General features: G+C 66.9%; 53 protein-coding genes (1 of these 53 cut by a window edge). 28 read left to right on the top strand and 25 right to left on the bottom strand.

Features of this window, described 5'->3' with window-relative positions; translation table 11 throughout:
- A protein-coding gene (locus Rhe02_RS09920; protein ID WP_203907832.1) for a LamG-like jellyroll fold domain-containing protein crosses the window boundary here: on the bottom strand, positions 1–88 show its start. The gene continues 4466 nt to the left of window position 1, outside the view; 88 of the gene's 4554 nt are visible here — the first part of the coding sequence; it begins with the start codon at positions 86–88; its stop codon lies beyond the left edge, outside the window.
- On the bottom strand, positions 88–4722 hold the full coding sequence (locus Rhe02_RS09915; RefSeq protein ID WP_203907831.1) for a LamG-like jellyroll fold domain-containing protein: 4635 nt from the start codon (positions 4720–4722) through the stop codon (positions 88–90). The genes Rhe02_RS09920 and Rhe02_RS09915 overlap by 1 nt, the downstream gene beginning before the upstream one ends.
- Before the next feature lie 321 nt (positions 4723–5043).
- On the opposite strand from Rhe02_RS09915, the gene Rhe02_RS09910 reads away from it, so the two are divergent.
- Positions 5044–7137 carry an FUSC family protein gene (locus tag Rhe02_RS09910; RefSeq protein WP_203907830.1) on the top strand — a complete coding sequence of 698 codons (2094 nt, stop codon included), beginning with the start codon at positions 5044–5046 and terminating at the stop codon, positions 7135–7137.
- Between the two features lie 2 nt (positions 7138–7139).
- Here Rhe02_RS09910 and Rhe02_RS09905 read toward each other — a convergent pair whose 3' ends face one another.
- Entirely contained in the window at positions 7140–7424 is a 285-nt protein-coding gene (locus tag Rhe02_RS09905) for a YggT family protein (protein ID WP_203907829.1), read from the bottom strand.
- 106 nt (positions 7425–7530) lie between these two features.
- Between Rhe02_RS09905 and Rhe02_RS09900 the strand changes: the two genes are divergently transcribed.
- A complete protein-coding gene (locus Rhe02_RS09900) occupies positions 7531–8247 on the top strand; it encodes an SDR family NAD(P)-dependent oxidoreductase (RefSeq protein WP_203907828.1) in 717 nt (238 codons plus the stop codon).
- Between the two features lie 29 nt (positions 8248–8276).
- Here the strand turns inward: Rhe02_RS09900 and Rhe02_RS09895 are convergent, their stop codons facing one another.
- On the bottom strand, positions 8277–10781 hold the full coding sequence (locus Rhe02_RS09895; RefSeq protein ID WP_203907953.1) for an ATP-dependent Clp protease ATP-binding subunit: 2505 nt from the start codon (positions 10779–10781) through the stop codon (positions 8277–8279).
- A gap of 211 nt (positions 10782–10992) precedes the next feature.
- Here Rhe02_RS09895 and Rhe02_RS09890 point away from each other — a divergent pair, with 211 nt between their 5' ends.
- Positions 10993–11925, top strand: a complete 933-nt coding sequence (locus Rhe02_RS09890) for a hypothetical protein (RefSeq protein ID WP_203907827.1) — start codon at positions 10993–10995, stop codon at positions 11923–11925.
- Positions 11926–11959: 34 nt separating this feature from the next.
- Here the strand turns inward: Rhe02_RS09890 and Rhe02_RS09885 are convergent, their stop codons facing one another.
- Positions 11960–12550, bottom strand: coding sequence for a helix-turn-helix domain-containing protein (locus tag Rhe02_RS09885; protein ID WP_203907826.1), 591 nt, complete (start codon positions 12548–12550; stop codon positions 11960–11962).
- A 72-nt stretch (positions 12551–12622) separates the two neighbouring features.
- Here Rhe02_RS09885 and Rhe02_RS09880 point away from each other — a divergent pair, with 72 nt between their 5' ends.
- Positions 12623–14212: an FAD-dependent oxidoreductase gene (locus Rhe02_RS09880; RefSeq protein ID WP_203907825.1), complete on the top strand. Its 1590-nt coding sequence runs from the start codon at positions 12623–12625 to the stop codon at positions 14210–14212.
- Here the strand turns inward: Rhe02_RS09880 and Rhe02_RS09875 are convergent.
- Positions 14203–15987 (bottom strand): hypothetical protein, encoded by a 1785-nt coding sequence (locus tag Rhe02_RS09875; RefSeq protein WP_203907824.1) that lies wholly within the window; start codon positions 15985–15987, stop codon positions 14203–14205. The genes Rhe02_RS09880 and Rhe02_RS09875 overlap by 10 nt on opposite strands.
- A 128-nt stretch (positions 15988–16115) precedes the next feature.
- Here Rhe02_RS09875 and Rhe02_RS09870 point away from each other — a divergent pair, with 128 nt between their 5' ends.
- Both Rhe02_RS09870 and Rhe02_RS09865 read left to right on the top strand, forming a co-directional pair.
- Positions 16116–16463: a hypothetical protein gene (locus tag Rhe02_RS09870; RefSeq protein ID WP_203907823.1), complete on the top strand. Its 348-nt coding sequence runs from the start codon at positions 16116–16118 to the stop codon at positions 16461–16463.
- Positions 16464–16491: 28 nt separating this feature from the next.
- A complete protein-coding gene (locus tag Rhe02_RS09865; protein WP_203907822.1) occupies positions 16492–17679 on the top strand; it encodes a WD40 repeat domain-containing protein in 1188 nt (395 codons plus the stop codon).
- Positions 17680–17757: 78 nt separating this feature from the next.
- Here Rhe02_RS09865 and Rhe02_RS09860 read toward each other — a convergent pair whose 3' ends face one another.
- Both Rhe02_RS09860 and Rhe02_RS09855 read right to left on the bottom strand, forming a co-directional pair.
- Positions 17758–17976, bottom strand: a complete 219-nt coding sequence (locus tag Rhe02_RS09860) for a hypothetical protein (protein WP_203907821.1) — start codon at positions 17974–17976, stop codon at positions 17758–17760.
- The gene (locus tag Rhe02_RS09855) at positions 17973–20696 is read right to left on the bottom strand and encodes an AfsR/SARP family transcriptional regulator (protein WP_203907820.1); all 2724 of its coding nucleotides are present in this window, start codon (positions 20694–20696) and stop codon (positions 17973–17975) included. The genes Rhe02_RS09860 and Rhe02_RS09855 overlap by 4 nt, the downstream gene beginning before the upstream one ends.
- 356 nt (positions 20697–21052) lie before the next feature.
- Between Rhe02_RS09855 and Rhe02_RS09850 the strand changes: the two genes are divergently transcribed.
- Together Rhe02_RS09850 and Rhe02_RS09845 are read left to right on the top strand one after the other, a co-directional pair.
- Positions 21053–22036 carry a PLL family lectin gene (locus Rhe02_RS09850; RefSeq protein WP_203907819.1) on the top strand — a complete coding sequence of 328 codons (984 nt, stop codon included), beginning with the start codon at positions 21053–21055 and terminating at the stop codon, positions 22034–22036.
- A 102-nt stretch (positions 22037–22138) separates the two neighbouring features.
- Positions 22139–23086: an aminoglycoside phosphotransferase family protein gene (locus tag Rhe02_RS09845; RefSeq protein ID WP_203907818.1), complete on the top strand. Its 948-nt coding sequence runs from the start codon at positions 22139–22141 to the stop codon at positions 23084–23086.
- 9 nt (positions 23087–23095) lie between these two features.
- On the opposite strand, the gene Rhe02_RS09840 is transcribed toward Rhe02_RS09845, so the two are convergent.
- Positions 23096–24466, bottom strand: a complete 1371-nt coding sequence (locus Rhe02_RS09840) for a condensation domain-containing protein (RefSeq protein ID WP_203907817.1) — start codon at positions 24464–24466, stop codon at positions 23096–23098.
- 230 nt (positions 24467–24696) lie between these two features.
- Here Rhe02_RS09840 and Rhe02_RS09835 point away from each other — a divergent pair, with 230 nt between their 5' ends.
- Entirely contained in the window at positions 24697–25626 is a 930-nt protein-coding gene (locus Rhe02_RS09835) for a rhomboid family intramembrane serine protease (protein WP_203907816.1), read from the top strand.
- 82 nt (positions 25627–25708) lie between these two features.
- Here Rhe02_RS09835 and Rhe02_RS09830 read toward each other — a convergent pair whose 3' ends face one another.
- Complete coding sequence (locus tag Rhe02_RS09830; RefSeq protein WP_203907815.1) at positions 25709–26614, bottom strand: hypothetical protein; 906 nt, start codon at positions 26612–26614, stop codon at positions 25709–25711.
- A gap of 199 nt (positions 26615–26813) precedes the next feature.
- On the bottom strand, positions 26814–27062 hold the full coding sequence (locus Rhe02_RS49725; protein WP_239123644.1) for a DUF1062 domain-containing protein: 249 nt from the start codon (positions 27060–27062) through the stop codon (positions 26814–26816).
- A gap of 554 nt (positions 27063–27616) precedes the next feature.
- Here Rhe02_RS49725 and Rhe02_RS09820 point away from each other — a divergent pair.
- Positions 27617–28681, top strand: a complete 1065-nt coding sequence (locus Rhe02_RS09820) for an LPXTG cell wall anchor domain-containing protein (RefSeq protein WP_203907813.1) — start codon at positions 27617–27619, stop codon at positions 28679–28681.
- A 154-nt stretch (positions 28682–28835) separates the two neighbouring features.
- Here the strand turns inward: Rhe02_RS09820 and Rhe02_RS09815 are convergent, their stop codons facing one another.
- Together Rhe02_RS09815 and Rhe02_RS09810 are read right to left on the bottom strand one after the other, a co-directional pair.
- Positions 28836–29594: a formylglycine-generating enzyme family protein gene (locus Rhe02_RS09815; RefSeq protein WP_203907812.1), complete on the bottom strand. Its 759-nt coding sequence runs from the start codon at positions 29592–29594 to the stop codon at positions 28836–28838.
- Positions 29595–29754: 160 nt separating this feature from the next.
- On the bottom strand, positions 29755–30624 hold the full coding sequence (locus Rhe02_RS09810; RefSeq protein WP_203907811.1) for a helix-turn-helix domain-containing protein: 870 nt from the start codon (positions 30622–30624) through the stop codon (positions 29755–29757).
- Positions 30625–30726: 102 nt separating this feature from the next.
- On the opposite strand from Rhe02_RS09810, the gene Rhe02_RS09805 reads away from it, so the two are divergent.
- From Rhe02_RS09805 to Rhe02_RS09775, 7 genes are all read left to right on the top strand, one after another.
- Complete coding sequence (locus Rhe02_RS09805; protein WP_203907810.1) at positions 30727–31479, top strand: SDR family NAD(P)-dependent oxidoreductase; 753 nt, start codon at positions 30727–30729, stop codon at positions 31477–31479.
- A 65-nt stretch (positions 31480–31544) separates the two neighbouring features.
- A complete protein-coding gene (locus Rhe02_RS09800; protein WP_203907809.1) occupies positions 31545–31883 on the top strand; it encodes an Imm51 family immunity protein in 339 nt (112 codons plus the stop codon).
- Between the two features lie 80 nt (positions 31884–31963).
- Positions 31964–32506: an NUDIX hydrolase gene (locus Rhe02_RS09795; RefSeq protein WP_275412605.1), complete on the top strand. Its 543-nt coding sequence runs from the start codon at positions 31964–31966 to the stop codon at positions 32504–32506.
- Positions 32507–33113: 607 nt separating this feature from the next.
- A complete protein-coding gene (locus Rhe02_RS09790) occupies positions 33114–33401 on the top strand; it encodes a hypothetical protein (RefSeq protein WP_203907808.1) in 288 nt (95 codons plus the stop codon).
- A complete protein-coding gene (locus Rhe02_RS09785; protein ID WP_203907807.1) occupies positions 33398–34795 on the top strand; it encodes a hypothetical protein in 1398 nt (465 codons plus the stop codon). The genes Rhe02_RS09790 and Rhe02_RS09785 overlap by 4 nt, the downstream gene beginning before the upstream one ends.
- Positions 34782–35339 (top strand): hypothetical protein, encoded by a 558-nt coding sequence (locus tag Rhe02_RS09780; RefSeq protein WP_203907806.1) that lies wholly within the window; start codon positions 34782–34784, stop codon positions 35337–35339. The genes Rhe02_RS09785 and Rhe02_RS09780 overlap by 14 nt, the downstream gene beginning before the upstream one ends.
- A 31-nt stretch (positions 35340–35370) precedes the next feature.
- The gene (locus Rhe02_RS09775; RefSeq protein ID WP_203907805.1) at positions 35371–35625 is read left to right on the top strand and encodes a hypothetical protein; all 255 of its coding nucleotides are present in this window, start codon (positions 35371–35373) and stop codon (positions 35623–35625) included.
- Between the two features lie 102 nt (positions 35626–35727).
- Here Rhe02_RS09775 and Rhe02_RS09770 read toward each other — a convergent pair whose 3' ends face one another.
- Complete coding sequence (locus tag Rhe02_RS09770; RefSeq protein ID WP_203907804.1) at positions 35728–36894, bottom strand: DUF4329 domain-containing protein; 1167 nt, start codon at positions 36892–36894, stop codon at positions 35728–35730.
- A complete protein-coding gene (locus Rhe02_RS09765) occupies positions 36891–37175 on the bottom strand; it encodes a type VII secretion target (protein WP_203907803.1) in 285 nt (94 codons plus the stop codon). Before Rhe02_RS09765 ends, Rhe02_RS09770 begins: the two co-directional genes overlap by 4 nt.
- A 224-nt stretch (positions 37176–37399) precedes the next feature.
- On the opposite strand from Rhe02_RS09765, the gene Rhe02_RS09760 reads away from it, so the two are divergent.
- Both Rhe02_RS09760 and Rhe02_RS09755 read left to right on the top strand, forming a co-directional pair.
- Positions 37400–38668: a hypothetical protein gene (locus Rhe02_RS09760; RefSeq protein WP_203907802.1), complete on the top strand. Its 1269-nt coding sequence runs from the start codon at positions 37400–37402 to the stop codon at positions 38666–38668.
- 204 nt (positions 38669–38872) lie between these two features.
- Entirely contained in the window at positions 38873–39214 is a 342-nt protein-coding gene (locus Rhe02_RS09755) for a hypothetical protein (RefSeq protein ID WP_203907801.1), read from the top strand.
- Positions 39215–39306: 92 nt separating this feature from the next.
- On the opposite strand, the gene Rhe02_RS09750 is transcribed toward Rhe02_RS09755, so the two are convergent.
- Complete coding sequence (locus Rhe02_RS09750; protein ID WP_203907800.1) at positions 39307–40164, bottom strand: phosphotransferase family protein; 858 nt, start codon at positions 40162–40164, stop codon at positions 39307–39309.
- A gap of 65 nt (positions 40165–40229) precedes the next feature.
- A complete protein-coding gene (locus Rhe02_RS09745) occupies positions 40230–40946 on the bottom strand; it encodes a hypothetical protein (RefSeq protein WP_203907799.1) in 717 nt (238 codons plus the stop codon).
- A 44-nt stretch (positions 40947–40990) separates the two neighbouring features.
- Here Rhe02_RS09745 and Rhe02_RS09740 point away from each other — a divergent pair, with 44 nt between their 5' ends.
- A complete protein-coding gene (locus Rhe02_RS09740) occupies positions 40991–41164 on the top strand; it encodes a hypothetical protein (RefSeq protein ID WP_203907798.1) in 174 nt (57 codons plus the stop codon).
- A 142-nt stretch (positions 41165–41306) separates the two neighbouring features.
- On the opposite strand, the gene Rhe02_RS09735 is transcribed toward Rhe02_RS09740, so the two are convergent.
- Complete coding sequence (locus Rhe02_RS09735; protein WP_203907797.1) at positions 41307–42143, bottom strand: neprosin family prolyl endopeptidase; 837 nt, start codon at positions 42141–42143, stop codon at positions 41307–41309.
- A 191-nt stretch (positions 42144–42334) separates the two neighbouring features.
- Between Rhe02_RS09735 and Rhe02_RS09730 the strand changes: the two genes are divergently transcribed.
- From Rhe02_RS09730 to Rhe02_RS09710, 5 genes are all read left to right on the top strand, one after another.
- Positions 42335–42631 (top strand): hypothetical protein, encoded by a 297-nt coding sequence (locus tag Rhe02_RS09730; RefSeq protein WP_203907796.1) that lies wholly within the window; start codon positions 42335–42337, stop codon positions 42629–42631.
- A gap of 109 nt (positions 42632–42740) precedes the next feature.
- The gene (locus tag Rhe02_RS09725) at positions 42741–44042 is read left to right on the top strand and encodes a zinc metalloprotease (RefSeq protein WP_203907795.1); all 1302 of its coding nucleotides are present in this window, start codon (positions 42741–42743) and stop codon (positions 44040–44042) included.
- Positions 44005–44307, top strand: a complete 303-nt coding sequence (locus Rhe02_RS09720; protein ID WP_203907794.1) for a hypothetical protein — start codon at positions 44005–44007, stop codon at positions 44305–44307. Before Rhe02_RS09725 ends, Rhe02_RS09720 begins: the two co-directional genes overlap by 38 nt.
- 119 nt (positions 44308–44426) lie before the next feature.
- On the top strand, positions 44427–44627 hold the full coding sequence (locus Rhe02_RS09715; protein WP_203907793.1) for a hypothetical protein: 201 nt from the start codon (positions 44427–44429) through the stop codon (positions 44625–44627).
- A 123-nt stretch (positions 44628–44750) separates the two neighbouring features.
- Complete coding sequence (locus Rhe02_RS09710; protein WP_203907792.1) at positions 44751–45305, top strand: DUF6529 family protein; 555 nt, start codon at positions 44751–44753, stop codon at positions 45303–45305.
- Positions 45306–45610: 305 nt separating this feature from the next.
- Here the strand turns inward: Rhe02_RS09710 and Rhe02_RS09705 are convergent, their stop codons facing one another.
- The 4 genes from Rhe02_RS09705 to Rhe02_RS09690 form a co-directional block, all read right to left on the bottom strand.
- Positions 45611–46834: a hypothetical protein gene (locus Rhe02_RS09705; protein ID WP_203907791.1), complete on the bottom strand. Its 1224-nt coding sequence runs from the start codon at positions 46832–46834 to the stop codon at positions 45611–45613.
- A complete protein-coding gene (locus Rhe02_RS09700; RefSeq protein WP_239123604.1) occupies positions 46834–47352 on the bottom strand; it encodes a SigE family RNA polymerase sigma factor in 519 nt (172 codons plus the stop codon). The genes Rhe02_RS09705 and Rhe02_RS09700 overlap by 1 nt, the downstream gene beginning before the upstream one ends.
- Before the next feature lie 152 nt (positions 47353–47504).
- Positions 47505–48344 (bottom strand): hypothetical protein, encoded by an 840-nt coding sequence (locus Rhe02_RS09695; RefSeq protein WP_203907790.1) that lies wholly within the window; start codon positions 48342–48344, stop codon positions 47505–47507.
- Positions 48345–48407: 63 nt separating this feature from the next.
- On the bottom strand, positions 48408–51365 hold the full coding sequence (locus Rhe02_RS09690; RefSeq protein ID WP_203907789.1) for an AfsR/SARP family transcriptional regulator: 2958 nt from the start codon (positions 51363–51365) through the stop codon (positions 48408–48410).
- Positions 51366–51514: 149 nt separating this feature from the next.
- Between Rhe02_RS09690 and Rhe02_RS09685 the strand changes: the two genes are divergently transcribed.
- Positions 51515–52309, top strand: a complete 795-nt coding sequence (locus Rhe02_RS09685) for a hypothetical protein (protein ID WP_203907788.1) — start codon at positions 51515–51517, stop codon at positions 52307–52309.
- 300 nt (positions 52310–52609) lie between these two features.
- Here Rhe02_RS09685 and Rhe02_RS09680 read toward each other — a convergent pair whose 3' ends face one another.
- Entirely contained in the window at positions 52610–53146 is a 537-nt protein-coding gene (locus Rhe02_RS09680; RefSeq protein WP_203907787.1) for a hypothetical protein, read from the bottom strand.
- 196 nt (positions 53147–53342) lie between these two features.
- Between Rhe02_RS09680 and Rhe02_RS09675 the strand changes: the two genes are divergently transcribed.
- Positions 53343–54065: a DUF8817 family protein gene (locus tag Rhe02_RS09675; RefSeq protein WP_203907786.1), complete on the top strand. Its 723-nt coding sequence runs from the start codon at positions 53343–53345 to the stop codon at positions 54063–54065.
- A gap of 106 nt (positions 54066–54171) precedes the next feature.
- Here the strand turns inward: Rhe02_RS09675 and Rhe02_RS09670 are convergent, their stop codons facing one another.
- Positions 54172–54600 carry a DUF7832 domain-containing protein gene (locus Rhe02_RS09670; protein WP_444544524.1) on the bottom strand — a complete coding sequence of 143 codons (429 nt, stop codon included), beginning with the start codon at positions 54598–54600 and terminating at the stop codon, positions 54172–54174.
- Between the two features lie 245 nt (positions 54601–54845).
- On the opposite strand from Rhe02_RS09670, the gene Rhe02_RS09665 reads away from it, so the two are divergent.
- Positions 54846–55388, top strand: a complete 543-nt coding sequence (locus tag Rhe02_RS09665; RefSeq protein ID WP_203907784.1) for a hypothetical protein — start codon at positions 54846–54848, stop codon at positions 55386–55388.
- 28 nt (positions 55389–55416) lie between these two features.
- Here the strand turns inward: Rhe02_RS09665 and Rhe02_RS09660 are convergent, their stop codons facing one another.
- Complete coding sequence (locus tag Rhe02_RS09660) at positions 55417–56067, bottom strand: hypothetical protein (RefSeq protein WP_203907783.1); 651 nt, start codon at positions 56065–56067, stop codon at positions 55417–55419.
- Between the last annotated feature and the right edge of the window lie 319 nt (positions 56068–56386).

Genomic DNA, 56386 nt, shown 5'->3' with positions numbered 1-56386 from the left:
GCGCGGCGTGCGCGGTGCCCGGCGGGCTGACGAAGGCAGCTGGAACCAGCGCCAGTGCTAAAAGCACTGGCGCGAGTCGGATATTCATCAATACACCTCGACCTCGTAGATGCGGGTGACCGGATCGCTGTTCTGGGTGGGGGTTTGGACGCTCAATCGGATGTAGCGCTTGGTGACCGCGGCGAAGGCGTGGTCGGTCAGACCACGGGTGTTGCCGGTCACGGTCGCGATGGTGGTCCAGGCCGAGCCGTCGTCGGAGACCGCGATGGTGAAGTCTTTCGTGTTGGCGGTGGTGCTTTCGCCGCCCTGGTCGGCGTGGCGGATGGTGATCTCACGGAACGGCCGCGCCGTCCCCAGGTCGATCTGCAGCCACTTCGAGGCGCCCACCGAACACCATTTGTCCCCGGTGGACGCCCACCGGCCATCGACCGCCTTGGCCGCGGTTTCGGTGGCGTTGCAGGCGGAGTCCGCGGTCACCGGCTTACCCAGAGCCAGGTTGGGGGTGAACACCCCTTGGTAGGCCACGACTTCATCGATGTTGCCCGGCCAGCCGTCCACAAGAACTGGCGCGCTGCCCTGCTCCGACCACAGGGCCCGGCCGACCAGGAAGGTCCCCGTGGCGTCCCAGGCGGGTGTCTGCTTGACCGCCGAACCCATCAGCACGTCGTTCACGTAGAGCTTGAGCTGTCGGCTGTTGGCGTCGTAGCTGCCGGTGAGTTTGGTCCACACCCCTTGGTCGGCGGCGGTCAACGCCACCGAGGACGCCGCGTTGACCAGCGCACTGGTGTCGGTGTCGCTTTCCGGAATCGAGAACGTCCACTTCGCCGTCCCGCCGCCGTAGTGGCGTGATCCGAGCCAGAACCCGCTCTTGGCCACGCCGCTTTGGGTCACCGCCTGATAGTTGCTCGTCAGCGCCGTGCCCGGATTCATCTTCACCCACGCCGACACCGTGAACGACTGGTCGGTGTGCAGCACCTGCGCATCGGTCTCCATGTATCCATCCGGACCGACCTGCAGACCGGTGCCGAACTTGCCCGACTCCCCCAGCGGGATCGTCGCGCTGTTGCGGTAGTTCAGGTCGTGTCCGTAGTTGGAGGAATCCGCCGACGGGTCGTAGCCCGCGTCGAAGTGCCACAGACCGACCTTCGAACCCCACGTCGCATCGTCGGGGTTGGTCAGTACGCGGGCCTCGTCGGAGGTGATGGCGCGGTCCCAAACCTGGGCCACCGCAATCGATCCGTCGAACCAGGTGTTAGCGCTGCGCCCGATCCGGAACTCACCGGTGGCGTTCCACAGCGAAATCTGGTTCGAGACGCCTTCCAGCACACCGTTGACGTAGAGGTAGAGCCGCCGTTCCGCCGAGTCGTAGACGCCGGTCAGGTGGGTCCAGACGCCGAGCTGTGCCGGGCCGGTGGACACGGCCGCCTCCCAAACCGGCGCGGGACTGGTGTTCGGGCTGGAGGGCGCCCGCAGCGACCACTTCTGGGTCGCCTGGTCGTAGCCCAGGTAGAACGAGGAGAAGTTGGTGCCCGCCTGGGAAATGATGGTGCGATCCACCCCTGCGGTGTCCATCTTCACCCATGCCGAGACCGTGAAGCTCTTGCTCGTGTCCAACGTGGCCGCGCGCGCCGCGTAGTCGTCCACGCCGTCGAGGTCGAGCACGGGCTGACCGCCCACGATCGGGCCGGGCTGCTGAAGCAGGCCACCGCCGTGAAGTGTCAGCGGCTTTCCGCTGACCGGGTTGGTGTCGTCGATCAGCGTCTCGGTCGAGGCCGGCGGGTCAGCGGGCACGTCGTTCATCCGCCAGCGCGCGAGCGCGTTGGTCGGCGCGGACACATAGAACTGGAAGGACTTGGTCTGCTCATTTCCGGCCCGGTCGACCGCGGTCACGTACAACGTCTTCAGACCGCCCGACTGAGGAGTCCAGTCGATCGATACCGTGCCGCCCAGCGAGCCCGGCGTCAGCGCGTTGCCCGGCGGATCCGACCAGCCCCACCTGTACGACGTGGTGTCCGCGGAACTGGCGAAGGTGAACCGGCCCGTCTTGCCCACCGACCCCTTGGTCTGGCCCTCCACATAGATGTCGGAGGTCACCGTCGGCACCGCGGGCTTGACCAGGTCGACCTGCCACTCGCAGTTGCCGGGCATGTTGGTCACCGCCGAGGTGCCGTAGTTGCCGTACACCACGCCTCTGCTCGGATAGTCGTTGGCCTGTGAGCGGAACGTGTAGATGCTGTTGTGCCACAACGGAATCGTCGTCAGATCGCCAAACGCGTTGTTGTCGACGCCGCTCTTGACGCCGCTGCCGATGTCGGCGAAGGCCTGCCCGGTGCCGCCGAGCCCGGTGGCCAAGGTGGCGTTGGTGCCGCCGGTGTAGCGCACAGTCCAGGCGCCACCGTTGAAGACGGCGATGTCGTCCTTGTTGTCAGCGTTGAAGTCGCCGATGACGCCTTCATGGCTGCCGTCGCCGAGGTTGGCACTGAGCTGGGCGGTGCTGCCGCCCGAATACCAGACGTCCCAGGCCGTGGTGGCGGCGCGCCAGATCACGAAGTCGTCCTTGTTGTCAGCGTTGAAGTCGCCGATGAACGGCCGGTCGCCGGCGCCGCCGAAACCCACCCGTTCCCGAACCATCGCGCCGTCGGTGTAGGCGAGCCACCAGTCGCCGGTGGACGGGCGATAGATGATGATGTCGTCCTTGTTGTCGCCGTTGTAGTCGGCGACCAGCGGAACGTCCTGAGAGTTGACGTCGCCGTACAACTTGAAGAAGCCTGCGCCTCCATTGGTGTAGGCCAGATACCACTCGGCCGTGGACGGCCGGAAAATCATGGCGTCGTCGACGTTGTCGCCGTTGAAGTCACCCACCAGCGGAATGTCGCCGTTGACTCCCCACACCCGCAGCTGACCGGCGCTGCCGCCGGTGTGGGCGACATACCATTCGCCGCTGGAGGGCCGCCACACCACGAGGTCGTCGCGGCCGTCGCCGCCGAAGTCTCCGGTCAGCGGGATATCCCCGTTCAACCCCCATTGTGTGGTGGTGGTGGCCGACGACCCGGTGGCCTTGGCTGTCCAATCCCCGGTCGCCGGTCGCCAGAACATGGCATCGGCCTTGCCATCGGCGTTGATGTCGCCCGCCAGCGGCCTGTCGGTGTACTTCAGTTGGGCGTAGGCGAACCAGTCGTCCTGCCGGTCACCGTCCTCATCCCACACGTGCGAACGCAGCGTCGGTGTCGCGGTCTTGATGAAAGGCCGGTTGGCGCCCGAGGCGCACGCCTGGTTGTCCACGCTCAGCTGGTCGGGCGTGTTGGGCGGGGTGTTGAGCACGACGATCAGGGTGGCGGTCTTGGCGTCGAACTTCTTCCAGTCGTTGGAGTTGCTCTCGTCCTCGGCTTTCAGACCCCACGTGGTGTATCCCCAGCTGCTGTTGGCCGCGGCCTGCAACACCTCGTTGAGCCTGCCGCCGGCGTATTCGGTGCCTTTGCGCGCCTGCGAGCAAGACGACACGTTGCTCGCTCCCGCGTCGATGCCGTCCCACGCCCCGGCGATGCTGTCCCAGGTCGTCTCCGAGTCCAGATAGCCGTTGACCCATCTGAGCTGGGTCCAGGTGTAGTTGTCGCAGACCGAGGAGTGCAGCAGGTCGATGGTGAACTTGGCGCTGAGCACCTGCTTGCCCGGATAGCCTGCGGTGGAGAACTCCCACATCGACCGGTAGATCATCGAGTAGCCGACCGCCCGGCCGACCTTGCCGCACTCGGTCTGGTAGACCGCGCCGCCCTTGCCCGGCTCCGGCGGGCAGTCGGTCTTGTCGAAGTTCCAGTACTTCGTGGTGTGGTACTGGCTATTGATCATCGTCCATTTGGTGTAGTTCGGGCCTGGGTCGACGAACAGCGGATACACCGCCCTGGGATCGTCGAGAAGCGAGGTGTCGGGCGTGATCGCCAGCGTGGAGCCCTGCCGTGTCACGTTCACCGCGGCGTCGCGGGCACCGGACCCCGGCCCGCGCGGCGAGCTTTCGCGACGTGTTTCGCCCTCCTCGGCCAGCGTCGCGCCGTATTTGGCGGGCTTCGCCGTCGTCGGCGCGGATTCCCACATCCGGCCCGAGTCGGAGGCCATGATGACCCGTCCGTCGCCGTCCACCGCCCGCAGCCCGGCTTTGTCGTCCCAGCGCAAGCCGGTCAACGCGACGCCCAGCCGCAGCGACCGCACCGCGGGATGCCGGGCGGCCTGCCGGTTCTTGACGATCAGGACCTGGTTGAAGCCGGTCTCCGAGACGTTGACCACCAGATCGACATCCGGGTAGACATTTCTATACGTTGCGGTGTTACCGTCCAAAACAGGCGCTGGCAAGGTGTCCGGCCAGGACAGGTCCAGCCGGTGTCCGGAGCGGCTCGCCGAGGCGAAGACGCCCGCGCCGCCTCCGGACAGCACGATGTTGACCACCGATGAACGTGGCGACACCGACCCGTCGGTGTTTCGGATCAGGGTCGCATCGAGCCCCGCCCAGGTCCCGTCGTTGCGGCGCACCCGTTGTGGATAGGCGTGCTCCTCGGCGACGGCCGTGCCGTCGGGGTTGACAAAGATCTGGCCGGTCTCGGTCCGCTGGTCCAGCGCCTCAACGCGTGCTCCACAGCGCTTCGCCATGGCGAGCGCTGAAACGGAGTCGACGGCGCTCTGCGCGCATCCGGAGACACCGGCGGCGGCAGGGCTCAGGACAGTAAACGGCACCAATGCCAGCGAAACGAACAAAGCGAGTAAACGCGTAGCAACGCGCATCTGCACCAAGCCCCCGTAGCTCGTAACGGATACGGCCGAAGGCTAGTTAGCGGAAAGCCCGCTGTAAATACGTAACGTTCGGTAGCAATCTAATTCCGGAGAGCGACACGCGATCTCGATATGCGATCAAAACTTTTGTATACGTCCAGCGACAGTCCAATGTGGTGCTTGCTTTCTCACCGTCCACAAAGGACCAGAGTGAGGATCAGCGACGCCATTTTCACAGAAACAGTCAAACGGCCAAACGCGAAGCGAAGACCGCCTAGGCTTCGTATGGTGGTCGGTGTTCGGCAGTGGTTGCTGCGTCGGGACGCGGGCCTGCTGGCGGTGCGCCGGGCGGTCCGGGTGGCCGCTGTTGCCTGCGCTGTCTTCTATTTTTGCCGGTACCTGGTCGGCGACCCGGCCATGGCCACCTACGCGATTTTCGCCACGGTCGCGCTCGGTTTCCTTTCGCAGATTCCCGGATCGGCGACACAACGTGCGCTCACCCTGCTATGGTCCGCCCCGGTCGCCTGCCTGCTCGTGACCATCGGCACTTTGCTGGCCGGCCACCTGTGGGCCGCCACCGCCGGGATGCTGGTATTCGGTTTCTTCATTGCGTTCGCCGGTGTCGGCGGGCCTCGCCTGGTCGGGCTCGCCTCGGGAATGCAGCTGCTGTTCATCCTGCCGTGCTTTCCGCCGTATTCGCCTGACGCGCTGGGGTCACGGCTCATCGGCGTCTGTGTGGGACTGGGCGTGCTGGCGCTTGCCGAACGCACGCTGTGGCCCGCGCCCGACCCGGTCGGGTACCAGGAACGCCTCGCCGACGCCTGCCAAGGACTCGCCGGCCACCTCGCCGCCCGCGCCGCAGGCGACCCGCAAGCCATCGCGAGCACGCTGGCCGCAACGGAGAAGGCGGCTCAGGAAATCCGGCCCTCACACCTGCCGCCCGAAGCGCGCCCCGCCTCGGCGGGCCGAAGCGACCAGGCACTCAGCGACGCGGGTGCCATGGTGCGCTTCGCGCTGGCCCGGCTGCGCGAGATGCCACCCGGCATGGCCACGCCGGCCGCCGCCGGTCTGCTGGACACCTGCGCCCGCACCGCGCGGGCGGCCGCGAAGGCGTTGCGCGGCGCGCCTGCGCCCGACACCGAAGAACTCGCGGACGCCTTCTCCGCCTTGCGGCACTTCCCTCACGATCGGTCCGCGCCCGACGAACCCGACGAGATCCGGATGACCACGCTGGCTCTCGCCGCCGCGGACGGGGTGTGGACGAGCGCCACCGCGATACGCATCGCCCTGGGCGCCCCCATCGAGTCCGGCATCGCCAGCAGGCCGGTGCGCCGGGAGCGCTTCCCTTACGCCTACATGAGCACCATTCGGTTGTGGTGGCGGCAATTCGCGCTTCATCTCACGCCGAGGTCGGTCTACTTCCAGGGCGCCGTGCGGGTGGCGGTGGCGCTCGCGGCGGCCCGGCTGGCCGCCGGGGTGCTCGATCTGTCGCACGGCTTCTGGGTTCTGCTGGCCACGCTCACCCTGCTGCGCAGCCGCGCCATCGACACGCGTATCGCGTTGCGCCCGGCCATCGTGGGCACGGTGGCCGGGGCGGCGGCGGTGGGTGTGCTGCTGGTGGTGGTCGGTCCCCATCCCGGCCTGTACGCCACCCTCATGCCACCGATCATGGTGGTCACCTTCGCGGCCGGCACCGTGTTCGGGCCTGCCTGGGGGCAGGCTCTGTTCACCGTGCTCGTGACGCTGATCTTCACTCAGCTCGCACCGGCCAACGCCGAGCTGGCCGGGGTCCGGGTGCTGGATGTCTTGATAGGAGCCGCAATCGGGCTCGGCGCCGGGGTGCTGGCCTGGCCGCGTGGCGGCGGGGGCGAGCTGCGCCGGTCGGCGGCCGGTTTCCTCGACGCCAGCGCCCAGCTGGTGCGCCTCACCGCCGAAGCGCTCACTGGGCCGCCGCAGTCGCAAGACGGCGACCCGTCGGTGGCGGCTTTGGCCCGCGCCAACCAAGCCAAGGCCCTCGCCAACGCCTCGTACGGCATGTACCAGACCGAGCGCCACGCCGCGGCGGAGTCCACAATGGACTGGCAGGCCGTGCTGGCGGTCGGATACCACGTCGTGCGCGGCTGCGAATGGCTGCGCGACACCTACGCGCCGGGCGCGCTCAGCTCGTGGCGGCCGCTTGTCACCGCCTCGGCAAGCAACGTCCACGACGCCTGCGATGCCGCGGCCCATGCCGTGGGCGAGGGGCGCGCTGTTCGCTTCCCACGCGTGCAGGTTCCCCCACCTCCCGACCATCAGGTCGCCGACATGCAAATCTGGCTCGCCGGCGTCGCCGACGACCTGACCCGGCTGGACACGCCACCTGCTCCGGCGCGTCGGTAACCTCACATGCTGAGCACCCACCGGCGCAGCAGCAGCACCACGAAGAAGACCACCACGAACGACATGTCGAGGGCGACCGCGCCCAGCCGCAACGGCGGCAGCAGCCGCCGTACCGGCGCGAGGACCGGCTCGGTGAGCTTTTCCACCACGGCCGACAGCCTGCCCCGCACCGACTTGGGCCGCGGCGGCCGCGACAGCGCGGCGGCCCAGTCGAGCACGGCCCTGGCGATGAGCAACAGCTGGAAGACAAGCAACAGGGTCGCGATCATCGTGAGGACAAGGGTCATGGGGACAATGATGCCCCAATCCGCTGAACGAGCGCTGAGTCCGCGCGGCGCGATGGCGTCCAATAACGAGCGCACGTGAAACGATCACGGGAACTAGGCTGTCCGGATGCAGAAGGTGGCATTGGTGACCGGGTCTGCGTCGGGGATCGGGGAGGCGACGGCGCGGCGGCTGGCGGCCGACGGCATGACGGTGGTGGTCCATTCCCGGTCCAGCCGTGCCGCCGGCGTCGCCCTGGCGGCCGAGCTCGGCGGAACCTACGAGCAGGCGGACCTGTCCGACGAGGCGGAGGCGGCCGAGCTGGTCCCCCGGGTGCTGGCCAGCCATGGCCGGCTCGATGTGCTGGTGAATAACGCGGGCATCAGCTGGCCGGTTCCGCATGCTGACATGGCCGCGCTGAGCGCCGCCGACTGGCGAAAGCTCTTCGACGTCAACGTGATCGCCCCGTGGCTGCTGTGCACCGCGGCCCTGCCCGCGCTGCGGCAGTCGCAAGGCTGCGTGGTGAACGTGACCAGCCATGCCGGGGTGCGCCCCAAGGGCAGCTCGATCGCCTACGCCGCCAGCAAGGCAGCGCTCAACCACGTCACCAAGCTGCTGGCCGCCGCCCTCGGCCCCGACGTGCGGGTCAACGCCGTCGCCCCCGGGCTGGTCGACACCCCGCTGACCGCCGGCTGGGCCGACGCGCACGCACTGTGGAACGCGTCGAGCCCGATGCGCCGCCCGGCACAGCCTTGCGACGTCGCCGACCTCATCGCCGCCGTCATCGGCAACTCCTACCTGACCGGCGAGGTGATTATTTTGGACGGCGGCCTGAACCTTCGTTAGCTGGGCGGCCAATTCGGCTAGGGGATCGGTCAATCCGCGTAGCCGACGCCAACGAGGCCGGGGGCGTCGGGGTCGCCGACCTTGGCGATGCTGGTGAAGGTGAGGCGCGCGTGATCCGGGTCGTCAGGGTCGCCTTCGCAGTCGACGGCCGCGATCTGCCCGGGACGCAACTCGTTGACCAGAATGCGTTCGGACAGGAAGTCTTCGATCTCACGCTGAATGGTGCGCCGCAACGGACGAGCCCCCATCAACGGATTCCAGTCCTTCCTGACCAGGAAACGTTTGGCGCTGTCGGTGAGTTCCAGGCCCATGTCCCTGTTGCGCAACTGGTCGCGCACCCGCGCGGTCATCGTTTCGGCTATCCGCAGCAGCAACTCCTCGGTCAGCTGGTGGAAGACAATGGTGCCATCGATGCGGTTGATGAGCTCCGGGCGCAGGTGCTGTTCGAGCTCCTTGCTCACCTTCTGCTTCATTTGCGCGTAGTTTGCCTCCGAGGTTTCCGACACCTGGAAACCCAGCTGCACGGCTTTGGCCACGTCCTGTGTACCAAGGTTGGTGGTCAAGATGATCACCGTGTTCTTGAAGTCGACGACCTGGCCCTGACCGTCGGTGAGCCGGCCGTTCTCCAGGATTTGCAGCAACGTGTTGAACACATCCGGATGTGCTTTCTCGATTTCGTCGAAGAGCACCACCGAGAACGGGCGCCGGCGCACCTTCTCGGTCAGCTGGCCGCCTTCGTCGTACCCGACATATCCCGGCGGCGCCCCCACCAGCCGCGACACCGTGGACCGGTCGTGGTACTCGCTCATGTCCAGCTGGATCAGCGCATCCTCCGAGCCGAACAGGAACTCGGCCAATGCCCGGCACAGCTCGGATTTGCCGATGCCCGACGGCCCGGCGAAAATGAACGAGCCCGACGGGCGTTTCGGGTCCTTCAACCCGGCCCGCGTGCGGCGAATGGCTCTGGCGACCGCCCCGACCGCGTCGCGCTGACCGACGATTCGTTTGTGCAGCTCGTCTTCCATCCGCAGCAGCCGCAGCGTCTCCTCCTCGGTGAGCTTGTAGACCGGGATACCGGTCCAGTGCGCCAGCACTTCGGCTATCTGCTCATCGTCCACTTCGGACACTACGTCCATCTCACCGGCCCGCCACTGAAGCTCCCACTGCTTGCGCTGTGCCAGCAGCTGCCTTTCCTGATCCCGTAGCCGGGCTGCCAGCTCGAAGTCCTGCACGTCGATGGCGGAATCCTTGAGCCGGCGCACCTCCAGTGCCTTCTCGTCGAATTCGCGTAGCTCCGGCGGTGAGGTCATCCGGCGGATCCGGGCCCGCGCCGCGGCTTCGTCGATCAGATCGATCGCCTTGTCCGGCAGGAATCTGTCGGGCACATAGCGATCGGCGAGCGTGACCGCGGCAACCAATGCCGAATCCGTGTAGGACACCCGATGGAACGCCTCGAACCGATCCCGCAATCCCTTCAGGATCTCGATCGCCTCAGCCTGGGTCGGCTCACCGAGCTGGATCGGCTGGAACCGGCGCGCCAGTGCGGAGTCCTTTTCGAAGTACTTGCGGTATTCCTCGGTGGTGGTGGCCCCGATGGTCTGCAGCTCGCCGCGGGCGAGCATGGGCTTGAGAATCGATGCCGCGTCGATGGCGCCCTCGGCCGCGCCCGCACCCACCATGGTGTGGATCTCGTCGATGAACAGGATGATGTCGCCGCGGGTGCGGCACTCCTTGACCACCTTCTTGAGGCGCTCCTCGAAATCGCCGCGGTAGCGCGATCCGGCGACCAGTGAGCTGAGGTCCAATGTGTACAGTTGTTTGTTGCGAAGCGATTCGGGCACTGTCCCCCGCACGATGCGCTGGCACAGCCCGTCGACCAAAGCGCTCTTGCCGACACCGGGCTCGCCGAGCAACACGGGGTTGTTCTTGATCCGGCACGACAGCACCACGATGACGCGCTCGATCTCGCTGTCGCGGCCGATGACCGGGTCGAGTTTTCCCTCGCGCGCGGCACGGGTCAGATTCCGGCCATACTGGTCCAGCAGCGACGAGCTGGGCGAAACGATCTCCTCGCTCGTCTTGGCCGTTTCGCCGGTCTGATGCCCGGCCAGCAGCTGGAGCACCTGCTGGCGCACCCTGTTGGAATCGGCGCGCAGATTCTGCAACACCTGCGCCGCAACGCCCTCACCCTCACGCAGCAGACCCAGGAGGATGTGTTCGGTACCGATATAGTTGTGGCCCAATTGCAGTGCTTCGCGCAGCGACAGCTCTAGCACTTTTTTCGCCCGTGGCGTAAACGGCATGTGGGCCGTCGCCGCCTGCCGGCCTATCCCGGCGATCTCCTCCACCTGGCGGCGGGCGCCCTCGAGCGTGACTCCCAGCTCCTGCAAAGCTTTCGCGGCCAGGCCCTCGCCCTCATGGAGCAGGCCGAGCAGAATGTGCTCGGTGCCAATGCAACTGTGGTTGAGCATCCTGGCCTCTTCCTGCGCCAGGACCACCACTCTGCGGGCACGATCGGTGAACCGTTCAAACACGACACTCACGTCCTCACGGCGAGGCCCCACGCACCCCACCCGATTCAGGCACGCGAACGCGCAACGAGGGTGGTGTGCGCTGAGTCTGAGCCTCTTGGCGTTGACGCGCGGCCCACGTGGGAGGCCTCGCTACGCTCATGCCGGCGCGCGGCTGTTTCAGAGTACAACGCCGCGGCGTCGCGGACTTACCATGGCCGCCAAGGAGGACACGATGACAGGCAAGCAGCATCGACGATCCGTACACGATCGGGCCCGCCGGCGTGCCATCCGGGCCCACGCCGCCAGCCTCGGCATCTCCTATACCGCCGCAGCGCGACTGCTCAACGCCGGGAACGCGGCACCGGCCGGCGGCATCCCCGGCGGCTTTCCCGTTGGCACCGATGAACACAGAGCGTGGTTGTTCGCCATGCGCGAACAGCGCTCTTTCCGCCTGCGGCTGCAAGACACGCGCACGGCCGTGGACCTTCCGCTGGGCCGGGCCGCGCACCTGACCGAGCGTTTTCCGCCGTTGCGCCTGGCGCACACCACTCCGTCGAGGCCGGCCGCCCGGGGCGGGTCCGCCGATTGCGGGGCGCTGTATGCCGGCGAGCGCCGCCAGGTCACCCTCGGCCTGCTCTACGCCCTGCTGCGCCACGAGACGCCCGCGCTGCTGCCCGCCGCCGAAGAGCTGAGCTGGGTCGCCGAGCTGGGCGAGGAGACGGCCGTCGACTTCGTCTGCGCCCAGCTCGACCGTGCCGCGCGGCTGCGCCTCGACGAGGACCGCTGGTGCCTGTGGACGCGGATAGAGGCGGCGCTCGTGGCGGGTGAGGCCAGCTCCGACCGTGCGGTGCGCGATGCGGCGATCACGCTCGCCCGGGAGTTCCGCACCATGATCCCGCGCCGGTCGATCGAGGGCGCCCGCAACATCCTCGACGCGCTTCTGGTCGCCGTGCACGGCGGCTATCCACCCGGCGCCCGGGTGCGGATCCTTGCCGGGCCAGGAAAGGACGCCACCGCCACCGTCGTGGGCGCCTGCTGGCAGCACACAGGCCCACCGGCCCGCTATCGGGTGAGGCCCGACACGCTCACGGCCATCCTCGTCCTGCACCCCGACGACATGGCCCCACCCGACCAGCCGGCCCAACCGGAGCCCGCGCTGGCCTGAGCGTCCACATTGGATTGGCTTACCGGGCGTCAGATCACGGCTGGCGTTTGGGCGGGCGGGCGCGCACGTGCATCCGTTCGCCCTGCGGGCCGAACAGGTTGAGGACCTCCGCCGGGCCCGGGCCCGGGTTGGTGACGCGGTGCGGGATCCGGCAGTCGAACTCGGCGACCTCGCCTGCGCTGAGGATGAGGTCGTGCTCGCCGAGCCACAGGCGGATCTTTCCGGAGAGCACGTAGAGCCACTCGTAGCCTTCGTGGGTTTTGAGTTCCGGGTCGCCTGCGGGGGTACGCGGCGGAAGAATCTGTTTGAAGGCCTGCACCCCACCCGGACGGCGGGTCAGCGGCAGGAAGGTCATCCCGAAACGCTCAATCGGGCGCGGGTGCACCCGCGGATCGCCGGTGGCGGGCGCGCCGACCAGCTCGTCGAGCGGCACCTGATAGGCCTTGGCCAGCGGGAGCAGCAGCTCCAGGGTGGGTTTGCGCCCGCCGGACTCCAGCCGCGACAGGGTGCTCACCGACACCCCGGTGAGTTCGGCGAGCTGGGCCAGCGTCGTGCCGCGGCGTTGCCGCAACGCCCGCAGCCGCGGGCCGACCGCCGCCAGCACGGCGTCATCGCTGTTTGCCATAACGGCAACGTTACTTGCCGTTATGCACGATCGCGTTGGACAGTTGCCACACAGAGGCAAAGGGGGATCACCGTGGAGGCGAAATACGACGTCGTGATCATCGGCGGCGGCGCGGCCGGGCTCAGCGCGGCACTTGGGCTGGCCCGGGCCAGACGATCGGTCCTGGTCATCGACGCCGGGCAGCCGCGCAACGCGCCCGCCGATCACGTGCACAACTATCTGGGGCGGGAAGCCACCCCACCGGCCGACCTGCTGGCCGCCGGCCGTGAGGAGGTCACCGGATACGGCGGGCACCTCGTGGCAGGGCAGGCCGAGGCGGTGACCCGTCACGACGACGGCTTCGACGTCACGCTGGCAGACGGGCGCCGCGTGCTGGCACGGCGGTTGCTGGTGACCACCGGGCTGGTCGACGAGCTGCCCGATCTGGCCGGGCTGCGCGAGCGGTGGGGCCGCGACGTGCTGCACTGCCCGTACTGCCACGGATGGGAGGTCCGCGACAAGCGGATCGGGATCCTCGGCACCGCGCCGGTGGCACTTCACCTGGCCCAGCTGTGGAGGCAGTGGAGCCCGCAGGTGATGCTGCTGCGCCACGGCATGGCGCCGCTGGACGCCGAGCAGGCCGAGCAGCTGGCGGCACGCGAGATCGTCGTCATCGACGAGCCGGCCGCCGGGCTGGAAATCTCCGGGGACAGGCTGACCGGCGTGCGGCTGAGCACCGGCGAGGTCGTCGCGCTCGACGCCCTGGTCGTCGCCCCGCTTTTCACCGCGCGCGGCGGTCTGCTGGAATCGCTCGGGCTCAAAACGGTACAGGTGGAAGGCAACGGGCACCTCTACGGCACCCAGATCCCGGCCGACCCCAGCGGCGCCACCGACGTGCCCGGGGTGTGGGTGGCAGGCAACGTGGCCGACGTTCGCGCCACGGTGATCGCCGCCGCGGCCGCGGGACTCAACGCCGCCGCGGCCATCAACGCCGACCTCGTCGCCGCCGACACCCGCGAGGCCGTGGACAGCTACCGGGAGCGGATCAGCACCATGTTCACCGAGCAGGCATGGGAGCAGCGTTACAGCGCCAAACCGATGGTGTGGAGCGGACGCCCCAACCCTCAGCTGGTGGCCGAGGTCTCCGGGCGCAAGCCGGGGCGGGCGCTGGACGTCGGCTGCGGCGAAGGCGCCGACGCGGTGTGGCTGGCCGAAAACGGTTGGCAGGTAACGGCTGTCGACATCTCCCGCACCGCCCTGCAGCGTGCCGCCGAACACGCCACGGCCGCCGGAGCCGATGTCGCGCAACGCATCGAGTGGCTGCACGCGGACCTGCGAGATCACCTGCCCGCGCCCGGCGCCTACGATCTGGTTTCGGCGCAGTTCATGCATGTGCCCGGCGAGGTTCGCCGCGACCTGTATGCCCGGCTGGCCGCCGCCGTGGCCCCGGGCGGAACCCTGCTGGTGGTGGGCCATCATCCGTCCGATCTGCGGACCTCCGCGCACCGCATGCACTTTCCCGACATGATGTTCACCGCCGAGCAGCTGGTCGCCGAGCTCGGCCTGGCCGGCTGGCAGATAGCGGTGGCCCAGGCCAGACCGCGCGCCGCCGTCGACCACGACGGCAACGCGGTCACCATCCACGATGCGGTGCTCGTCGCCCGCCGTCACGATCAGACATGATTGCCGCTGGGGAACTGTAGCCGCCCGGCACTGTCGACGGTGGGATAGTGCGCCGGGGGCAGCGGGTACCTGAAGAACGGATCGTCGCGGGTCAGCGGATACTGCAGCAGTCTGTCCACATCGGACTCGAAGTGGCCCTGACCCGGGTGATGCGTGCGCCGCCAGGCCTCAAGCACGCCGGGCTCGCCCACCCGAACCGTGGGCTGCGGCAGGCCCAGCATCGGGCCTAGACCGGCCGGCAGCGCATCCTCCGGGCGCTGCAGCAGCGCCACCACCGTTTCGTCGTGCCGCTGGTACACCTCCCACGACGGAAACTGCGACACCTCGCCGCTGACCGAAGCCGGCGCGGCATGCGGGTCGATGACCAGATCGCTGCGCACGCTGAAGTTGGCAGTCTGAGCCAGGCCGGGGGCCAGCGGATTGGTGGCCTCCATGCGCAACCTGACCCGGCCCGCGCCGTCCTGCTCGACGCCGACGATGGGGTCGCCGACCTGCACCTCGCCCCGCTCGTCGTGCGAGGTGTTCTGGCGCGCCACCACCACACCGGCCTCATAGTCCACATAGAACGAGGTGCGGGACCGCTCCGGCCCTTCCTCGGGCGAGAAGCCGCGATTGTCGCCGCGATCGAACAGGCTGGCGTTGGGGCGCGGGTTGAACACCTCGTCGCTCGCGATGAAGGCGGCGCCGTGCACCAGGCCCGCACCCGGCACCTTCTCGATCCGTACCACGACCACCCGGGCCTGCGGGTCGTGGCCGTCATCTCCCGCGGTACGCAGGTCGAGCGCCCGTGCCATCAGACGATCGCTGCTGCCGCCCGGCTCCCGGCCGTAGACGCTGCGGAACAGCGCGACCTGACGCAGCTGCGCATCCCCCGGCGCGTCCTCGGGCCCGGCGTCGGCGCGCACCGCGCCGGGCATGCCCGCGAGCACGGCGGCCTGAGCCCGCAGCACCGCCTCGTATTGGCGCACGGCCGCGTTCATCCTGGCGTTGATGCCCACCACCCGCTTGCGGATCTTCCGGGTGCCTCTGACGATCAGGTCCGCCGCGAAGGACTCGACGTCCACCCCGGTGTAGTTCTCGATGACCACGCCGATGTCTTCCAAAGTGGAATTCAGCTCCTGATCACGGCGGGCGGCCTCCAGAACCAGGCGCTTACCCACCGCCTGCGCCCGCTTGAGCGCCCCTGCCACCGCGGCGAACGAAATCATCGAATCGCGCAGCTGCACCGCCTGCACAGCATGTTTGGCCGCAATCTGTTTCAGCACGGCCAGGCCGAGCGTCGCGGTGACACCGTCCCACTGATGTTCCAGCTGGTGATGCCATCTCGACAGCTGATCGGCGACCTGCGCCACCTCGGCCGCGGCACGCTGGCACACCTTGGCCCGCTGCCTCAGATCAGCCGGGTCTCCTTCCAGAACGCGCTGCGCCGTGACGCGGACATCCTGTACTCCGAAATACGCCGCAGCAACGGTGGTCTCGCCGGCGCTGCGAGCAACCTGCCGCGGCGGCTGCCCTGTCCGGCGGGCGGCGATCTCGCGCAGCCCGTCGGCCACCTTGGTCAGCGCGGCATGGCCGGCCATCAGATCCTCGAAACGCGTCTGCGCCCACCCGAAGTGCGCCTGCTGGTACGCCGCGGCGGCCTGGACGTTGCCCACCTTCGGTGCTGCCTGGCAGCCCAGCTGCAGCCGGTCGCCGATGGCACGGAACTCCGCGGCGAGCCTGTCCGCCCAGGCCGCGCCGGCGGTCAGCTCGGCCGGGGAAACCTCGAAGGTCACGGCGGCCAGCGTCTTTGAGAAATCAGGACCAGCGCCAGCGGGCTGACCCTGCGCCGCGGCAGGGAAAACCCTGTCATCGACGTAGTTGCGGATAGGGAGGACAATAAATGGATCTGAGGAGGTCTCCGATGGCAAACCTTCGCCAGACCCGGGTGCTGGCTCGTCGCGGCAATCGCGCACTGCTCTTTTACACCCCCGCTTGGGCCGTCTTCATCATTGTCGGATTGGTCTGTGCGATCGCGACGACCGCGATCGTCACCGGCTACCTGCTGGCCGCAGCGATCGCGGCCGGGGTGGTGGTCCTGGCCTGGCTGGGGCTCTCCCTGCAGGTGGCCCGGCTTGCCCCCGCCGGCCGTGGGCCTGACCGGCCGGCCCCGCCCGGTGGCGCCGGGGTGCGCGAGCCGCTTCGCCCGCTGCCGAACTCTCCGGCGGGGGCGGCCGCGATGCCGATCCCGGACGAGCAGGCCGCCGCATAGGGCGCCGCCGTCACAGTACGGTGTCGGGGTGGCGGTCATTGAAACCTCGGCATGTGTTCGTCTCGGCAACGGCGCTGCCCTCGAGCGTCTGGTGTGCCATCCCCGGCTTCCCTTGGTCGCAGGATTGGATTCCGAACGCCCGGCGGTTCATGTCTGGGATTGTGGGGCAAACGGGCTGCAGTCGCTAGGCACCGTCGGCGGCGGCTCGGCGGTCTACGCCCAGGATGCCGGAATCCTGCGCGGCGATTGGACACCCGCCGTGGCCTGGCACCCAGATCAGCCGCTGCTTCTGGTGGCGACAGAAGGCGGGGTGGTGAGGTGGACGCCGCAGGGTGTGTCCGCATTGGAGGGTGTTCCGCCCACAGCCGACTACCGCAGCCTGGCATTCAGTCCCGATGGTCACACGCTGTGGGCCTCGCCGTCCTCCGGCGACGCCGACGAGTGGGAATCCTCTGACGTGCTCACCTTGACGCCGGGAACCGTTGGTACCGGCCCGCCTTGGGACACCGGGGTGGAGGTGCACCCGGCCGGAGGCCTGGTGGTCACCCTGTGCAGCGAGCAAGGCGCGACGCTGGTCATCTTCGCCCGGGTCGACCAGGACAGCGTGCCGGCCAGGATGCGCGTGCAGCGCCGGGCGCTGATGCTTGACGGCGACTTCTACCAGAAGCCGATCTTCAGCTCGGACGGCCGTTACTTCGCCATCCGCGGCAACGCTCACGACAACCTCCTCGAGGTGTTCGAATTCCCTTCGCTGCAGCGCGCCTGGACGGCGACGCTCGGCGAACCCAGGCCAAGCTTTCTGCGCCAGCAGGGGTGGTGGGAGCGGATGCGAATATGGTCGCGCCACAACATCGCCTTCGGGGTCAGGCCCGCCGTGCTCTGGATCGGCACTCCGGCCGGAACGCTGGTGGAGGTCGACCCGAAAAGTCAACGCACGGTCGAGCACCCCGTATTGGCCGGCTCACCGGTGACCGGGGTGGGCGTCACGGCGACAGGCGATCTCGTTGTCGCGAGCGGAGGGGGCGATCTTGTGCTTCTGTCGGTGGCCGACGATGCCGCGGACGCCACCGCCGCGGACAGCGACACGTTGCAGGCCATGGTCACCGCCTTCCTGGACGCCACCAGCGAGGTCCCCGACTACGGCGACCTCGCCACCCAACTGGTCCTGACCGACATCGAGCCGCCCTGGGAATCGGCCGCCGCGGCGACCGCCTAGGCCGCGCCAGCCGTTGGCGGGCAATGGTTCCAGCGGGCCGGCCCCGCCCCCAAGGGGCCGGCCCTGGTCTGGGACGAGCTAGCTGTTGGAGGGGACTCGCGCCGGGTAGGCGCGGGTGCACGCGCAGTGAAGGCACTTCCAGGTCGGCTTGCTCGAGTCCTGCGACGGATGGTGGTCGGTCTCCGCATGGCCGCAGACGCAGTCCTGGCCATCAGTGTTGTCGTTGGGCGGCGGGGCGGAGACTACGAAGTCCAGATGGTTGTGGGTGTCCTGATTCGGCAGGTGCGAATAGTTCATGAACGCTCCTCGGTCCGCGTGTTCGTCGCGTCAATCTTTTGCTGGGCATAGGCCAGCCATCGCTGGTCGCCCGTCTGCCTGGCCAGACTCGCCGCCTCGCGTAGCTGGCGCAGGCCCGCATCGGTGTCGCCCCGGCCCAGGTAGGCAGTTCCGAGCCCGCAGAGCGTCTCGGCCCGGGTGAAGTTCTCGCCGATCGCGCGTTGTAGATCCAATGCCGTGTGGAGGGTCGTAATCGCCAAGTCGTATTCAGACCGTCTGATATGGAGGGTGCCAAGTGCTGTCAAGGTGATGGCCTCGTCGCGCTGATCGCCAAGCTCGCGGGCGATGGACAGTGACTGCTGCAGACACTGCTCGGCGGCGTCGTGGTCGCCCAGGATGTTGTGCAGCTCGCCCAGATTGTTGTAGGCCACGCCCAGCCCGCGGCGATCGTCGGCCTGGGAGAGAATCGCAATGGCTGTGCGGTAAGTAGCCATCGCCTCTACGTAGCGTTCGAGGTCGGTGTAGGCGATGCCGAGCTGGCTGAGCGTGAACCCGGCCGCCCGCTGATCGCCGATGGCCTGCTCCGCCTCGAGCGCCGCGGTGAAATGGCCCACCGCCGCCTGCGGATTGCCGGTGCGCCGGTAGGCGACACCGAGATTCTTGCTGGCGACACTGATCGCCACCAGATCGCTGGTCTCGTGCGCTGCCCGCAACGCGGCCTGGTGCACCGGAACCGATTCGGCGGCGTGGCCGCGAAAAAGGAAGTAGGAATTGATGAGATAGCCGAAGTGCCAGGCGGCCGTCAGGTCGCCCTGCGCCTCGGCGTGCTGGATGAAAGGAACGAAGTTGAGCTGTTCGGTGTCCAGGAATGCCAGCAGCCCACCGGGCGGGTCGAACTGCAGTGCCATGGCCTGCACCCGTTTGCGCTGCGGGGTCAGCTTCTGGTTGGCCAGCGCCGCGAGCCCCAGGTACCACTGGCGCAGCCGATGCAGCGCATTGTCCAGATCGGACAGTGATTTCGCCCGTTCGGCGGCGTAGATTCTCACCAGGTCGTGAAACGCGTAACGCCCGTCGGACACCTCGACCAGCAGGTGCGCCTCGGCGATCTCGTCGAGGATCTCGTCGATCTGCGCCTGGCCGGTCTCGATCAGACACGCCGCCAGATGGGTACAGAAAGCCGGGCCGGGGTGCAACCCAAGGAGGCGGAACGCCAGCGCGGCGGGTTCGCTGAGGGCCTGATAGCTGGCATCGAAGACGCTGCGCAGCCCGTAAGACCCTGAATCCTGGGAAACCATATCGATCCGTGTGTCCTGCCTACGCAGTTGGTCGGCAATGGTGGCCAGTGGCAGACGTTTCCGGCTGGAAAGGCGCGCCGCGATCAGCCGCACCGCCAAAGGCAGGCCTCCGCAATGGGTCACCAGCTCGTGCGCGGCATCGAGCTCGGAGTCCAGGCGAGGGCCGACGACCCTTCGCAACAGGTCGAGGGATTCGTCGCGGTCAAGTACCTCGAGGGTGGCCCGTTGCACCGCGTGTTTGAGTGTCAGCGGGCTCAGCCGGTGGCGGCTGGTCAGGACCAGGAAACTGGACCCGTCCGGTGGGACCAGCGGCAGGATCTGCTCGACCGAGCTGGCATTGTCGGCGATGATCAGCAGACGCCGACCCGCCGCCAGGCTCCGGTAGAGATTGATCTGACCGTCCAGGTCGGACGGCAGCGCGGAGCCGGTGACACTCAGGCTCCGCAGCACATGCAGCAGGGCATCGCTGGCCGTCAGCGCCCCCATCGGGTCGTGCCCGCGCAGATCGAGGAAGATCTGGCCGTCGGGGAAGCGGTCTTTGACCTGGTGCGCAAAGTAAACGGCCAGGGCGGTCTTGCCGATGCCGCCCTGCCCCGCGATCAGGGCGATCTGCGACTCGTCCACCTGGCCGAGACCGTCGTGCAACTGCGCCAGCTCGGCGCGCCTGCCGGTGAAGTAACCGACGGGAGGCGGCAGCTGCAGGGGAATGGGAGCCTGCTCGGAAAGATCGAGTTTGCGGTCCCGGCGCAGGATCTGCTGCTGCAGCTCGTTGAGCCGGGCGCTCGGCTCGATGCCCAGCTCGGCATCCAGCGTTCTGCGGGTGTCCTGATAGGCGGCGAGCGCGGCATCGGGCTGCCCGTTGCGGTACAGCGCCAGCATCAGCTGATAGCGGAAGCGTTCCCGCAGCGGGAACCGGCCGATCACCGTGGTGAGCTCAGCCGCGACCTCGGCGTGACGGCCCAGCTCCAGTTCCGCATCCACGCACCTTTCCAAGCAGGCCGGGTATTTGTTGTCCCAATGGATGGCGCCGAACCGGATCGACCTGCTGTCAATGCCCTCCAGCGCCGGCCCGCGCCACAGCCCGAGCGCCTCGCGCAGCAGGCGGGCCTGCTCACCACGGTCGGTGGCGGCATCGGCCCGCGCGATGATCGAGTCGGCCTGCAGCGCATCGAGCTGATCATCCTCGACCCGCAGGCGATAGCCGTTGCCCGCCGTCTCGAGTACAGATCCGATCATCCGGCGCAGCTGCGAGGCGGTGTTGCGCACCTGCCGCACGGCGGTGTCGGGAGACTTGTCCTCCCAGATCGCCTCGATCACCGCATCGGTGGAGACGATGGCGTTGGGACTCAACAGCAGACAGGCGAGCATACGCTGCTTCTTCACCCCCCGAACGGTGATAGATTCGCCGTTGATCTTCAGCGCGAGCGGGCCGAGAATTCCGTACACCCGCACATTGTGCGCGGCGGCCAACATCGGTGCTCGGCGATGGTGGGGTGACCAGACCCCCGCATCCCCAAACCCCCCGATCTGTCTGGCCACCCCCGGGTTTCGCACTAGGTGCCTTCCGTGGGCGGCCCACCCGGACGGGCTGTTCACGTGAGTCGAAAGTTACTCCCGCCCGTTCATCGACTCGTTCATCGTTTCGCACCGATGCACGGCTTCCATCCGGTCGGTAACCATGTGCGCACTATGCGATGCCGACGCTTGGTCACCTTCGGTAGCCGGTGCAGTAATCCTGCGGATGTGCCTGGCCTGGCCTGCGATCGAGACTTCTGGCGTCATGTCGCGTACACGAAGGAGAAATGATGCGCAAGAACGAGGCGGGCGGAGCCGCGGCCAGCCGCAGAGCCCTGCTGCGTGCGGCGGCGGTCGCGGTGCCGGCCATGGCCACGACCGGCCTGTGGACGGCACCGGCGTCGGCCGCCGCATGGTCGGGCTACGCCGAGGTCCCCGGTGGCCTTTTCACCATGAGCTCGCCGTTCGCGGTCACCTACAACTCGGCGGAGTACCTGTTCATCCGCAGCTCCTCCGACCTGGTACACGTCAACAGGTTCGACGGTTTCTCGTGGAGCGGGTACACCCAGCTGCCGGGCAGGCAGACCCGTGTCGCGCCCACCGCCGCTGTCTACAACGGATTCCTGTACCTGTTCGTCACCGACAACGCGGGCGGCGGCAAGATCTGTGTCAACAGGTTCGACGGCTCCTCATGGTCGGGCTACTCGGAGGTCCCGGGCAACGGGCGCGCGTTCCTGTCGATGGGCACCGCCACTGACGGCCAGTTCCTCCACCTATTCCATGTCGGCACCAGCGACCGCAACGCCAACACGATCTACTTCAGCCGCTTCGACGGTTCGTTCTGGACTCCGCACGCGGAGGTTCCGCCCTTCCGCGCCCAGACCCGGGCCGGGGTGTCGGCCAATTTCGCCAACGGGTCGCTGTACATGTTCCACGCCGGCCTGAGCGGCACCGGCCCCGGAACCAGGGTGTACGTCGACCAGCTCAGCGGCGGATCCTGGTTCGGGTACTTCGAGATCCTCAGCAACACGGTCGCCACCTTCGACACCCCACAGGCGACCACCCTGGGCACCAGCCAGCTGCTGGCTCTGCGGACCACCAACAACCGCATCTTCATCGGCCAGCAGGACGGCGGCGTGTGGGGCCAGTTCAGCGAGGTGCCCGGAGCAGGCTCGACACCGGCCGGGCCCGCCCTGAACGCCTTCGGCGGCGGCCTGGACCTGTTCATCCGCGGCCACGACACCCGCGTCTACCGCAACACATTCCGCTGAGCGATCGCCGGCCCCTTGCCCGAGCACCGGTGGGCGAGGGGCCGGCCGTCGCGGCGCTAGCATGGCCGTATCGGATCTTTTGAGGATGAGCCCTTCGGCGCCATGGAGGCACTGCCGCCGGCCACCGGCAGCCGCCGTATCACCTGGGCCGACCTGCCGGCGGCAGCCGCATCGGGCATCGAGTCGATGCTGGGTTCCAAAGTGGTCGATGCCGCGAGCCAGTCCGGCGGCTTCTCCGACGGGCTGGCGGCGCGATTGGTGCTCGAAAACGGGCGCAGGGTTTTCGTGAAGGCCATCAACGCCAGCACCTCTCCCCACGTCGGCCGGTTCCACCGGCGCGAGCGAGCCGTCTCCAGCGCGATGCCGGCCCATGTCGCGGTGCCCAGGCTGCTGGACGCCTACGACGACGGGCAGTGGGTGGCGTTGGCGTTCCAGGACATCGAGGGCCGGCTGCCGGCCCAGCCCTGGCAACCTGAGCAGCTGCAGCGCATTCTGGCCGCCGCGGGTGAGCTGGCCGCACAGCTGACCCCCGCCCCGGATCTGGTGGTGGAGAAGGTGCCGCCCCGCCTCGGCGGCTGGCATTACCTCGTCGATTCCGAGCAGCCACGCCAGCGCCTGGCCGAGGTCGCCCCGTGGGCACACCAGAATCTGCAAATGCTGCTCGCCCTGGAGCAAAGGCTCGACGAGGCCATCGCCGGGGAGACGCTGCTGCACGGCGATCTTTACCCGTTCAACGTTCTTGTCAGCGACGAACGCGTCTTCTTCGTCGACTGGCCACACGCCTGGGTGGGCGCTGGCCACGTCGACGTCGTCACCCTGCTGATCAGCGCCGGGCTGTCGGGCATCGACCCGCAGCCGCTGCTGGAATCGCTGCCGCTGACCGCGGCCGTGGACCCGTCGCACATCGACGTGCAGCTGGCGGCGCACTCCGGGTTCCTGCTGGCGACGCTCTGCTATGCGGGCCCGGACGCCGATCCGCACCTGATGGCCATGATGAAGGGCCTGGGCATGTCGTCATTGCGCTGGCTGGCCCGTCGGCGCTCCACATAGGACATACGTTCAGGGTTTGGGCGTCCACGGCCATGGCGCGGCGTGGAAGGCCGCCTGCACCAGAAGCCCTTCGACAGCGCGCAGGAACAGTTCGGCCCTGGGCGGTGGCAGGTAGCCGGTGTCGCCGGTCAGGGCGAACCCGATGCCGTCGGCGGCATCGATGATCTCGACGCGCAGGCGCCAGGTGAACTGGTCCAGCCCCTCCCCCACGGTGAAAGTGCTGCGGCCCATGCTTTTGCGCACCGCCTCCTCGCCCGCGTCGCGCCCGAACAGGTCGGTGTCGGCCGGTGCCAGCCGGATGTCGTTGAAGTAGCAGTGCGGGCTGACCCCGGTCGCGTAGGGCAGGCCCGCCTCGGCGAACGCGGCAGCCATCTGCGCCGGGTCGTAGTAGGCGTGCCGGTAGGCCCGGATGGCCGCCTGCCACACCTGCGGCAGGGCCTCGGCGAAGCTGGGTTTGCCCGACAGGTCGACCACCACCAGGCCCAGCTGGTTGAGTTTGGTGATCGCCTGCTGGAATCGGTCCAGGGCACGGTTATTGACCATGGTGTGCATGCCGCAGGTGTCCGTGCCCGACCAGGTGGCCAGCACCCCGGCGACCGCGCTGAGCAGCACCGTCGAGCTGGTGACCCGGTGCTGCTGGGCGATCAGCCGCGCGGCGGTGTCGGCCGCCGCCGAGACCAGCACGCAGCGCCGCCACCGTGGCTGCTGGGCGGGCCCGACCGGTGCCAGCGTGTCGACGGGCAGCCGCCGGAAACCGTCCACCCAGTAGGAGACCGCGCGCCGGCAGCGGCGCAGCGACGCTTCCTCCTGTTCGGCCTGGCCCACATCGGCCGACTGCGGTCCGGCCGGGGTGGGCACCGCCCCGCGCAGCAGCAGCAGGCGCAGGTCACGCAGGACCAGCTCGGTGGCCTGGAAGTCCACGGTGGTGTGGCTGAAGACCACGACGATCTGGCACACCGCCCCCAGCTGCGAGACGACCAGGGCGATGCGCTGTGGCAGTTCGGCTGCGTGGTCGAAAGGCTGCTCCGCAAGCGTTTTGGCCAGCCTGGCCGCGGTCGCCGAACCATCCGGATCGGACAGATCAGCCGGGACCACCAGCACCGGCTGCCCGCCGCCGGCCACCACCTCCTGCCGCCCCTGCTCGAAGAAGATCAGCGTGCGCAGCGAGCTGTGCCGTTCGATGAGCCCGCCGAGGGCGCGCAGCACCGAATCCACATCGGCTGGCGCCCGCCGCGGCATGCTCAGCACCCGGCGCATGCTGATGAGGGTGGCGCTGGATCCGCGGCGCTGCGCGGCCAGCCAATACGCACGCTGCCCCCAGGTCAGCGGGGCCGTGCCCGGAAACGGCGACCCCGCAAAGGCTGCCACGGCCGCGGTCACGCTGCGCACCACTTCTGATCACCAGGAGACCGCCAACCCGCCAGAGCCATAGAGCAGTATCGACACACGGACAGCGCCGCGTACCATCGGCAGGAAAGCGCTTTCCATCAACCCGTTCGGCCAATATCGCGGCTTCGCTGGCCCGCGGTCACGGCGCACCGGGGTGCCCCACGGCCGGGCCGGTGGTGGTCTAACCTGATCGGCGCCACCGAACTCGGGGAGACCCTCTCATGGAGACGACCAACAACGGCCAGCAGGATGCCGGGCCGACGACGACGTGCTTCAAGCACTCCCGCCGTGCCACCAGCGTGCGATGCACCCGCTGCGACCGCTTCATCTGCCCGGACTGCATGCGGGAGGCGCCTGTCGGATTCCGGTGCCCCGAGTGCATCCGCAGCGAGAGCAAAACCGTTCGCGCCGCGACAACCGTGTTCGGCGGCCAGCTGTCCAGCCGCCCCTATGTCACCTACACCCTCATTGCCATAACCATCATCGTGTACCTGGTGGAGCTCGCCGATCCGGGAGTGGTCGGCCGGTTCAGCAACCTCGGCATCGGCCTGGTCGGCCCGGATGGCGGCCATTTCCTCGACGATGGGGTGAACCGGCTCGGCTTCACCCAAGAAGGTGTCGCATATGGACAGTGGGAGCGCCTGCTCACCTCGGCGTTCCTGCACCTGTCCCCCAGCAGCGGCGTGTTCAGCATCGCCCACATCCTGCTGAACATGTACTGGCTGTGGCTGCTGGGCAGGATCCTGGAGGAACAGCTGGGCTGGTGGCGCTTCCTCGCGGTGTACCTGGTGTGCGCGCTGGGCGGCTCGGTGCTCGGCTTCCTGGTCGATCCGGCGCAGTCCGCTGTGGGCGCCTCGGGCGCCATCTTCGGCTTGGCATCGTGCTACTTCGTCATCGCCTCGCGGATGAGCCAGCAACCCATCGACCGCCATCGCCTGATCACCATGCTGGTGATCTGGATGGTGATCTCCGCCGGCTTCACCTCCTGGCAGGGCCACCTCGGCGGCCTGCTCACCGGCGGGCTGCTCGGCGCCGCCCTGGCCTACGCCCCGCGCCAGCACCGCCTCGCCGTGCATGTCAGCGTCTTCACGGCCACCACCTTCGCCCTGCTCGTGACGACCGGCCTCCAGGCGGCAAACCTCACCACCTGACACGGCGAGCCGCTGGCACCGGGCTGCGGCTCGGCTCGGTGCCGCGCGGCTTTCGGTAGCTGTATCCCGATTGGACGGTTGCTCAGGGCTGCTGGAAGTTGGGTGTTTCCCAGATGCGCTGGTTGAGATAGTCCTTGACCCGCCCGACATACTGCTCGCTGGCCTCGGTGTGCCAGCGTCCGGAAAACCAGCGGCCCACACAGCCCCAGGCGTCGCCGGCGGCATATTGCTGGCCGCGTTCCACGGTGTTGAGCCAGGTTTCGTGGCCCTCCATGCAGATGCGCCAGATGCCGTAGGCCAGATCGGCGCTCATTGCGGTCGACCTCATCGCGCCGGGGAACGCGGTTTTCATGTAGGGGTAACGGTTTTGCAGGATGCCGTAGCTCTGCGGGCACTTACCGGCCTGCCCGTCGGCGCCCAGGCCGTGGCCTTCCGGGCAGGCGCCGGCATCGGTGCCGAAGTCGCCCAGCGTGTCCTGACGCCACCAGCTCTCGATCGCCGCCTGCGCCTTGACAAGGTCCTCGTCGATGCCCCATTTGCAGGCCGCCCAGCGCAGAATCTCCTCGGTGGTCCCGGTGAACTGCCCATCGACACGCTTGGCCAGGCCGGCACCGCCCCCAAACGTCGACGCATCGACATGCTGGCCGGTAACGGAGTTGGCGGCGCGGTTGACGCCCTTGTTCTCCTTCTTCGGCCGAGCGCGCACCCAGCCCGCGCACTGATCGCCCGCCGGAAGCCGCGCGCCCGGCTGCAAGGTCGCGAAGCGGCTGGGGGCCGCTGTACTGGTGCGCGCCGGGCTCACCGCCGGACTGACCGCAACACCAGCCGGGGACGGGCTCGCCGTCGACACAGGCACGCCCGACGGATCCGCCGACGGCGAGGCCTCGGTCGAGGAGGTGGACGCCGGGCCGTGGCTGCGGTCGGCATCGGCCCGCACGCATCCACTCACGACGATGGCCGCAGCGGCGACCATCGCCAGCTTCCGCACAGACCAACGGTGCCAAATGGCTCGCATGACCCACGGAAGCTATCGCCACCCGCCGAGCAAGTCAATCGCAGCCATCACCGCTGATCGCGAGAAAATTCGTGGTGGCGCACGACCGATGAAGCGCAGATGCGGTCGCGCGAACGATCCGATGTCGGATCGCTGGTCGGCCAGTCGATCGCGGGCATGCGCCCGCCGTGGATCAGTGTTGGCCTCGGCCCGCCAAGGCCGCCAATCTTCGGCGATCAGCCGCCCCGGCCGGGCCGGGATACGCGATGCAAAAGCGGACCGAGACGTCGATCACCTCATGGTCAAAGCGATCCGGTTCGCCCGCGTCGAGGCGCCAGGCGTTGTCCCAGTCGAGGGCCATGCGTGTGCGGCATTGCGCGACCGAAACCTCGAGCAGTCCGGCTGTCAAACCCGCCTCGCTGTCGTGCAGCCGGTCCAGCACCTCGGGTCGTGCGGAGCCGCATGTTCATCCTCTCCAGGACAGTGAGCTTCGCAGGATCCCCGCAGGCGCTGCAAAGCATGAGGAGCCAGGCGTCGAGGAGCTTGTGATCTGCGTTGACGCGAAATTTGATGGTCGCCCGGAACCGCTCGGACACGCAACCGCGGCAACAGCGGATGACGAGCGGCAGGCAGGTGGGCACGACGGCCCTGTTCTTGAGCATAGAAGTACACCGGTTTCAGTGAGATGTCCGCAGCAGGAAGAGAGCGCGCCGCACATGTGCGACACGCGACGAATCAGCGCTCGGGAGGTCTCACAATGTGTACAACGGAACGTCCTTGGCTCGGCAACTTGGCTCGGCAGCACGGTAAAGCCACGCAGCGCCGCCGGTCCACTGGTTTTTGACACCGTCGTCACGAGAAACCGGGACAAGCCCAACGGATTTCAGGCCACTACAAATCCTGGGCAGAGTCCGGATCGGACGTCGGCGGTCAAGGCTTGCGCGAGCGTGGTGGCTCGACTTGGTATAGCGTGTGCTGGCTGAGAGGAGCGCCGCTATGCGATCTCGATGGGGTGCCATGGCCGCCGCCGCGGCGTTCACGTTTGGCTACACACCCGTTGCTGCACAAGCCGATCCCCCGCCTCCGCCGCGTTACAACCTTGGCGCATCTGTGTCGCCGGCGACCCTCACCACTGTGGTGGGATCGATTCACCACATGACCGCCCAGGTCCAAAACAGCGGCCCTGAGTCGACCGCGCCACCGGATGTGCAGCTCAATCCTTCACGCCTCATCGCAGTTGAGCTTCCCGCAGGTACAGAGCTGGTGACCGGTTCGATCTCGCAGCACTGCACACCGGCGATCGTGCTGCCGGCCGATCCCCACCGTTTCAACTGCCTTCTGGGCACCATCCAGCCGACCCATGTCGTGCAAGTCAGTTTCAACATGAAGATCACCGGTCCGGTCAGCGGCGTTGGCACGGTCTCGACCAGAGCGTTCGGCCCGGGCACCGACCTGGACACCGACCCCACCAACGACCAGGCCTCGTTCGCCATCAGCGTGGTCCCCGGCTACGACATCATGGCCCTGGGAACCCATGTGGAAGGCAAGGTCGGGTCCACGGTGCCCGTGACCGTGGGGGTGAAAAACCTCGGCCCAGACACGTCGGCCCCCTCGCTCGGGTCGGGCCAGGCCAAGCACACCCTCCATGTCCGCCTGCCGGCCGGTACCCAGATGGCTCAAACTGAACCCCCATGCTCTCTGCTGACCGGCGTGATCGACCCGACAGGGTTTATTTGCACGCTGCGCCCGCTGGCACCGGGCGAAAGCCTGCTGATCACCTTCCAGGTGCGCATCACCGCGCGGCCCACCGGTCCCGGGACAGTCATCCGTGGCTTCAACGACGTCTTTGGCCATACGCCTGACCTCGACATCAACCGGGGCAACGACGGTGCTCAGATCACCTTCGCTGCCGCGGAATTGCCGCAAACTGGCACGGACACCTCCACGATCGCCTGGATCGGCGCGGGTACAGCCGCAGCGGGCATCCTGGTGCTGCTGGTGATGAGGCGGCTGAGCAAACGCCGTGAACAGCGCCTGCGCGCATTGTCGCGACCGGAATAGGCGCCCAAAGGGCAGAAGCCTGGGACAACCGAGCGCAGGTGCCCGCACCACGACGTCGGAGGCCATGACCTGGCCGGCTGTGACTGCGGGCTGGGAGGTCGTCGGCACGGCGGGCGAGAGTGTGATCTGCCGGCTGAGGTGAGTGGTTGGCGGGCTAGGTGCAGGGTGGCACTGTTGCGACCGGGCGGACCGCGGTGAACTGATAGTGCTCATATCTGGTGGCAGCGAGCAGTAGCAGCCACTCGTCGCAGCCCTGCCACGGATAGAGGTCGGCGGCACCGCCGCGTACCGTCCTGGGGCCGTCACCGGTTCTTGGGCGGGCATCCGCCCAGGCGCCGGCGAAACCGGGAATCCACACGTCGGCGCAGATTTCGTTAGCCGATCCCATTGCCGCCAGCCCGAACGCATTCTCGGCGGCGGCAGTCCGCTGCTCATCACCGAAGTCGTCGAGCAACTGGTCCTCGCCGGGTTTCCCGTCGCCGCGGAAGGTCAAGGTGGTGGTGCCGGCTCGGGCTGCGTACTCCCACTGCGCCTCGCTGGGCAGCTGGAACGGCAACGCCTCCAGCAGGTCGTCCAGGTCGTCCTCGATGCGGGCCGTGCCTGAGTCAGTGTCTGCGTAGTCGTCCTCATACTCGGGCAACCAGTGCCGGACCTGCGCCACGGTCAACGGGTGCCGGGCGATCAGGAACGGTTCCATCCGCACCTCACGTACCGGCTGGGCATTCCCAGCGCTGGCGAAGAACGGCTCAATACTGTCCTCGGCTCCGCCGGCGCGCTCGATCGCCCTAACCGCCGCTAGCTCCGCCTCGGACAGACCCATCTGGAAGGTTCCGCCAGGCACCTCCCGGAAGACCACCCCGGAGGCGACATGACGCCACGCAGCCCGACCGGCGACGATCTCCTCAGCCCACATGACAACGGACACTAACAGCCGCCTTCACCGGACAGATCCGCGTGCAAGGCATGTCTCTTTTCGTGCCGTCCATCGACGCTCGCGACGACGACAATGCCCGAAAGCATTGCCCGTACACGGTTGTCGTCTAACGATTGGCAAAGCTGCGATGCCGTGGTGTCTAGGCCGACCGTCGACTTGCGTGCGGGACTGGGCGCAGTGCGCCGGGTCGGCGACCGTTTAGCTGGTCGAGCGCGGTCGAGGTGGCGTCGTCGGCCGGCAGGTACACCACGAGGCTTTGGCCGTCGGCGTCGGGCAGGTCCAACGTCTCGTAAGCGAGCCGCAACTCGCCCACCTGCGGGTGCGTGAACCGCTCGGTCCCGGTGCGGTTGGGGACGGTGGCTGCGGCCAGCCGGGCGGCGAACGACGCGCCCGCAACGACCGTTAGCTCATCAACCAGTTCCGTGCGGTGTGGGTCGTCGGGGCCGATCGCCGTCGCCAGCGTCGCCGCCCGTTCGTCGGCCACCAGATCCCATTGCGGGTAAGCGTTTCGCGCCCGCGTGTCGGCGAAGGTGTAGCGGGCCAGGTTGGGCGGGTCGGCGTCCAGCAGCCCGACCGGACCGGCCAGACGCTCGAACCCCGAGGTGTAGGCAAGGACATCGGTGAGCCGGTTGGCCACATACGCGGGGGCCGGCTCGAGCCGTAGCAGCAGTGCCTGCACGGTGGGCCGGACTTCCCGCGCCGGCGGCTCCAGCCCGGCACATATCAGCCCGCCACCGCCCCCAGCCACCTTGGCCAGGCCGCGCAGGTGCAACCGTTCCTGCGCTGACAACCCCAGCGCGTCGGCCAGCGCCGCCAGCACCTGCATCGACGGATGCCGATCGCGACCCTGCTCCAGCCTGGTCAGGTATTCCACACTCACCCCAGCGAGGATGGCCAGCTCGGCCCGGCGCAGGCCCGGCGTGCGGCGGCGGGCGCTGGTAGGCAACCCGACCTGCGCGGGAGTAACCGCCTCCCGGCGGCCGCGCAGGAACGCTCCCAGGTCGGTCATATGGGCGAGGCTACACACCATGGCCTTACTCCATCGTGGCCCTGGCAGGGACAGTCTCAGCACGGCCTGGATGCCCAGTGCGCCACCCGGCACGGTGGTGGCATGGATCTGGGACTCACCAACCGCACTGTCATCGTCACCGGCGCCTCAGGTGGCATCGGCCGGCACATCGCCCACGGCTTCGCGGCGGAAGGCGCCGACGTGGTCATCACCTACCGCACCTCCCCCTCCGACGCCGAGCAGGTGGCCAAGGAGATCGGCGGCCGTACCCTGGTCACCGAGTACGACATGAGCGACCCCGCCGCTGCCGGGGCCTTGGCCCAGCGGGTGCTCGACTGGACCGGCCGGATCGACGTGCTGGTCAACAACGCCGTCAACTGGGGTGCCAGCGGCCTGCCGCAGGGGCCATTCGAGGCAGCGCCCGAGGACTACTGGCTGCCGGTGCTGCGCGACAACATCGAGGGCACCTTGCGGCTGACCCGGGCCGTGGCACCAATCCTGCGCCAACGCCGCTGGGGCCGCGTGGTGCACGTCTCGTCCAGTGTCGCCGAGGACGGCATGCCGGGCGGCGAGTATTACGGGGCGGCCAAGGCGGCCCTACACGGCTTCAGCAAATCGGCCGCGATAGGCCTCGGCGGGACCGGCGACATCCTGTCCAATGTGGTGATGCCAGGCCTGACCCGAACCGATCGCAACAGCCAGATCACCGACGCCGTCGGCGAGCACTATCGGGCGCTCACTCCGATCGGCCGCCTCCTGGACGCGTCAGAAGTCGCCAATACCATCGTCTACCTCGGCTCGGCCGCTAACACCGGAATCACCGGACAGGTGATCAGGGTGACCGGCGGCGCCTGACGCCTGCCCGGCGTCGACGTTGGGTCGGGTTGCTCCTTTGGCGTGGCAGGTGCCAGGCTGCGCTGATGGAGCCGCTGAAGCTGATCGAGACCAACCCGGGCAAATACTCGCTCTTGCTGGATGCCGGAACCACATCCGTGGACGGTCTGGTCGAGGAGCTGGGTCACGAACCCGGAGGATACTTCTGGGAAGGTGTCGCCCAGCTACTCGTCAGCACGCAAGCCCCCGGCCTGGAAGGGCGTTTCTCCTATGACCCGGAGGCCAGCATGTTCTGCGCGTACGGCCAGGACCGCCTCGCCCTTGAACAGCTGGCCACGCTGATGGCCGCAGTGGCCAATGACGCCGACCGGATGCGTGAGCTCATCGAGTTAGCCGACGCCGAGGGGTTCGAATTCGACGACTAGCCATGCTCATTTACACCGAGCTTGGTTCATCGCACGCGACCGGCCATGCACCCGTTGCGTGCGGGTGGCATGATCAGCCCGTGACGCAGCAACGGGGACCGTGGACACAGCACAGCACCAGCACCCTCATGCGGCGCCAGCGTTTCGAGGTGCGCTCCGATGAGGTCACCCAGCCTGGCGGCGGCCGCACCATCTACGACTGGATCCACGCCCCTGACAAGGTACGGGTGGCAGTGCTCACCGACGCCGGTGAGCTGTTGATCGTTCAGCAGACCCTTTATCTGCCAGGGCTAACCCTGTGGGAGCTACCCGGCGGCGGGGTCGAACCCGGCGAGACGCCCGAGCAAGCAGCACGACGGGAGCTGCTCGAGGAGACCGGATTCACCGTGTCCACATTGACCTCGCACGGCAGCGTGTGGCCGCTGCCCGGCCTGACCTCCAGCCAGGTGCACCTGTTCTCCGCGACCGGGCTTTCCGGCGAGGGCCGCCCGAGGCTGCAAGAGTCCGAGGCCGATCTGGTGCAGCTACGGGTACCGCTGGAGCAGGCCGTGGCCGCCTGCACCGGCGGCGGCCTGCTGCGCTGCGCCGCCTCCGCGCAGCTCGTGCTCACCATCGCTCGCTGAACCAAGACCACAATCACCGCCGCAGCAGCGCGAGCCACGCTTCGAATTTACGAGCCCGACAGGCGTTGGTCGGCGCTGATGTCGGCGCGATCACCGAGTCGGCCCACCGATTGTCATGTGACACAGCCGAATGTGGCGTATCCGGGTGGAACCCTGGATGGGGTCGACCAGAATCCGCCAGGCTCCGGATACGTTCGGAGTAAAGGTGAAGTGAACCGGTCCGGCACGCCGCTGGTGAGAGTCTGCGGTAAGGCATCTTCGACGTAGGTGAAGCTGACACTGCCAACCGATCCGCCGATGGGATCAACCAGAACAGGCGGAATTACATGTATCGACGACAGGTGGTGGAGCTCATCGCCTAGCCACAGGCCACGCCTGCCCCGGCTGCGGCAGGGGTTCGGTTCGGCGGTGCCCACGGTGGACGGCTGCGGTGAGTGGATAGGGCAGGTCGGCTTCGTTGGTGTACCTGCTGTTGCGCGGTGTTCCAGGGCGGGCAAGTTGTCCCAAAAACAGTTGAGCCGCTGGATGAAGTCGAGGGCGACCTATGCATGCGATCTTGTAGTACGGTGTCGATTGATGACCGGCTCAGAGGGGGTGGCCAGGGACTGTGAGCGAGTTCGAGGTCCAAATTGGTCAGCTGCGGAATGCGGCGACGGCTGCTGGATCAGCTGCCGATCAGGCCAGGGTGGTGGATCCGGGTGCCGGCTTGGCGGCGATCGCGACAGCACTGCCGGGTGGGGCCGCAGCATCGAGCGCGCCCACTTTAGCCTCGACGTTCAATGAGCGCGGGAAGGGATGGGCAGACGAGATCGACCGCTGGAGCACGTCGATGATGTCGGCCGCGAAGGCATATTCCGAAAGTGATGACTCTGCGAGACAGGCCTTCGGGAAATGACTATCAGCTACGCCGATGTCCGTAAATGGGACGCCAACGCGGTCGAGACGGCTGCCACCGACCTTCATGGGCGGCAGTACACACTCATCGGGCTGCAGGACGAGCTCGACGACGCCAGGAGATTGCCCGACTGGCACGGCACCGCGGGCGAGCAGGCACGCAGTTCGCTGGGAACTACCCGCAACAACGCCGAGATCTTGATCGCGGAGCTGGCCGCGGTCGAACGAGCCCTGCAGAACGCGGCCGACGACGTAGCCACCCTGAAAAGCCGGGTCGCCAACAACGACTCCCTGGCCAACACCTACCAGTACGGCATCGCCGCTGACGGCGCGATCGTGGACAACAAGCCCGCCGACCCGCCGCCGAAGTCGCGGTTCGAGGCCGAAGAACGCGCCGAGGCCCAACGGCACCGCGAGACCATCAAGCGGCAGCTGGAGCAGGAAACCAAGGCGATCCTCACGGCGGCGACCAACATCGACACCACCCTGGCCCGGGTGATGCAACTCGCGCAGGACCGCAAGATCAGCGACCATGACGCGACCACCCTGGCCGGCGCGAGCAAGGGCGGGGACATCGACGCCCAAGTGGTCGACATGGAGCAGGCGCTGCGCGACGCCGGGCTGCTGACCGGCCCGCCCGTCGACGGCTTCTACCGGCAGTGGCTTGAGAACGCAGTACGGCGAGGCGTGCCCATCGACACCATCCAGAAGATGGTCTCCGAACACCACATCACCCCGGAGGACTTCAAGATCCTAGACGGAATGGAAGAGATCCGTGAGGACGAGGACGGCAACGGGATCTTCAAGTCCTACTTCATGTTGCCGACCGACATCAGCGGCGACGATGCGGCCAAGGCGGTGCGGATGACCTACATCCTCAACGCGGGCACCGACTACGGCACCGAAGGCGAAGCGACCGACTTCGCACCGACCCCGTACGGATCCGAGGAGCTGCGCCGAATTACCGAACGGCAGCAGCAGAATTCCTGGAGCTACGACGACGATGTGGGATTCGTGCACGGCAACGGCGGGCGGTTGGTGACCACCCCGAACGGCATGATGATGGGCCTGGGCGGCAACCTCATCCAGGACCAGTTCAGCCAGCGCGGCGGAACGACATGGGGCGACACGTTCATGCTGAACATCGACGACCCGCAAGATCCGGCGCAACAGCTGCGAACGGTGGTGAGCTCGGGCCACGCGTGGTACGAAGGCGATACCGGCCCATACCAGGGTGCGCTGGACACCGACCGGCTGCTGCACCACGAGGAGCGCCACTCCCAGCAATGGGCGCGGGAGGGCTACACCGGCTTCCTCGCCTCATACGTGTGGGAGCAGGTCACCGGCGGCAACGAGACCGAGGAAGATGCGGGGCTTTCCGATGGCGGATATTAGACGACTGCGCGTCGCGTGCGCTGCCCTACTGGCGGCAACGATGATCGCGGCGTGTGACACCAAGTCGCAATACGAGCCGTCGCTGCCGCCGGCGGCCGGGTTCCGCGTCGACGACGGCGTCCTGAAACTATGGACCGGCACCCCGTGCTCCGGCGTCATCCGCCTAACGTTGACCTTCGACGTCGGTACCCAGGCAAGTAAAGAGCAGGTGTGGACCGCGCCGCAGCCAGGAGTGACGGTGGAGCGCATGGACCTGCTCGCTACCCCCGGGAAATCCTCCCCGGACACCGGCGGAGATCTCCAAGTCCAGAAACCGCTGCCCGCGGACTACGACTGGACGAAGGCAAGCTTCCTCAACTTCTCCGTCGACGGCCCGAAAGCGTTCGGTGCCCGGGTCGACCTCGCCCAGGTGCTGCGCGAATCGGCCGCGCACCCGTCCGCAAGCTACCTGTTCGGCCAGCGTGGCTGGATGGACGCATCCGACGTTCAGCGCGAGAACGAGAAGTCGTTCCTGACAGTCTGCACTCCCGACCCGAATCGATGACTTCCTGCACAATCCACTGGTGGAGTCAGACATGGACGCGCCCGACGGCACGACCCGCACAGGTGGCCTAAGGACGGTGCTGCGGCGCATCGTGTTCGGCGCGTTTGCCTGCATCGCCATCGTGATCGTGCTGCTCGTCGGCGAGGCGGTGCTCAGCGCCATCGGATTGTCCTCCGACCCGCACGGCTACGGGATGTTCGCAGGCATCCTGTTCGCGATGATCCTGACACCGATCGCGATCGCGCTATGGCTGCTGTACCAAGCAATGCGACGACGCGGCAAATGACGCAATGGCCTCATGAACCGCACCCGATCGGCGGCGGCGCTGCGCGGCCGCCAGTGGTTGCACCAGTCGATGAGCCTTGCCCCGGTTCTCCCGGGCAGCGGTTCACAGTGGCGTCGTCTTGCCCTTGCTGAACCGGGCCTGTTCCTCGGGGGGCAGGTTCTGCACCGGTGTGTACCGGTACATGTCCCCGCGCGGCGTGAGCAGATAGGAGTCCTTGCCGCCCAGCACCGCTTTGCCCTCGTCTGGGTGGGAGAACATCTCGTCGCTGGGCTCGGTCCCGGCCGCGTGTGAATGATAGGTGCCGACGATTTGCGCTCCTGCCGGTACCGGGGAGTCGGCCGCGTAGGACTCGTCGTGACTGCCCCGCGTCGCGGGCGGCGAGAAGTAGTACCGATCTCCGAGCTTGTAGATGTTGCCCGCGTACTCGGCGTTGTGGTCCATCGACGGCCCGTAGATCTCTCTTAGAGCAGCGCGGGCCGCGTCGTCGGGCGAGTCGTAGTCCTGGCGCCCGGCCAGGCTCGCGCCCCCGCCGCCGAATACCGTCGTCTCCGGCAGCACGAACACCTTCTCACCGTCCGGCCCGATCACCGTGCGGCCGCCGGTGGGCTGCACGTCGCTGACGTCGCGCAGGGACACCGCCTTCGTCACCTCGGCCAAGGCCGCGACGGCGGTCTCGGTGGCGGTGCGCTCGGCGTCCAGCGCGTCCTTGCGAGCGTCGATCCCGGCCCGTGCCCGGCGCGCCGCAGCCTGCAACGGCTTGTCGAAATCGTCGCTGTTCACCAGATCGAGCAGGGCGTCGGAGTAGCCGATCCGGGCCGCCTGCCCCTGCGCGTCCCGCAGCGCCGCGATCCCACCCGCGTCCGTCACCACGAGGCCGTCGAGCCCGCGGCTGTAGGCGTCGAGGATGTCGGCGACGCGGGCGAACTGTCCACTTAGGAATGTCACCCGCACGTCGAACCGGTTCAGCGCCTTGGCCGCCGCGATCCCGGCCGCGTCCTGCCAGTCGTTGGGCAAGTCCTCGGCCGTCTTGTGCACGCCGATCTGTACACCGTCGGTGAGCTTCTTGGCCAGCGCCCGGTACCGGTCGGCGAGTTCCCCCGACGCCTTGCCCAAGGTGGGCTCGTCGATGCGCAGCGCCCGCTCGACGACACCGCGCAGGGTGGCGAGGTCCATCAGGTCATCGTCCACAGTGGACAGATCTCGCAGCAGCCGGTCGTATTCGGCGACCTTGACGGAGACTTCGCCGGTGGTGGGCATGATCCCGCTCACGGCCGAAACTCCAGCGCGTCGGACTGCTCGTAGTTGTCGGCGCAGACCCGGAAGTTGTCCACGTAGGCGTCGAGCCGCTCGCCGATGGCGTGCAGCTCGGCGTCCAGCGCCCGGCCGCACTCGTCGTAGCCCTCCAGCAGCGCGGCCTCCAGCGTGCCCAGCTCGCCCTGCCGGGCCTCGGCCAGCCCGGCCGTGATCGGCGTCACCGCAGCGCGCAGGCCGGCGAGCACCTGGGCGTGGTGCCGTAACCGCTCGGGCTCGACGTGGATGCCAGTACCCATACCTGTCACGGTCGCATCGGCACGGCGGCCGGGACTAGGGGGAAAACCCATGGGCGCGACCGGGTTTTCCCCGACGATGGCGATCCGCCCGGCTCGCACCGGGGGTGATGCTACGACGGCCATTTGCCGTTGCACCATCATCTTTCCGGGCTTCGTCGATCCAACGAGGCACGGCGTGTGAATCGTGTCGGCGCCGGCGCTGTCGTGGGAGTTAGACTGCGCCGATGATCGATAACCTCGGTGCCGCAGGTGGTGAGCAGTTTCTCGACCGAGAGCTGGCGGTGATGGCTGATGCCGGAATCGCGTTGTTTGCTGGGCGGCTGGTACTTGGCGCGCAACCGCCGGTCGATGACGCCACACTTGCCGCGGTTGCCGACAGGTGCGCCGGCCCGCTGCCCGAGCCTTTGGTCGCACTGTGGCGCACGACGTTTGGCGGTCGGCTTGATTACGATCTTCGTGTCGACCTTGACGGCCTGGACGTGCCGCTGTCGTTCACGGAGTTGTTTTACCCCGATAGCGGTGGATACCACGACCTGTGGGGCTGGATCGATCACGAGTGCGGCTTGGCCGAGGAGCATCAGCCGGACTGGTCCGGTCGGCTGACCCATTTGCCGATCGGCGGTTTCGAGTACCTGGACCGGATTTACGTGACGACCGAGCCAGGACCGGAACATGGATCTGTCGTGGGCTGGCGACAAGGCCTGCCACCGGGTTGGGAACTAAGCTCCGATGACCGGATGGGACAGCTCGCCGGCAACCTCGCGGAGTTGTTCGGCCTGCTCAGGCTCGAGCAGGACCCCTGGCAGGTACAGGAACCAGATGCGGGCCAGGAGATGCGAGACGCGGTCGATGATCTGGCAGCCGACGGCGACCGATATGCCAAGTCGGCGGCCGGAAAGCTCCGGCACCTGGTGAAGGCGGCCGTTCTCGATTGGCGGACCGCGGTGGATCAAGGCTCGATCGCCGAGCAACGCCGGCTCAGGCGGCTAGCGCTCGAGCACGCGGCGAGCAACGACGACGTCGCCTTGCTCCAGCTGCTTTCGACCCTGGGATGCAGCCTCGGCGAAGAAATCCGCAACGGGCTCACGCCCATCGACTTAGCGCTTCTTCACCGGTCATCTGGTGCCGTCGGCTGGCTGCTCCAACACCACGTTTCCGTCAAGAACTCGCTACAGGTCGGGGCGCACGCCATGAGCCTCGACCTGGCCCGCGAACTGCTGGGCCGCGGCGCAGCGGTCAACATACATGCCATCGCGAGGGCAGTCGACAACGACGACATCGAAGTACTGGACCTGCTGGCCCAATCCATGCCGCCCGAAAGCTGGGCCGACGACGGCCTGGCTTACCGGCTGTCCATGCTGGCCAACCAAGCCGAACTCGCCCGAAACCGCGCCACCGCACAAGGAGACAGCCCCACCGCCGTCCACCAACAGCGACGGCTGACGATACTGGCAGACCTCGCCCACCGGCTCGCTGACCACCCCACCCCGTGAAGCCAAAGCTGCGCCGACGACCGGCCGGTAACTATTTGGGTTGTTGAGATCCAGCGGATCGCGGGCTCGGTGTGGGTTGGTTTGTGAGGGGCGGTCTGCCACATCGACATGCCGCTGAGCGCGATCGTAAATTCGCTTTTGTCCAGGTCTTCCAGCAGCGATACTGGCGCGGGAGTTAAGACGGGAGTTAAGAGTGGAGTGGCCATGGCTCTGACCCGACGAGGCAGCCGTCCCATCGTGGTCCGCGGCATCGAGTACAGGTGGCTCGTGCGAAGTCGGCCCTCCTACGGCCAGGGCACAGGTGCGCCGCTCACCTTGGCCGTCGAGCTCCCCGGCCTGCACGGCGCGGTGCTTGTCATCAAGACCGATGCCGCCCGACCGGACAACTGGATTGGAGCTCGATCAGTGGTGATCCGTCCTGCGCAGGTCGCTGCCTGCATCATGGCGGCGCTGCACAGTGGCTGGCGGCCGGCACAGCCGGGGCCCGCCTTCCGCGTCGACGCGGCTCTGGCATCACAAGCATCTGCACCGACCAGCCGCCCCTAGGTCTGTCCATTCAGGACGCTCCGAGCAGGTTCGCCCGGCAGCGAGGCTTGCTCGCATGGCTGTCTAGAGGCGATCCGCGTGTGTGCATTTCGCTAATCGGCGGTGAGGGTGCCGAGTGTGGGCCACGGCGGGCCTTGGCGAAGCAGGGTAAGGATGTTTCGGCCGTGGTGGTGCCCGTTCGGGAATTCATCGAGGATGTCCCACCGCCAGGCCGCCACCATCGCCAGCACGAGCCGCCGACACTGCGCGAGCACAACGTGATCGAGGTTTCGATAGCGTGCGCTGACTTCCTGCGGCGCGTGGGCGACATCAAACTCGACAGGTCCACGGCAGCACGTCTCGAAGTCGATGAACAGCAGCCCGTCACGGGTGTTGAGCAGGTTGCCGGGATGCGGTTCTCCATGCAGCAGCTGCTCGGCGCCGCCGCGGCCGTGGATCCGTTCCCCAGCGTCGTGCAGCGTGCTCAGCAGAAGCTGCCGATCAGCCTCACCGAGCCGGGGAGTTTCGTCTCGATGGGTGAGCAGCCGTAGCGCCTGGGCGACTCGGTCCAGGAAATGCGGAGTGGCGATCTCGACGCCTCGCATGCTGGCGTGCAGACGCTGCAGCGCATCTGCGTAGGCGCCTGGCCAGCCCAGATCGGCAGCCACGACCTCGTAGTACGTCCACAAGGTCACAGCAAAGCCGTCGCGTTCGTAGACCCGCGGCTCGACCTGAGGCGCCAACGCCGCCACCGGGCTGCCGGTTACGGCCAGCCGCAACGCAAGCTCGACCTCAAGCGCGGCCACCTCCTGCCCTGTCGGTGCCACCCGGGCCAACACGTCACACGGCAACAGACGCAAAGCGAGCTTGTTCGAATTCTGAATCACCACCGCGTCATCGACCCGCAGATCCAGTTGTACCGCCAACGCCGCCACAGCAGCCACCGCACGCGAAACGAACTCCGCCTTCACAACGTGAATCCTCGCATCCAAGGACGGCAAGCACCGCGCCAAGGGCGTGTTGGTTGTCTTCTGCGCTATACAGCGATCCTGACTGTTTCGATCCAGCGTTTGGCCGGTGCGCGAACACTTTCGCTGGCAAGGAATTCCTCGGCCTCAGCGCGGGTGACGAAAGCGTCGACCGGAATGTCCTTGCGCGGTGCCGTACTGCCAAGCATGACGATGTACAAGGTGCCGACCTTCATCCGGGCTGCCAAGGGCACAGCCGGACCGTCTAAAGCCACACTCAGATCGCCGGTGGCGGCGGCCTCGTAGTCAAGCCCTCGATCAATTCCCACCAGCGCCTGACGCCTCCAGGGCGGCCCACCGGGCTCGACCCATCCTTCGGCGAAAGCGCTCGGTGCGTAATTCGAGCGTTCATCCTCATAGAAGCCGGTAGCCAACGCGATGACATGGCCGCCGCCGTCGTTGAGCACAAAGACGTGCTCGCCTGTGCCCAGGGTCAGACCCGGATGCTGTGCCACTACGGCCGATGCCTCATCGGCGGTGGCGCAGCGCACGGTCAGCGACGGATATTGACGCCGCAGGTGCAGCGCGCGGACCGGTTTGAACAGCACATCGACCCGTGTACTCGGCCCCGCTAACCCGTCACCGCCCGCCAGGGAAACAAGCAACAGCTGAGAATGGCTGGCGCTGAACGCCTCAAGCACGAAAGGCCGCTCAAAGCTGAACAACACGGACCCCGGCTGCAACTGCCGGCCGTTGAACCAATGACTTGACCACTGATGCGCCACAGCTGGAGGGTAAGCCATCGTAGGCGTACCGGTGGATTGCTCGTGTGTTCTTCGAGATCGTGGGACGGGAGCCGCTGCCGGAGCATCTTGATCGGGATGATCTGGAGGATGCGACTCGGCGAATCGCCGCCGCGCTCAATGATCTCGGCGTCGGATGGGTAACAGTGCGCCAGGAGGCGTGGCTGGTGGGCCGGCCCGCTTCGGAACTCGTCCGCTGAGACCCCGCGCTTGACAGAATCCTGCCGACGGGCATCGCCCAATGGTCTTCGGACCGACACCCGCCCAGATCCGGGCCGTTTGGATTCGACGGGCCACCCTCGGTCGAGTCTGGGGGTGGCCCGCCTGGATACGTGTCGGCGGTCAGCAGAAGCCTGGTCCGCCGTACCGCACGTTGTTCTGCGCGTAAACCGTTGCGCTGTAAGCATTCGTGTAGGCATGCGGGATGACCGTCAGGTTTACCGAGGGACCGTTCCAGTACCCGATGCCCGTGATCCGGGCGGCGTCGAGCGACGACGCGAGCAGCCCGTTGCCCATGTCAGAACAGGGCGTGGACACGGACGAGGCGACCTCGCCGTACCACTCGACGAGGCCGGCCTGGGTGTACCTGCCGCCCCACCAGTTGTCCGGGTAGTAGCCGATCCACGTGTTGTTGTCGGCGATCCACCAGTTGCCCTGGAAGTGGCGGATCGAGAACTGGTGGACGGACCCGACCGCAAGCGCCATGCCGGGCCAGACCGACGAGCTGACCTGTACGAGACCGCAGTTGTAGCACTGTGGCCATCCGTCCACCCAGAAGAAGGTGAAAAGGCGCGGCAGGTCGTCGCCGTAGAGGTTGCGGTTGACGGTGTAGCCGATCTCGACGGCCTGTTTGAGGTCGGCCGAGGACACGTTTAGCTCCGCCAAGGTGTGCGCGTCCGCCGGGTCCAGCGGCGGTCTGGAAACGGTGTAGTAGCCCCAAGCCCCGTCCGAGGTGCCGTACTGGTACACCGAACCGTAGAAGAAATGCGTCTCGCCGGACGCAGCGACGTATGGACTGCGGCTGACCCGGATCGGCGACGGCCCTTTGATTTGACCGCCACTGGCTAGCGCCGTAGCAGCTGTCCCCTCGCCCACTGGCGGCGCGGACGCACCCGCCGGCTGGACGGCGCTCATCGCCGCCACGAGCGCCACCGTGAGCACCAAGCCCGCTCTACGCATAATCTGTTCCTCCCCACTTGTCGACGATGACTCGACTGTCCAGGATCGATGGATCGAGCAGAGGGATCCCGGACGAACCCGGACGCGAGAAAGCGCCGGAGTGGTTGAGCTGCTGGCTGAAGCTCAACTGCACCGCCCCCAAAACCTGGTGGTATGTATTGAGGCTTGAGCTGTATCGAGGGTGGCTTTGTATGGCAGGAGTGGACATCGGTGTCGAAGCCGCAGACGCGTTGGCGGGCACTTTCAAAAGGGCACTTGATGATGGCGCGGGTGTTGTCAGTTTGGATCAGGCGCACCTCGTGTTGGCAGTTCTCTCGATCGAGGAGCAGCTCGTGGCCGCCGGGCTCTCGTTCGAAGACCGCATCGCGGCTTACAACACGGCGGGAAAGCTTCTGACGAGTGCCGGAGTTAGCCTGGACGCGTCGCTTGTTCAGCCGCCATATGTAGGCACGCTACAAATAAGCTCGGCTGATCTACCGCACCGATGACGGGCGCCAGTACCTTGCGGCGAGTATCAATGCTCGGCCATGAGGAGAGCAATGAAACAGGCAACCGCCTTCGTCTTGTGGGCGACTGGATTCGCCCTCGCACTAATCGATGAGTAATGCAGACGCAACCTCGGCTGGGCCCGTCCCGAGGACGCTGACCTGGCGTACCGATGACGGCCGGTACCTGATGGTGTCGCCGACTGCGCACTTCCTGCTGTCGCAGCGCGCGGCGGGCGTAGCGGCGGATGATCTCGCGCAGCGGTTCAGCGCGCGGGCCGGGCAGCAGGTGACCGAGGCCCAGGTGCAGGCGGCGCTGGCCAAGCTCGACGAGCAGGTGGCGCCGGCCAAGGTCCGCCCCGGCGGGCGCAATCCGTTTGGGCTGTGGGTGAAGGTGCCGCTGCTGCCATCGTCGGCTGTGGTCCGGGCGGGGCGGGTTCTTTCGCCGTTGTTCCATCCGGCGGTGGTGGCCGGGCTCGGGGTTGTCCTGGGGTACCTGGGGTACCTGGTGGCCACCGGCTCGGTGTTCGCCGGTTCCGGATCCACGCTGGAGCGTGGTGGCGTGGTGTGGCCGGCGCTGGTGCTGGTCCTGGTGTCCGGTTTCATGCACGAGTTGGGTCACACCACGGCCAGCATCCGGTACGGGGCGCCGGGCGGGCAGATCGGCTTCGGCCTCTACCTCGTGTATCCGGTGTTCTACAGCGACGTGTCCGCCGCGTGGACGCTGCCGCGGCGCAAGCGGGTGGTGGTGGATGTGGGCGGCGTCTACTTCCAGCTGCTGATGGTGGCCTGTTACCTGCTGCTGTTCCGGTTTACCGGCTGGGAGGCGGCCCGGCTGGCCGCATTGGGCGCGCTGGGTTTGGTGACGTTCGCGCTGATACCGATCTTCAAATTTGACGGGTACTGGCTGCTCTCCGACACGTTGGGGGTGCCGAACCTGTCCGCGCAGGTGGGCCGCGCCTTGCGCCAGGTGCGCGACCGCGTGCTGCGCCGCCGGGTCGACCGGCTGCCGTGGCCGGGCTGGGTGACGTGCGTGGTCGTGGTGTACGGCGTGTTCAGCATGCTGTTTCTCGGCTACCTCCTGTTCCATATCGTCCCCGCAGCGGTGGACGTCGCGGTCTCTTACCCGGCCCGGATCGCCGGGCTGGGCCGTGACCTGTCCGCCCCGCCGTACCGGCCGGCCACCGGCCGGCTGCGCACCATCATCTTTCCCGGGTTCCTGCTGGTCGGTGTGAGCTTCGGCCTGTTCACCATCGGGCGGCGACTCGTGGCACCCCTGTTTCGTATCGTGCGGAGGAAACATGACAAGGCGCCTGCCGGTCCCGCTCCTGCTAGCGGGGCTGATGATGCTGACCGCGTGCCAGGCACCGCCGCCGGTGTCGCTGGACGAGAAGACCGCCAGCTACTCGGTTAGCCTGCAGCTGGACGGAGCAACACTGGGCCAGCGAACGGCCACCATCGAGCTGTCCGGGCCGGAGCCCAGCCAGGTCGTCCTGTCTCCGGCCATGCGGCAGATGGGCATGACCGGTCCGGAAGCCTTGGCCACCAAGGTGGATGAAGGCCGCTACGAGGCGCGCGGGGAGTTCTTCTCGATGCTCGGCGGCTGGGAGATTGCGGTCCGCATCGACGGACCCTCCGGCCAGGAGGTGGCCACCTTCGACGTCGAGGTCGTCCCGTAGCGGGTCCACGGGCCTGAGAAACCCTTATCCCGCAACCAAGCGGGCCCTATATGTAGGGACTCTACGGGTAAGCTCCGCTAATCTATCGCCCGGTCCGGGGCGTCAATACCGTTCAGTGCATGGAGAACACAACTGCCTTCGTTGGCGACCTGAGTCTGGACGACCTTCGCATCGAGACACTGGAAGCGCGGGTCGAGTTCATGGCCGCCGGATATTGCGGCTGCGAGGGGGCCGGTTATTGCGGGTTCTGGGCGGACAACGCCATCGGTGAAAGATTCTTCATTCCCTACTATGTCTGCGGATCCAGCAGCGCGATGTAGCTAGCTGCCGCGGGTGCGCCACCGTGGAACCCGCCGGGTGCTCAACGGTGGCCCACCCCCGGCGGCAGCGGCTACCCGGCCGTGGTATTTCCGAGGTGGACCGGGTGGGCCGATACTGTCGCCATGACGGATCGACCCGAAGACCAGATCTCGACCCGGGCGTCGCTTCTGGCGATACCGCTGCTCATCGGTGCTGTCGTTGCGGTGGGGCTGGGCGTGTTTGCCCGCACCCATGCGGCCCAGCACGTCTCCTGGCACGGTCCCTTCCCGTCGATGGTGTCGATGAAGGTGTGGCTCACCGTGGCGGTGCTGGTGTTCGCGGCCATCCAGCTGGTCACCGCGCTGTGGATGTACGGCAAGCTTGGCATCGCCTCGCCGCCGTGGCTGGGCAAGGTGCACAGGGCCAGTGGCGGCCTGGCGTTCTTGACGAGCCTGCCGGTGGCAGCGGCCTGCCTGTGGGTGCTGGGTTTGCACTCCACCGACACCCGTGTCGTGCTGCACGGCCTGCTGGGCTGCCTGTTCTACGGCGCGCTTGTCGCCAAGGTCCTTGTGCTGCGCGGCAGACGGCTGCCCGGCTGGGCGCTGCCGGTCGTGGCCGGCGTGCTGTTCACCGCCGTCGTGGGCGCCGCGCTGACCAGCGCCGTCTGGTGGCTGAGCACCCACGGCATCCCGACATAGCCCAGACGTCATGGGCCAACATCGACATCAGCGCTCAGCGCCGGGCCGTTCCACGGATAGGCCCGGCGCTGACATCCAGCCATCCGAATATTGGCGACGCTCGCAGGGCAGCGCCGAGGAAGGCGGCCTGTTATCCTGAGGCGCTCTCGGACATCTACCTACTACCCGGGAGGCCGATGTGGGCGGCCTTAAGCCCTGGCACGTGACGATCCTCGCGACTGTCTGCTGCGTCGGCGTGGCAGGCATGATCGCCGCAGCGATACTTCTCACGCGACGCAGCTGACGCGGGGATGGTGAGCCGGTCCTTAGCCGCCGGCGAGCAACGCCTCCACGGCTGAACGCAACTCCTGCTGGAGGACGAAACCTCCCATGCCGTTTCGCAGCACGACCTGGCATGGCGTCACCACGATCCGTACCTCGGATACGGCTGCTGTGGCATCTGCCAGGTGGATTGAGTACATCGCGGTCGGTGCCTGCTGGCATTGGGCCAGGTTGGTTACCGAGGTCGTTCCGCGTTCGTCGGTGGTGGTCTGCACGGTCAGCGCATCATTTACCAAGGCCCGCAACGGTTCCAGGTTGCCGCGTGTAGACCGTGCCGTGCCGAGAACAAGTTTGCCATCGGCACCAGCGGTGTATGCGCATACCGTCACAGCGACGAGAGGGCTGGGCAAGAACGGGTCGCGTTCCTCGGACCGGTTGGCGGCGATGCCGTCAGCCGGCTCGGCGGCCAGCTCACCTCGCACGATCGCCTGGCCGTCCAATGAGGATGAACATTCCGGGTTGCGAATGCTTTGCGTTGGTGTGGCGGCAGCAAGTTGTTCGCGGTAGTACCGCTTGAAGCTGCCGACCGGGTCTGGATCGGTGAACCGGGTACGTCCGTTCGAGTGAGCCGTGCCGCAGTTCTGATCAAACAAGACCACGCTCGGCCGCTGGTTGGGGTAGCTGACCACCAGCGATCGCATCACCGGGTACCCGACTAATGTGCAGGCCTCCCCCAGGCGAATGTCGCCGCGTGAGGGCTGGCGCCCCGCTGCCGTCTCGCGGTCAAAAATCCTGTTCTCCATGGTTTCCTTGTCTGGCAAGGAGTTCAGCGCCCCGATCAGGCCTGCCACATTGCTGGTGAGTTTGCGCGGACCGGCGGGTTTCGCGATCGGTTCCTGCCTGACGGCCAGCTCGCATAGCGTCACCGACGCGGCACCGTCGGCGGGGACCAGCTGTCCGGGCTTGTCGATAACTCCCCAGCTGTCCGCCGGCCACGTGGTGGGGCAGCCGTTCTCGTCCAGCTGCGGTGGGCTGGGGACGACGCCCCAGGTCGCTACGACATCCGGCGGCAGCGCCCGATGCGGCGAAACCGCGTTCACCGCGAAGACAAGGCCGATCACCGCGGCTGCCGCAACGATGGTGGCACCAAACCTCTTTCCCCGGGTACGCCGCACGCGTGCCCCAACTTCGGCGATACGGTCCGGCGGCGCGGGCAGCGGCGGCACAGCTGCGTTCAAAACGACATACAGTTCTCGTTCGGCATCCATCACTTTGCCCCTAACCGGCTCGTGCCCAGTAGATGGGGATCGACGCGCAGCCGTGCCAGTGCACGCGACGCCTGGACTTTGACCGTCTCCGGTGAGCAGTTCAGCAAGGCAGCTGTTTCGGCGACGCTGCGGTCTTCGGCGTACCGCAAAACCACCACGGCCCGCTGCTGCCGGCTGAGCCCAGCCAGCGCCCGCCGAACGGCGTCTCGGCCGGCCTGCTCCCCGGCGAGATCGCTTTGCTGTGTTTGCTCAGGTAATTGCTCTGTGGGTACCTCGTCGCGCCAGCGCCTTCGCCACCAGCTCACATAAGTCCGAAGCATCGCCTTGCGGACGTATCCTTCCGGATCACCAGCGTCGGCCACCCGGCGCCAATGCCTCCAGGTCGCGGCAAGTGCGGTCTGCAGCAGGTCCTCAGCCCGGCCGACGTCGCCGGTCAACAGCCAGGCCGCACGCAGCAAGCCTGCCGATCGTTCGGCGACGAACTCGGCGAACCCGTCCGGTGGTGTCAATGTCTGCATTCATCTCCTCCCACCGGATACACGCGCTGGCGGGAGGAGAAGGTTAACGCGTCGTGCGGCATTTGATCGCACGACCTATCCACAATGCACGTGACGGCGGCCCTTGGTCCAAGGAACACAGGCTGGCTGCGGTCGCGGCGCTGAGCACAGCGTCAGGTGATCCGGTATTCGAGTCCAGCGCGCAGGTCGACCGCCCCAACGTCGATGACTGTGCACGAGCCGAGCAGCGTCTGGCGGATACCTTCGCCGAGGTCGTTGTAGTCGCCGGGCTGGGCCAGGCATTGAAGGCGCGTCGTCCCACCCGGGCGCCGGGCCACGAGCTGATAGTCGGTGAGGCCACCCTTGATCGTGATGAGGCCGTTCCACGGTGAGATGACGGTGTTCTCCCGACCGTCACGCATGGTCCACAGGTACCCGGCCGAAATCCCGGGCCGCTTGCCCCACAGCCGGCTTCGGAACACCGACGCCTCGACCGCGAGGTCACTCTTGCCGAACCCGCTGGCCGATATCCAATGCCATCGATCGGGAAGGCGCCGCCCCCAGTAGTGGGTAAGGCAACCGTACCCGTTGGCGATGTCAAAGCGTTCGCCGGCCACCGTGACGTGACCGCGAAAGTCGACCCGCGGGCGGCTGACAAGCTCGAGGTCGAACGGATGAAGCCGGCTCAGCAGCGGCACGGCCGGGGCCGCGCGACCCGACCGCGGCTCGTACGTCAGATTCCACTCGATGTCCTCGACCACACCGGCGGAGGTCGCAGCGTCGAGTGTGCAGTCAGCCATGGCGACCTCAGCATCGACGCTCCAACGAGGCGTCAACGTGCGGGCGACCCGGCCCTGGCCGCGAACCCAGAGGCTGACCCTCACCTCGGCTTGCTCGATCGCCCGCCGGACAATGAAGTCCACCAGAAACGCCAGATCGCCCGAGTGCACCTTGTAGAACCAATACTCCAGCGGCGCCGCACGCGCAGCCAAATCCTGGGCAACGGTCACCATCCGCGCAGTATAGAAGCGCCAGAGCCGGATTTACGAGCCCCACAGGGCGAGTGCCACGTTGTCTCAAGCGATTTGCGAGGCGATGTCGGCGAAGTGCCGGTAGCCCGACGTGCTGGCGAGGGCGGCCGCTTGCTGGGCGTAACTTGTTGCCATGTCGCGATGGCCAAGCGCCGCACTGACTTCGGCGATCGTGATGAGCGCCTTTGTCTCGATGTACTTGTGTTTGGCTTGGCGGGCGAGTTCAAGACCGCGGTGGGCGTCGTCCAGACAGGCGAACCCTCCCTCACCGGCCGCGCATCGCACCTCGGCCGAAGCCAGCAGGCAGTAGGCGAGTATGCGTTCATCGGTGCTGTCCTTCGCCAGCGCGAGAGCGGCGTTGACCAAGGTGGTCGCTTCGGCAAGCTGCCCCATCATCCGCTTGGCGTGAGCCAATATCCGCAGAGTTGAAGCTTCAGAGGCCTTGTCGCCAAGCTGGCGGTGCACGGCCAAGGCTTCGTGGGCGTAATGTTCGGCCCGGCCGGCATCACCGGCGAGCCATGCCACTTCACCGAGATTGCTCAGGCATGCACCTTGGGCCGAGAGGGATCCCACCTTGCCAAAGATCTCGTGGGCGTCCAGCAGGTGCCTTTCGGCCTGTGCGTAGTCTCCCATCTCCTGGTAGACCAAGGCGAGGTTGCCTAGGTTCACGCACTGGCCTTCCAGCCGGCCGTTGTCGGTGTTGATGCTTAGGCTGCGGTGGAGCAACTCCACCGCGGTCGGGTGGTCGCCACGCAACCGGCGTAGGGCGCCCAGATTGCCCAAGGCGGTTGCCATGCCGATTTGCCAGTCGGCGCGCTGCGCTTGCTCAACGGCATCGGCGTAGTGTGCCTCCGCCGGCTCGTGCTCACCCAACCGCAAGTGCAGATCGGCCAGGCTGAGCCACATCGCGGTCATGGCCTGCACGTCGCCATCGGCTTGGGCCGCCGCCAGCGCAGCGTCTGCCACGTTTTGCCAGTCCACAGTGAACATTCGCAGGAAGAAGTAGCCGCGTAGGCAGTCGGCGATTCTGATTGCCGCGGCCCTTACGTCTTTTGCCTCGTGGACACAGCCGGCGAGCACGGTGGCGCACAGATTGGCACGCTCGGCGTCGAGCCAGCCGATGGCGGTGGTGGCGTCATCGAACTTCATTTCCCGAAACGCTTGGGCACCCACTACGGGCAGCCGCAGCACCTGCGGGTAAACCGTCTGCGCCGCGGCTTCGGCTCGGTTGAGGTAATACGTGCACAGCCGCAACACAACCGCAGGTGTGTCGTCGACGTCGGTGTTGTCCGCCGCCTGCTCGATTGCATAGAGCTTGAGCAGATCGTGCAACGCGTACCGGTCGCCCGGCCGCCGCTCGACCAGATGGGCGCCCGTAAGCGTGTCCAACGACTGCGCCACATCCGTTTGCGCTACAGCACTGGCGGTCGCTGCACTGAAATCCGGCCCCGGCAGCGACCCCACCAGCCCGAACAAGCTTCGTGCCGGGCGCGGGAGATCCTTGTACGACAAATAGAAGGTCGCTGACATCTCGGCCGCTTCGTCGCCTGGCAAGCGCAACGCCTGCAATCGGTCCGACGAGCGGAGCCTGGCGATGTATGCGTCTGCCGTGGGATAGGTCGCCATTGCCGCGGCCGCGATACGAATGGCCAGCGGCAGGTACCCGCAAAGAAGGCAAAGCTCGTCAAGAGACTGCACTTGATGCGAGCCGATGAGGACCGCAAACAGCGTGTGTGCCTCGGCGGGCGCGAGCGCTCCGAGCCGGATCGCCAGCGCCCCGTCCCGGGCGACCAACCCGGCCATCTCTGTGCGGCTGGTCACCACCGTGCGGCAGGAAGGCCCAGCGGCCAGCAGCGGCCGGACCTGGCCGGCGTCCTGGACATTGTCGAGGACTATGAGCAGCTTCTTGCCAGATACGTTGGCGCGGAACATGTCCGCCGCGAAATCCGCTTTCACCGGAATCCGTTCGGGCGGCACACCGAGCTGATGCAGCAGCCGCGACAGCGCATCTATCGGCCGCAGCGGCCTCTCGCGAGAGAAGCCGCGAAGGTCTAGGTAGAACAGCCCATCCGGGAAGTTCCCCACGGATCGATGTGCCCACTGCAGCGCCAGCGCAGTCTTGCCCGCCCCGCCCGGGCCGGTGATCAGTGCCAATCGTTGATTGGATAGCAGCGAATCGAGTGTCGCGAGCTGGTCTGCCCGACCGGCGAAATGCGACGGTGCAGGTGGTAACAGGTTTCGCGTCGGCAGCTGCGCCTGCACGAACTCCAACCCGGTATCGCTGCGCAGGATCGCCTTTTGCAGCTCCTCAGTCTCGCGACTGGGGTCGATGCCGTATTCATTCGCCAGGCCACGACGTAAGCTCCGCAACACTTCCAGAGCGCGCGGCGGCTGCCCCGATCGGTAGAGCGCCATCGCGAAATGCCTGATTAGCGTTTCCCGAAGCGGATGCAACCGCGCGTGGTCGGCCAGCTCCGCCACGATCTCGTGATGGTGGCCCCGCTCCAGCTCGATCGTTGCCAGCAACTCGACCGCGTTCAAACGCTCGTCTTCCAAAGAGGCGCGGGTGGCGTCGACGAAACTGCCTGCCGCGTCGGCCAGGGCCGGCCCGCGCCACAATGCCAGTGCCTCGCGGAGCACCCTGGCGCTGTCGTCCAGATCGGACGACGCCTTGGCCTTGGCCGCCATCGCCTTGAACTGCGAGACGTCAGACTCGTGCGGCTCCACCGCCAGCCTGTACCCGTGCGAGGTCGTGTCGAGCCGGTCGGCAAATCCGTTCGAACGCAATACACGTCTGATTTCCGAGATGTCGGACTGGATCTGGTTGCGCGCGGTGGACGGCGGCTCATCGGCCCATACCGCACCGATGAGCGTGTCGACCTGTACCACCCGGTTGCCGCTCAGTAACAGATAAGCCAGCACCGCACGAGCGCGAGGTCGTGACACCGTAAAGACTCGTTGCTGCGCAACGACCTCCACCGTGCCGAGCAACAAGAATCGCATCGGCTGCCGACTTTACCACGGCCCACGAAAGTTAGGGCTCGGCGAGCAGTCCTAAATGGATCCGGCTAACTTGGTTGAGCTTTCGCCATGAACAGTTTGTAGAGAATCTGTGTAACGCACGCATAGCGGCCGGGCCGATGGTGTGTCCCATGCATTCAACACCCAACCTTTCCCGGCGCGGGCTACTCGCCCTGGGCGCCGCCGCAGGTGCCGGCTTGGCTCTTGGCGCGCAAGCGACACCGGCCCTGGCACACGACACCGTGACCCACAGCGAGATCTGGAATCAGCCGACGTACGTCGAGGATCTCAACACGGGTAGCCACACGCGAACCAGTTTCGCCTACAATGCCGCCTTCTACACCCAGCTCGAAAACTGGCTCATGGACTGGTACGGGTACACCCCGACAAACTGGATAGAACCCATTGAGATCTGGAGCAATGGCGTCCACGTTGACAAGCCGGGCATGCACCAATACGGCCGGGCGATCGACATCTCGCGGATGCGGCCCAAAAACTACAACGACGGCAACGTGTTCAATGGGTTCATCGGCCGGTACGACGTCTGGCGAAGCTACACCGGCAGCACGCTGACCACGGCACGCAAGCGCTACTGGGGCACGGTGGCCAGCCTCAACAAGTACTTCGGCGTCGTGCTGACCTACGCCTACAACTCCGAGCACTACAACCACGTGCACGCCGACAACAGCGAGGCCAACACGTTCAACAGGTCGACCTCACAGGTCCTGATGGTCCAGGCGGTCTGCAACTACATCTGGGGCTACAGCACAACGATCGACGGGGTCTGGGGTTCGCAGTCGGACACAAACTCCCGCAACGCACTTGCCCGGTTCGGCCGCACCGGCGGCCTCACCACGTCCACCGCAAACTGGCATGCATTCTGCATGGTGTCACTTGGACAAGCTACCGGCCGATTCACCTACTGATAAGCAGCGAGGTGGCTCGACCCGAGCCACCTCCACCCGGCCTTCAGCAAATCGATCGCCCACTGAGCGGATACGGATGACGCTGGCCTTGGCAATCCTCGGGTCCTTGCGCGTGTGCAGTGATGGAAGGTGGCGCCGCCACAGGTCCAGGTGGCTTGATGGTGGTGGAAGCATTGCCACAGCCCACTCGGGACGGGTTTCCGGCTGTCGATCCGCGAACGGATGCGGCTCGGCCGTTCCTCTGCTCCGGCTTCGGGTTCCCCGCGGCGGCTCGCGGCGTGACGGTCTGGCGCGGGCGGCTTAGCGTGGCCGGTGGAGGCGACCTCGGACGGTGAGCAGGAGCAGCGCCATCAGCGTCGCCGCTGCCCCACCGATGGTCAGCGCAGGCCCAGCCGTGTCGCAGACCAGCAGCCACGTCGGCGCGTAGCTGCTGCGGGGATTGAGGTACTGAGGATTGGCCAGGTCGCTGTGCAGGGATCGGCCGCTGGCGTAGCCCACGCCACAGCACACGACGTAGGGTGCCGCCACCACGGCGCAGGCGATATGCGCCCAGCGCCGGCGGCGCGCCAGTCCCATCACACAGACGAGCAGGCCGATCACCGTAACCGCGGACACGATTAGGAACGCTCGGCCGAGCAGTACACCGGTGAGGTCGGTCATACCGTTGCGCTTGGCCGCCGCAGCCGGGCTGACCTGGTACACGGTGTCCCAGTGCAGGTCGTCGTACAGGGTCGATACCGCGGTCAGGACCAGGCCCAGGCCGAGTAGTCCGCACCCCGCCAGTGGAGCCAGCCGAGTCCATCTCGGCGGCGTCAACTCGGCATCGTCGGGGATCATCCGGCGAACGATACCTGCCGACTCGGCACGAGCGGATGCTTTCCAAGACGTGGTACGAACATCCGCTCAGCGGCAGATCCGGGTGCACGGCTTGGGTAGCGTTGCGTTTCTGGGTCATCAGCCGATCAGATGACCGAAGGCGATGATCGGCTATTTCCATGTGCGACGGACACCCAGCAACGCTTAGGAAGGACGCATGACCAACGAGCGGACCGTTCCCCTGCTGCCGTGCGCATCCATTGACGACATCGAAACCTTCTACCGAGTGCTCGGTTTCCGCACCACGTACAAGCAACGCAAGCCCAACGCTTGTGTGGGGGTGCAGCGCGAAGACCTGCATCTGCAATTCTTCGAGATCGCCGGATTTGACCCGCAGCAGTCCTACGGCTCCTGTCTGGTAATCACCGCGGATATCGAGGGACTACACCGGGCATTCGCAGCAGGCATGCGCGCCGCGTACGGCAAGGTACTGGTGTCCGGAACGCCGCGGATGACCCGGCCAAGGGCGCGCAAGAACGCCGACGGGTTAGGCGGATTCAGCGTCATCGACCCAGGCGGCAACTGGATCCGCGTCTTTCGGGACCCCGCCACCGCACCCATGCCGGCCGCCACACCCGCCGGGCGGCTGGCCAAGGCCCTAGCCAATGCTGTCGTGCAAGCCGATTCCAGAGGAAGCGTCGAACAGGCCGTTCGGATCCTCGACAGCGCATTGGCCCGCCCGCAAGCCGACGATGACGACCCGGTCGAGCAGGTAGAGGTCCTGGTCTACCGCGCCGAACTCGCGATGGTGCTGCACGATCCAAAGACTGCGGCCGAAATGCTGGCCCGCGCCCAATCCGTCACGCTCACCGAAGACGAATCCGAAAGGGCCGCACTCGCGCTCGACCACGCCGCCGAACTCGCCGCAGCACTGCGGTGACTCACCAAACGAACGACTCCCTCATCGCGGCATGAGCGTGCAGCCGCCGGTACTCTGCAGCACCGCCTGGTTGTCGGCGCGATCGACTGGGGTTGGGACTACCGCACTACGGGTTGTGTTGAAGCCATGTCCGATAGCGTGCCTCGATCTGCGCCTTCATCCGGTCGTAATTGGCCCAGGTGTCTTCGACGTGCCAGACGGTCGGCAGTTGTCGAGCGAGGAGCTGCCGGAAGTCGTCGAAATACTGTCCCGCGTTCCAGCCAACATAATCCTCGGCGAACGCGTACCCGGAATCGTTAAGCGTCTCTTCGTCCAGCATTCCGGCCAGTGAGTGGAACAGTCTCGCAGCGGTCAGCTCTCGGTCACTGAACCTGCGCAGCAAGCCAGAAACGTCATCACCTAAGAGTTCCTCCTCGTTGTGCAGACCGGCCTCTACGGCCCAGCCGAAGAAGAACCCTGCGGGCACGAACGCCCGGTCGGGAGGCAGTCGCTCGGCTTCCACGGAGTCAACGTGCTTCCTCGCGTTGTGGATCATTATCTGCCTCCGCCTTGGCTGCCCACCGGACTTGCCCGTGCTTGCTGCGCCAGTCCATCGATCATCGTACGAAATGGAGGAGCGCCTGCGTCAGCAACCCAACCGATGGCCGGGAAGCCTGCGGTATCCCACCGTGCGAATTTTCTCAACAGCTTGCGCGAAAAGCCCGGGATCGGTGATAGACCGGGCGGCTTGCTCGGCCGCCCCAGCCAGACGTACCGGTGAGGCAGGTAGGGTCACCAGCCATGAGTGCAGATGGTGATGCCGTACTCGCCCGGCTACTTCACGGCTGCGTTAACGAACTGCTTTCGTGGATGGACCACTACCCAGATGATCAGGTCAACTCAACCGCTGTCGCCTCGATCCGGCGGAGTATGGACTGGGTGCTCGAACAGCTTCCAGCCGGGCAGCGCGACCGGCTCGAATCTGGCGACCCGGACCCGGCAGTCTTGGCTACCGTCATCGGTTTGCTCGTCGACATCGTCTGGTGGCTGGACACCTGCACAGACGAAGAGGTCGACCCCGACGTGGCGGTGAAGCTTCTGGAAAGCGTAGGCATTGACGGACTATCAGGCGGGCAGCGCCAGCGCCTGCTGGAGATACTGGGCCATCTGGCCGCCTCGGAACAGCACGATCTCCGACGATACGAGTTGCGATTCTTCCCGTTCGCGATGGGCCTGGTCGTTGACGAACCCGATGATGAGAGGCCGGTCCGCAGGTGGGTCCCACCCGAGGCCCGAATAGCTGGTCCGGCTGGGGACAGCGCTGGCCTCAGTCTGTGGCCGTAGAGACGCGTTGGGGTGCCCCACGCCCGTGTCAACTTCGATAGTGGTCGAGGTATCGGTCGAGGTCTGAGGTGAGGTCAGTGCCCAGATCGGCGTGCAGCGCCTCACAGAGCCGGTTCTCGATCCAGTAGCGGTAGGCGAACTCCTCGAATGATCCGGCGCACCAGGAGAAGTCACCGTTAAGGAGGATCGAATCCTCGAGGTTGGGATACGCCGGTTCGGCGGGGTAGGGATCAACGTCGAAGACGACGAACGTCTCGCCTGACGCGCGAAGGTAGATGTACCAACTAGCGCAGTACTGCTGGTCGCTGAAGATCCGGACCAGAGCGGCACCCGGTTCGGCCGGGCTCCGCGTGGGACCGGCGATATCACTCCAGCTTCCCGTCACGGACGCCTCGTCCAGCTCGAGTCGGTAGTTCGAACTGGTGACGAACCTGACGAAGTCGTCCGGTAGAGCAAGACTCATCGTGGCCAAGGCGGCGGAAATCGGTGCGAGCAAAGCGATCCCGTCCTCGTCGGGCGGCCCCGGCGGGCCCAGCCAATCGAATCGCCCCCGCAACTGAGCCGGATCCAAGGGCGGCAACGACTCGTACGCATAGGCCTCGTAGGTCCCTTGACACGGACGGTAGCTACCAAGGTCTGTCGCATACCAACCACGCGGAAACACCAGCACGCTACCCACCAGCACCTCATCTCGCCGAATACCCGCAGAGTCTACCGATGATGAGACGTAAGCCGATCGCGCTCGCCACGCTCGCGATCATTTCGGACCGGGGAATCGCGCGCGTAGCTGCTGGCACGATGACGTGCATGCCGGGGCTGGATCGCGTCTCGCAAGACGTATGGGATGAGCTGGACCAGCTCCACCACGTGATTTTTGGATGCGGCCGCTTCGCTGCTGGCCAAGAATGCCGAGATGTATCCGATCGCTGCCGTTCTCGACCACGATGGCCGGCCACGCTTCGTCGCCGCCTGGGACGAAACGACTTTCCCACCTCGGC

The sequence above is a fragment of the Rhizocola hellebori genome, assembly GCF_016862955.1.
Classification (GTDB): domain Bacteria; phylum Actinomycetota; class Actinomycetes; order Mycobacteriales; family Micromonosporaceae; genus Rhizocola; species Rhizocola hellebori.
Note: the sequence above shows the minus strand (reverse complement) of the source record. Positions and strands in the feature narration are given on the sequence as shown.

Coding starts and splice junctions, on each gene's coding strand:
- Rhe02_RS09910 (WP_203907830.1), top strand. CDS start 5,044: ATGGTGGTCGGTGTTCGGCAGTGGTTGCTGCGTCGGGACGCGGGCCTG.
- Rhe02_RS09905 (WP_203907829.1), bottom strand. CDS start 7,424: ATGACCCTTGTCCTCACGATGATCGCGACCCTGTTGCTTGTCTTCCAG.
- Rhe02_RS09900 (WP_203907828.1), top strand. CDS start 7,531: ATGCAGAAGGTGGCATTGGTGACCGGGTCTGCGTCGGGGATCGGGGAG.
- Rhe02_RS09890 (WP_203907827.1), top strand. CDS start 10,993: ATGACAGGCAAGCAGCATCGACGATCCGTACACGATCGGGCCCGCCGG.
- Rhe02_RS09885 (WP_203907826.1), bottom strand. CDS start 12,550: ATGGCAAACAGCGATGACGCCGTGCTGGCGGCGGTCGGCCCGCGGCTG.
- Rhe02_RS09870 (WP_203907823.1), top strand. CDS start 16,116: ATGGCAAACCTTCGCCAGACCCGGGTGCTGGCTCGTCGCGGCAATCGC.
- Rhe02_RS09860 (WP_203907821.1), bottom strand. CDS start 17,976: ATGAACTATTCGCACCTGCCGAATCAGGACACCCACAACCATCTGGAC.
- Rhe02_RS09850 (WP_203907819.1), top strand. CDS start 21,053: ATGATGCGCAAGAACGAGGCGGGCGGAGCCGCGGCCAGCCGCAGAGCC.
- Rhe02_RS09845 (WP_203907818.1), top strand. CDS start 22,139: ATGGAGGCACTGCCGCCGGCCACCGGCAGCCGCCGTATCACCTGGGCC.
- Rhe02_RS09835 (WP_203907816.1), top strand. CDS start 24,697: ATGGAGACGACCAACAACGGCCAGCAGGATGCCGGGCCGACGACGACG.
- Rhe02_RS09820 (WP_203907813.1), top strand. CDS start 27,617: ATGCGATCTCGATGGGGTGCCATGGCCGCCGCCGCGGCGTTCACGTTT.
- Rhe02_RS09815 (WP_203907812.1), bottom strand. CDS start 29,594: ATGTGGGCTGAGGAGATCGTCGCCGGTCGGGCTGCGTGGCGTCATGTC.
- Rhe02_RS09810 (WP_203907811.1), bottom strand. CDS start 30,624: ATGACCGACCTGGGAGCGTTCCTGCGCGGCCGCCGGGAGGCGGTTACT.
- Rhe02_RS09805 (WP_203907810.1), top strand. CDS start 30,727: ATGGATCTGGGACTCACCAACCGCACTGTCATCGTCACCGGCGCCTCA.
- Rhe02_RS09800 (WP_203907809.1), top strand. CDS start 31,545: ATGGAGCCGCTGAAGCTGATCGAGACCAACCCGGGCAAATACTCGCTC.
- Rhe02_RS09785 (WP_203907807.1), top strand. CDS start 33,398: ATGACTATCAGCTACGCCGATGTCCGTAAATGGGACGCCAACGCGGTC.
- Rhe02_RS09780 (WP_203907806.1), top strand. CDS start 34,782: ATGGCGGATATTAGACGACTGCGCGTCGCGTGCGCTGCCCTACTGGCG.
- Rhe02_RS09775 (WP_203907805.1), top strand. CDS start 35,371: ATGGACGCGCCCGACGGCACGACCCGCACAGGTGGCCTAAGGACGGTG.
- Rhe02_RS09765 (WP_203907803.1), bottom strand. CDS start 37,175: ATGGGTACTGGCATCCACGTCGAGCCCGAGCGGTTACGGCACCACGCC.
- Rhe02_RS09760 (WP_203907802.1), top strand. CDS start 37,400: ATGATCGATAACCTCGGTGCCGCAGGTGGTGAGCAGTTTCTCGACCGA.
- Rhe02_RS09755 (WP_203907801.1), top strand. CDS start 38,873: ATGGCTCTGACCCGACGAGGCAGCCGTCCCATCGTGGTCCGCGGCATC.
- Rhe02_RS09735 (WP_203907797.1), bottom strand. CDS start 42,143: ATGCGTAGAGCGGGCTTGGTGCTCACGGTGGCGCTCGTGGCGGCGATG.
- Rhe02_RS09730 (WP_203907796.1), top strand. CDS start 42,335: ATGGCAGGAGTGGACATCGGTGTCGAAGCCGCAGACGCGTTGGCGGGC.
- Rhe02_RS09725 (WP_203907795.1), top strand. CDS start 42,741: ATGAGTAATGCAGACGCAACCTCGGCTGGGCCCGTCCCGAGGACGCTG.
- Rhe02_RS09715 (WP_203907793.1), top strand. CDS start 44,427: ATGGAGAACACAACTGCCTTCGTTGGCGACCTGAGTCTGGACGACCTT.
- Rhe02_RS09710 (WP_203907792.1), top strand. CDS start 44,751: ATGACGGATCGACCCGAAGACCAGATCTCGACCCGGGCGTCGCTTCTG.
- Rhe02_RS09705 (WP_203907791.1), bottom strand. CDS start 46,834: ATGGATGCCGAACGAGAACTGTATGTCGTTTTGAACGCAGCTGTGCCG.
- Rhe02_RS09700 (WP_239123604.1), bottom strand. CDS start 47,352: ATGCAGACATTGACACCACCGGACGGGTTCGCCGAGTTCGTCGCCGAA.
- Rhe02_RS09695 (WP_203907790.1), bottom strand. CDS start 48,344: ATGGTGACCGTTGCCCAGGATTTGGCTGCGCGTGCGGCGCCGCTGGAG.
- Rhe02_RS09690 (WP_203907789.1), bottom strand. CDS start 51,365: ATGCGATTCTTGTTGCTCGGCACGGTGGAGGTCGTTGCGCAGCAACGA.
- Rhe02_RS09685 (WP_203907788.1), top strand. CDS start 51,515: ATGCATTCAACACCCAACCTTTCCCGGCGCGGGCTACTCGCCCTGGGC.
- Rhe02_RS09680 (WP_203907787.1), bottom strand. CDS start 53,146: ATGATCCCCGACGATGCCGAGTTGACGCCGCCGAGATGGACTCGGCTG.
- Rhe02_RS09675 (WP_203907786.1), top strand. CDS start 53,343: ATGACCAACGAGCGGACCGTTCCCCTGCTGCCGTGCGCATCCATTGAC.
- Rhe02_RS09670 (WP_444544524.1), bottom strand. CDS start 54,600: ATGATCCACAACGCGAGGAAGCACGTTGACTCCGTGGAAGCCGAGCGA.
- Rhe02_RS09665 (WP_203907784.1), top strand. CDS start 54,846: ATGAGTGCAGATGGTGATGCCGTACTCGCCCGGCTACTTCACGGCTGC.